Genomic DNA, 57,671 nt, shown 5'->3' on the forward strand with positions numbered 1-57,671 from the left:
CAACCATGTTCTGGGTCGCGTTGCATACACGGAAATCGGCGCGCGCCTCAATGGAGGTCATACCCAGCGCACTCAGCACTATTCCGGCAAACAAAGCTAGAGAGTGTGGAAATCGCATTCGCCGAACCCCTTCAGCCCGCTATCGCTTTTATATTGTACGATTTGCATCGCACCTGTAACCCGGTACCGGGTCGCTCTCTTTTCGGCAGTTTCGCCTTTGATGTCAACGCAGTCCGGTGGAGAACGGGCACCATTGGCCCAAGAATGATCATTGCAATCCCGGCTTTCTCATGACAGACGTGAAACAGCTTCTTGCAGACCAACGAAATAATTCCCCGTCCCCTCCCCAACGAGCTTTGGGATTTCGCTCCATGCTGCATCAATCCGTATCGACGCCATTTTCTCCCCTGCATGAAATCGAGGGCGATTTCAGCCTCGGCCTGCTTCTTACCGCCGATCATGCCCGCCGCGACGTTCCTGCCGAATATGGCACGCTCGGTTTGCAGGAAAGTGAATTCGAGCGGCATATCGCCTACGATATCGGCGTCGAGCATCTGACGCGCGAACTGGCGCGACGCCTTGATGCGCCGGCGGTCCTCGGTGGCTTCTCGCGTCTGCTGATAGACCCCAATCGCGGCGAGGACGATCCGACACTCATCATGCAGCTGTCGGACGGCGCCGTCATCACCGGCAATTATCCGATGTCGGCGGGCGAGCGCGAGGAACGGCTCGAACGGTTCTACCGCCCCTATCACGACGCGGTCACGCGGGCGGGCGAACGCGTTGCGGCGGAAAGCGGCGCGGCACCCTTCATCGTGTCGATCCACTCCTTCACGCCGCGCTGGAAAGTCAGGGCGCGTCCGTGGCATGTCGGCCTTCTCTGGGACAGGGACGACCGGGCGGTAAAACCGCTCCTGTCCCTCTTGCGCGAAAGCGCCGATCTCGTGGTGGGCGACAACGAACCCTATGACGGCGCGCTGAAGAACGACGCCATGTACCGGCACGCGACGGCAAAGGGCTTCGCCCATGTTCTGATCGAAGTGCGGCAGGACCTGATCGCCGACCGTCAGGGCGCCGGCGAATGGGCGGAAAGGCTCGCACCCATGCTCGCGCAAATAAACGCGCTGCCCGATATCCATACCGTCCGGCATTTCGGCTCACGCAGCGACACCGGCAAATAACGGAGCTGTCAGGAGACGCTTTGCCCGCTATCCACAGGGCTTGACCCATCAAATCGGGTCGGGCATCGAAATAGGCTCTTAATTTTGCCCGCGACTCGCGGGAAAAACGGTCCAGACTTTCGATAAGCGGTTTTTGCGCAATGCGTGTCCGCGCCATCATTGACCTTGAATTGGAGAACACCTCGTGAGCGACGACATTACCAGCGAAGCCCAGACGATTGCTGTCGGCCAGTTGCGCGCCTTCATCGAGCGCATCGAGCGCCTGGAAGAAGAAAAAAAGACCATCGGCGACGATATCAAGGAAGTTTATGCGGAATTGAAGGGTTCGGGGTTTGACAGCAAGGTCGTGAGGACCATTATTCGTTTGCGCAAAAAAGAAGACCATGAACGTCAGGAAGAAGAAGCCATGCTGCAGCTCTACATGGATGCGCTTGGCATGAGCTGATTTCGGCTCCCGCGGGCCGCCCTTCTTCCTGAAATTGCAACCCGGCGGATCGCCTGTGGTCCGCTCTAAGGAAGGGGGCAGGGTCCATGGAGCTCAGGAAGCTCGGACGTACGGAAATCAACGTTTCGCCGCTGTGTTTTGGCGGCAATGTGTTCGGATGGACGGTCGATGAAGCGACATCCTTTTCGCTTCTCGACCGTTTTGTCGATGCGGGTTTCAATTTCATCGACACGGCGGATGCCTATTCCGCATGGGCGCCCGGAAATGCGGGCGGAGAATCCGAAACCATCATCGGCAACTGGCTGAAATCGCGCGGCCTGCGTGACAAGGTCGTCATTGCCACCAAAGTCGGCTCCGAAATGGGACCCGACGAAAAAGGTCTTTCCCCGGCCTATATCCGCAAGGCGGTCGACGCCTCCCTCAAACGGCTGCAGACGGATTACATCGATCTTTACCAGTCCCACTGGGACGATCCGCAAACGCCGTTCGAAGACGTGCTCGGCACCTATCAGGAACTGATCGAGGCGGGCAAGATACGCGCCATCGGCGCTTCCAACCTGACGCCGGAACGCCTGACCGAAGCGCTGGATATCGCGCAGAAACACGATCTGCCGCGTTATGAGAGCCTGCAACCGCTCTATAATTTCTACGACCGTCCGAATTTCGAAAACGGACTTGAGGCAGTCTGCCGCGACAACCAGCTCGGAGTCATTCCCTATTATGCGCTGGCTGCCGGTTTCCTCACTGGCAAATACCGCTCGAAGGACGATCTCGGCCAGAGCGCACGCGGCAAATCGGTCGAGAAATATCTGACGGATCGCGGTTCGCGCATCGTCGCCGCGCTTGACGAGGTCGCGGGCCAGCTTGGCGTCACCCCAGCGCAGGTCGCCATTGCCTGGCTAATCGCCCGGCCCGCCGTCACCGCGCCGATTGCAAGTGTCACCCGCTCGGCGCAGCTCGGAGAACTGATCGCGGCGGCGGAACTGACGCTCGGCGAAAGCCAGCTTGGATTGCTGGACAAGGCGAGCAGTTAAAGGGCGAGCAGTTACTTTTCAAGGGATCGAAGGGCAGTTTTACCCTTCGATCTCCTCGCGCAGCATTTCCAGCTCCAGCCATTCCTCTTCCATGGCCGCGTTTTCGGAACGCTTCTTCTCCAGAAGATCGGCCGTCTTGGCAAATAGCGCCGGGTCCTTGGCATAAAGCTGCGGATCGGCGAGTTTGCCTTCCAGGACGGCAATCTCCTTCGCCAGCGCGTCCATCTTGCCGGGCAACGTTTCGAGCGCGAATTTCTGCTTGTAGGAAAGCTTGCGCTTGTCCTCCCGCTTCGGCTGCGGGGCGCTTTCCTCTGCCTTTCCCTCGCTGCTTGGACCCGTGCCCTTGACCGAACGCCGGTTCAGGGCCTGCTCCTTGCGCTGCGCCATCATGTCTGCGTAGCCGCCCGCATATTCCAGCCAGCGCCCGTCGCCTTCCGGCGCGATGACCGAGGTGACGGTGCGGTCCAGAAAATCACGGTCGTGGCTGACCAGAACCACCGTTCCCGGAAAGCCCGCAACCAGTTCCTGCAACAGATCGAGCGTCTCCATGTCGAGGTCGTTGGTCGGTTCGTCGAGGATGAGCAGATTGGCGGGCCGCGCCAGAACCCGCGCCAGCATCAGCCGTGCGCGCTCGCCGCCGGAAAGCTCGCGGATGGGTGTGCGCGCCTGTTCGGGCTGGAACAGAAAGTCCTTCATATAGGAAACGACATGGCGCTGTTCGCCGTTCACGACGAGATTTTCGCCACGACCGTCGGTCAGGTAATGCGCGAGCGTATCGTCCAGATTGAGGCTTTCGCGCTTCTGGTCCAGTTCGGCCATTTCCAGATTGACGCCGAGCCGCAAGGCGCCGGAATCCGGTGCCAGCTTCGCCGTCAGGAGCGACAGAAGCGTGGTCTTGCCCGCGCCGTTCGGTCCCACGAGGCCGATACGGTCGCCGCGCTGAACCCGGATAGAGAAATCCTTCACCAGCACGCGTTCGCCATAGGCCTTGTTCAGTCCCTTGGCTTCGATGACCAGCTTGCCGGATTCCTTTGCATCGCTTGCCGCGAGAACCGCCGTCCCCTGCGCCTTGCGGTGATTGCGGAAATCGGCGCGCATGGAATGCAATTCGCCGAGGCGGCGCATGTTGCGCTTGCGCCGCGCAGTCACGCCGTAACGCAACCAGTGTTCCTCGCGCGCGATCTGGCGTCCGAGCTTGTGATGGTCCCGCTCTTCCTCCTCCAGAACCTTGTCGCGCCATTCCTCGAAATGCCCGAACCCCTGCTCCAGACGGCGGGTCATGCCACGGTCGAGCCAAACGGTCGCCCGGCTGACATTTTCCAGAAAGCGCCGGTCGTGCGAGATGAGAACGATGGCCGAGCGAATCTGGCGCAGTTCGCCTTCCAGCCATTCGATGGTCGTCAGATCGAGATGGTTGGTCGGCTCGTCGAGCAGAAGCACGTCCGGCTGTGGCGCGATCACCCGCGCAAGTGCTGCACGCCGCGCCTCGCCGCCGGAAAGATGGTCCGGCTTTTCATCGCCCGTCAGGCCCAGATGTTCGAGGAGATAGGTCACGCGATGCGGATCGTCCGTCGGCCCCAGCCCCGCCTCGACATAGCCGCGCACATTGGCGAAACCGTCCATGTCCGGCACCTGCGGCAGATAGCGCACCGTCGCGCCCGGATGCTTGTACACTTCGCCCGAGGTAGGCTCCACCATGCCCGCCGCAATTTTCAGCAGGGTGGACTTGCCGGAACCATTACGCCCGACCAGCGCGATGCGGTCGCCCTCGCTGACGGAAAGCGCGGCCTCTTCCAGGAGCGGGGTCCCGCCGAAGGTAAGCTTGATCTGGTCGAGGCGAAGGAGCGGTGGTGCCATGGTTCTCTTCGATAAACAGGTTTGAAAATTCCGCCCTGCTTGTCCGCGACAAAAGCCGATCTGTCAAATGGAACGGCACGAAAAGACCCGCGAAAAACAAACAGGCCGGGTTTCCCCGGCCTGTCGACAGTCTTCTTTCCAGCGATTACTGGCAGGGCGCTTCGTAGACGCGGCCATACGGGTCGCGATAACGGCAGTACTGCGTGCCATTGCGCGACTGGGCGGCGCCAAGGAGCGTACCGGCGACACCGCCGATAGCCGCACCCGTAAGCGCGCCGCGGCCATTGCCGCCGATTGCGCCGCCGGCAAGCGCGCCGAGCGCTGCGCCGCCGACGCCGTAACCGGCCGTGCGCCGTTCGTTGGTCGTGCAAGCAGCCGTCGAGAACGCAAGCACGCCAGCAACTGCAATCATCGTAAGACGTGATTTCATTGGAACTTCTCCTACAGGGTTGAACTTAGGGCCAATTGGCCCTGACACCGACCTTGCGTCCCCAATTTCGGCGTAAAGCAGATGATACCCGCTTGCCCCATTTACAATACGTTCGTTTGCCAGCGTCAAGCTCTTTCGATTGATAGGGTTAGCAGCTACCACTGGAGGAAGCCACCATTTCCAAGTTGGCTATAAGTATCGCCAGACCAGAACGCGCAGTAACGCCAAGTGTTCCGCGAACTACATTGGAAACCGTCCATGAAGAGCCAAAAGGCAATGTCACATTATCTAACGGCCACTCTGCATTTGTGATCGAAAGGCCTTCGACTGTGCTGAAATTAATGACGCTGAAGGGCGTTCCATCAGGAAAATCGTAGATATAATCTCCGGGCGGCAGGGGCCACGCTTCCTCCGCTCCGCTGGAGAGCAGTATCTCCCGTCCTCGCGCCGCCTGCGCGGTCGCCATGGTAAGATGCTGCAATGTGTGATCGGTCCGCTGCCCGCCGAAGGCTCCGCACAGGATGACGCGCGTCGCGCCACGCGCAAAAGCCTCCTCGAAAGCAAGCTCCCCGTCCGTCATGTCCTTGGCGGAAGGAAACCTCTTCTGCGGCACGTGGGCATATTGCGCCTGAAGCGCGGCCGGGGAGGAATCGAAATCGCCCAGCCACAGTTCCGGCTCGACGCCGAGCGCCGCAGCATGACGGATACCGCTATCGGCAGCAAGAACCCGCGCGCCCGCGATCTGGCGTTTCAGGCGATCAGTCACCGACAGATCGCCGCCGAGAAGTATGACGAATGTGCTCATAAGCTGCTCATAACATGGGCGAATCTCCATCGGAAGCCCGTCTGGCGGCTTCACTGCTCCCCTTGCCCTTGCCGCATCGACGGATTATTGTCGCAACCGCTCTAACGGGGTGCCATTTGCCTTTGCAGATGGCTGAGAGGCCAAACAAAGCATTTCCAGCAAAAGTGTGAAACGGTTTTGCGTCCGGAAATGCTGAATAAAACGGCCAACCCGCTGAACCTGATCCGGCTTGCACCGGCGGAGGGATTAGGGTCAGGACCTGTTAATTTGATGAAAATGGCACCTGAAATGACAAGAACTGCAAGGAAAGACGCGAAAAACGGGGTGATTCCCCCGGTTGAGCGGCTTGACGCAGCAGATCACCAGTCATTTCGGTGTCCGAAGGATGTGGTCCATCCGCCCGGCTACTTTGTCGAAAAGTCTCGAAAATGAACCACATCTCCTTCGCCTTTTCTCCTCGTATCCAGGCGGATGGCCTCACACCATTTCCACCAAATTAACAGGTCCTGACCCTAGATGCTCCATGAAACGGCGCTCGATCCTCTTGAAATGAACGAAAGGAAGTGCCGTGATGCGGCTTTTATCCCTGCTGACCTTTTCGCTTTCCGCAGCCCTCGCCTTCGCGCCGCAAGCGCAGGCGAAGGACACGCTCACCATCTATACTTATGACAGCTTCGTCTCCGAATGGGGCCCCGGCCCGAAAGTGAAGGAAAACTTCGAAAAGGAATGCAACTGCGAAGTTGACTGGATCGCATCCGCCGATGGCGTCGCCCTGCTCAATCGTCTCAAGCTCGAAGGCAGCAACACCAAAGCCGATATCGTGCTCGGCCTCGACACGAACCTCACCACCGAGGCGCGCGCCACCGGCTTCTTCGCACCGAGCGGCATCGATCAGGGCAATGTCAAAATTCCGGTCGATTTCAAGGACGATATTTTCGTGCCCTATGACTACGGCTATTTCGCCGTAGTCTACGATTCCGAAAAGCTCCCCAATCCGCCCAGAAGCCTGAAAGAACTGGTCGAAGGCGATCCGGCGCAGAAAATCGTGCTTCAGGACCCGCGCACCTCGACGCCGGGTCTCGGCATGTTGCTCTGGGTCAAGTCCGTCTATGGCAACGAGGCGGAAGCGGCGTGGCAGAAACTGCAGAAACGCATCCTCACCGTCACGCCGGGCTGGTCGGAGGCTTATGGTCTCTTCACCAGGGGCGAAGCGCCGATGGTGCTTTCCTATACGACCTCCCCCGCCTATCACATGATAGCCGAAAAGACGGAGCGCTATAAAGCTCTGGCCTATCCGGAAGGCAACTATCTCCAGATCGAGCTTGCCGCCCGGACCACGACCGGCGCCAAAAATCCGCTGGCGCAAAAATTTCTCGCCTTCATGACCGGTCCGGGCTTCCAGGATGTGATTCCCGAAACCAACTGGATGTATCCGGCGGGCAAGACCTCCACGCCGCTTCCCGCGGCCTTCGACGCCCTGCCCAAACCGGAAAAGACCCTGCTCGTCCCATCCAACGACGTGGCGCGTTACCGCAAGTCCTGGGTGGACGAGTGGCTGGCCGCGACCAGTAAATGACGACGATTCCGGCACGGCACCGACTTAAGCCCACGCCCGCGATGAAACCCGTCGCGGGCGTGCTGGCGCTGTTCTTTCTGACGGTGCTTGCCGGAGGCGCGCTTGCCGCCCTCGCCTTCGAGGCCGGCAGCGGCGGTTTCGATACCGCCGCCAGTTTCGACGCCTATTTGTGGCGCGTGGCGCGCTTCACCATATTGCAGGCCATCGCGTCGAGCCTGCTTTCGGTCCTGTTCGCCATTCCTGTGGCGCGCTCCCTTTATGCCGAGGCGAGCTTTCCGGGACGCGGACTGGTCCTGCGGCTGTTCGCCTTGCCGCTTGCCCTGCCGGCCCTTGTCGCAGTTCTGGGCATCACCGGCATTTATGGCCGCAACGGCCTTGTCGCCCATCTGTCCGAGGCGGCGGGTTATCCGGTCCAGCCCGATATTTACGGCATCACGGGCATATTGATCGCGCATATCTTCTTCAACATGCCGCTTGCCGCCCGTCTCATTCTTGCGGCTTACGATTCCATCCCGACCGACTACTGGAAACTCTCGGCCCAGCTCGGCATGAGCAGCCGGGCGCGTTTTCGCCTCATCGAATGGCCGGTGATCCGACGCAACCTTCCCGGCATGATCGGCCTCGTCTTCATGCTCTGCGTGACCAGTTTCACGACAGTGCTGACCCTTGGCGGCGGGCCGCGCGCCACCACGCTGGAAGTCGCGATCTATCAAAGCCTGCATTTCGATTTCGACCCGGGCCGCGCTGTCGCCCTCACCTTCGCGCAGCTTGCGCTGACGCTTGCCGTGCTTCTGGTGCTGCGCCTGACCGGCAGACCGTCCGAAGAGGGTTTCACCCATTCGGCAACCCCGCGACGCTACGCCAGGACGTCCGCGTCGGAAAGGGTTTTAAACGTCATGATCATCGCCATGGGCTTCCTTTATGTGGCACTGCCCGTCGCAGGCGTAATCGTCTCCGGTCTCGCCGCCGATCTGACCCGTTTGTTGAGCGAAGCGCCGGTCTGGCGCGCTATTGTCACCAGTCTGGCGCTCGGTTTTTCGGCAGCGCTTCTATCGGTCATTCTTTCGCTTGCGCTCGTCTCCGCCCGCGAGGCGGTAAAAAAACGCGGGCTTGCCGGCCTGTTCGACACCGGCGCCAGCCTCATTCTCGTCATGCCGCCCATCGTCACCGGGGCGGGCTGGTTCATCCTGCTCCGCCATTTCACCGATCCCTTCACGATGGCGCCTTTCATGGTCGTGACCGTCAATGCCGCCATGGCGATGCCTTTTGCCGTGCGCCTGCTGCGCCCGGCATGGGATACGGCGGCAAGCCGCCACAACCGGCTTTGCGCGCAACTGGGCATAAGCGGGTTCAACCGCTTCCGCCTCATCGACTGGCCCTCGATCCGGCGTCCCGTCGGCATGGCTTTCGCCTTCGCCATGGCGCTTTCCCTTGGCGACCTCGGCACCATAGCCCTGTTCGGCAGCGACGCTCTGCTGACGCTCCCCTATCTTCTCTTGCAGCGCATGGGCAGCTATCGCACATTCGATGCCGCCGGTCTGGCGCTCATTCTGGGACTTCTCTGCCTTGGATTGATGATGATCGCGGATCGCGCCGCCCGAAAGGAACTGCCTTCTCCATGAGCGCCCCTGCCGAAATCCGCGTCGATAACGTCCGCTTCAGCTATGGCGAAACCGCCATGCATTTCGACGCCGCGATACCGGGCGGCGTCATTGCCGCCATCGTCGGGCCAAGCGGCTCGGGCAAGTCGACACTCCTCAACCTCATCGCCGGTTTCGAGTTTCCGCAATCCGGGCGCATCCTGATCGCAGGCGAAGACGTGACCGCGCTTTCACCCGCCGACCGGCCCGTCTCGATGGTGTTTCAGGAAAACAACCTGTTCGCTCACCTGACCGTCGAACAGAATATCGGCCTCGGACGTTCCCCGAACCTGGGGCTGACCGCGAAAGACCGGGCTGATATTGCCGAGGCTCTTTCACGCGTGGGACTGGCCGGCAAGGAACAGCGCAAGCCGGAAGCATTGTCCGGCGGTGAGCGCCAGCGCGTGGCGATCGCACGCGCCCTGATCCGCCAGCGGCCCGTTCTGCTTCTCGATGAAGCTTTCGCCTCGCTCGGCCCCGCGCTGCGCCATCAGATGCTCGATCTGGTCAGGGAGCTTCACCTTGAGACCGGCATGACCGTGCTGATGGTCACCCACACACCCGAAGACGCACTTCATCTCGATGCGCTGTTGCTATTTCTCGACACCGGACGAATTTCGGCCATGGGTCCGGCCGCTGAGCTGCTGTCGCCCGCTGGACCGGATGCGCTTCGGCGCTATATCGGCGAAAAACGCGGCCTGCCCCGGACATAAACCGGACGCGACCGTCAAATAGAGTTACGGTTGCGGACATATTTTGTTCGCAATCTGCCGGAAGAAGCGGCAGGAACTTGTTTGTGCTGCTTGTACGCTTTCCGGTCAGTAGCTAGATTTGGCGCGGATTACAAAATCTGATTCAGAAGCGAGGATAAAATACTGTTCCGTCAAACGACCCGCTCCCGGGCCTTCCTGTGTCTACCCATCTCCCTGCCAGAATGGACGCAGCAAAATTGGCGGAAACCGGCCATTGGTCTTGGCTTGCTCGCGGTCGCGATGATTTCGGGCTGCCAGTCGATCAATTCCAGCAAGGATCTGGGGCTGCATCCCTCCGCCAATCCCGTGACGGTCGACAATGTGACGCGCAATGACCGGCTGGCGCAATTGGGCGCGAAGCAGCATCCGCGTATCCTCGCCACTTATGGCGGCGAATACAAGGACCAGAAGCTGGAACGCATGGTGGCGAAGATCGTCGGCAAGCTGACGACCGTTTCCGACAAGCCGGACCAGACCTATCGCATTACCATTCTGGATAGTCCCAACATCAACGCCTTCGCGCTGCCCGGCGGCTATCTCTACATCACGCGCGGTCTGCTGGCGCTCGCCAACGATTCCTCGGAAGTGGCGGCGGTGATCGCGCACGAGATGGGGCACGTCGTTGCCAATCACGGCATTCTGCGTCAGGAAAAGGAAGCCGAGACGGCAATCGCCGGTCGTGTCGCCAGCGAAGTGCTGCACAATGAATCCGCAAGCCGCGAGGAAGCGCTGCGCGGCAAGCTGCGCCTTGCGCAATTCTCGCGCAATCAGGAACTGCAGGCCGACGCCCTCGGTATCAAGATGATCGGCGAAGCGGGCTACGACCCCTTTGCCTCCGCCCGTTTCCTGCAATCGATGGAAGCCTATACGAGCTTCCGCTCGGTTTCGGGCGCGACCGACGCCAGCCTCGACTTTCTCGCGAGCCACCCGGCAACGCCGCAGCGCATCCAGCTGGCGCTTGGCCATGCCCGCCGCATCGGCGCGCCGGGCGTGGGCACGACCGACCGCGATTCCTTCCTCAACGGGATCGACGGCCTCCTTTACGGCGACTCGCCAAGCGAAGGCTATGTCCGCGAACAGACCTTCATCCATCCGAAACTCGGCGTAACCTTCCGCGCTCCCAACGGTTTCACCATCGACAATTCCGCCACCGCCGTCATGGCGAGCGGTCCGGGTGAAGTGGCCATCCGTTTTGACGGCGCGTCGCTGCCCTCCGGCTCCAACCTTGCGGACTATATCCGGTCCGGCTGGGTGACCGGTCTCGACGAAAACTCGATCCAGACGACCACCATCAACGGACTGCCCGCCGCGACCGCGCGCGCCAGCGCCGACCGCTGGCAGTTCGACATCGTGGTCATCGGCGCCAACAACAAGGTCTATCGCTTCCTGACGGCAGCGCCGAAAGGCAGCGAGGCGCTCCTGCCTGCCTCGCAGACCGTGACGCAATCCTTCCGTCTGTTGTCACCCAACGAACAGAACGCCATCAAGCCGCTTCGCATCCGCGTCGTGACGGTCAGGCCGGGCGACACGATGGCGAGCCTTTCGGCCCGTATGCAGGGCACGACCCGCAAGCTGGAACTCTTCCGGTTGCTCAACGCCATGCCGACAGGGGCAACGGTTTCGGTGGGCGGACGTGTAAAGCTGATCAGCGAATAGAGCGCATCCCGGAAAGTATGAAGTCCTTTTCGGGATGAGGACATGCAAGGGGATGACGATGAAGACGCAAATCCACGCAGTGCTCGCCGGAAAGATTTCGCCGCTTGGGCCGCGCGCCGCGCCAAGCGGTATCGACAAGCACCCCGTCAGCGGCAAGGTCCGCGTGACCTTCGAGGGGCTGGATTGCGACGCCCAAGGCGACCGCAAGGTGCATGGCGGGCCTGAAAAGGCCGTCCATCACTATCCCCACGATCACTATGCCATCTGGCGCGATGAGATCGGCGACAATCCGCGTCTTGAAACGCATGGTGCCTTTGGCGAAAATATTTCCGCTTCCGGTCTCCACGAAGGCAATGTCGCCGTGGGCGACAGGTTCCGGCTCGGTAGCGCGCTTGTCGAGGTTTCGCAGGGACGCCAGCCATGCTGGAAACTCAACGAACGTTTTCAAATGCCCGATATGGCCGTCCGCGTGCAGAAGACCGGACGCACGGGCTGGTACTATCGCGTTCTGGAAGAAGGTGAGGTCGAAAGCGGCGATGCGATGGAACGCGTCGACCGGCTTTCACCCGACTGGACGCTGCATCGCATCTGGCACCTGCTTTATGTCGATATGCTGAACTATGACGCCCTGGCCGAAATGGCGCAGATCGGCCATCTCGCCGATAGCTGGAAACGCTACGCCGTGCGGCGCCTTGAAACCCGCAAGGTGGAAGACTGGTCTTCCCGGCTCGAAGGCAAAAGCGTCGAGACACAAAAGTAACGAGTCGCATATGGCGGCTTCTGAAACAGACACTCAGTGTTTGAATCCAAAAGCGACAGGCTGCGGCGAAAATGGTGATTTTCGAGTACCGGAGCGGAGTGTACTTTGGGTACATGAGCACCGGAACGCAGATAAATTGCCATTTGCAGACCGGCATGGCGACTTTTGGAACAGACACTCATGCCTGATAAGCCGCCAGTTCGTGCTGGCTCAACAGCGCAACCTTGAGCTTCTCCAGCGCCCGGCTTTCGATCTGCCGCACGCGTTCCTTGGAAATGCCGAGTTTTTCGCCGAGCGCCTCCAGCGTCACACCATCATCGTCGAGACGCCGCTCGCGGATGATGTGCAACTCGCGCTCATTGAGGGAATCGAGCGCGACATGGAGCCAGCGGTTCCGGCGTTCCATGTCGATGGAGCTTTCCGCGATCTCATCTTGAAGCGGATGATCGTCGATGAGGAAATCCATGCGCCGGGAAGAACCGGATTCGTCGTTGCCGACCGGCATGGAAAGCGAGCTGTCCGGGCCGGACAGGCGGCTGTCCATGAATTCGACATCGCTCGCCGAAACACCGAGCTGTTCGGAAATCTCGCGATAGATTTCCGATTTGCTCATGGTGTCGTCGGACTGCGCAAGTTTCGACCGCAGGCGGCGCAGATTGAAGAACAGCGCCTTTTGGGCAGAACTCGTGCCGCCGCGCACGATGGACCAGTTGCGCAGGATATAATCCTGCATCGACGCCCGGATCCACCAGGACGCATAGGTCGAGAAGCGGACATCGCGTTCGGGGTCGAAACGCGCCGCAGCTTCCAGAAGACCGACATAGCCTTCCTGGATGAGATCGCTCATCGGCAGCTTGAACTTGCGGAACCGTCCGGCCATGGATATGACCAGCCGCATATGCGCCGATGTGATGCGGTGAAGGGCCTCCTGATCCTTCAGCTCCTTCCAGCGGATGGCGAGGTCGCGTTCCTCCTCACGCTCCAGATAAGGCGCCGACATTGCGCGACGGATCATCGACTGGGAAGAAACCGCGGTCGCGGAGAGGCTGTGCGCGACCACCGGGCGATTTGCTGAAACTGCGGAAGAACTGCTCATGGATGACGGCTTCATCTGGTTCTCCTGTTCTGAACTCATGCCCACCGGGCGTTGAGTGGAAGGATATTCCAGTTCCGCTGAGAACCGTCGGACGACCAGGCCGTGCCCCCGCCCAAAACTCCCGGACAGGCCGTCTCGGGGCAAACACTGTTACGCCGCAAAACATACCCGTCTACGAACTGGTGTTCCGAGCCTGAACAAAAAGCGACATCTGTGTGCGAAAATGGTCTTTTCGAGCACCGGAGCGCAGGAAATGGCCGTTTGCAGCCACACAGAACGACTTTTGGAACAGGTTCTCAAGAAAACGCGGCAAACGCCATCCGGTTCCCTCGGGTGGGGATAAATCTCTGGGGCCTGAAACAAAAAGCGGCAAATGCGCGCGAAAATGGTGTTTTTCGGATACGGAGCGCTATGTAGTTTTAAAGCGCCGTGCGCCCTTATTGGCGCACAAAGAATAACTTATTGAATCTACGCATCGGCCCGACCGGGACGGCAAAACAAAAAAGCCCGGCCGAAGCCGGGCTTTCTGAAAGAAATATCAGCAGGAATTACGCTGCCTCGACTTCATCGTCATCGATCTCTGCTTCGGCGTCGGCCTTGCCGCGCTTCGGTCCCTTGGCGAGATTGACTTCGATCAGGCGAACGGCCTCGGTTTCCGACAGCTTGTTGACGGCTGCGATTTCGCGCGCCATGCGATCGAGCGCGGCTTCATAGAGCTGGCGTTCGGAATAGGACTGTTCCGGCTGGTTTTCAGCGCGGAAAAGATCGCGGACGACTTCCGAGATCGAGATCAGATCGCCGGAATTGATCTTCGCATCATATTCCTGCGCGCGGCGGGACCACATGGTGCGTTTCACGCGCGCACGGCCCTGTACGACCTTCAATGCGCGTTCAACATAGTCGGTCTCCGAAAGTTTGCGCATACCGATGGAGGCGGCCTTGGCGACCGGCACCTTCAGGCGCATCTTGTCTTTTTCGAAATCGATCACGAAAAGCTCGAGCTTGTGACCTGCCACTTCCTGCTCTTCGATGGTGACGATCTGGCCGACACCATGAGCCGGATATACGATGGCCTCACCGGCCTTGAAACCGCCACGAGCTACCGGAGACTTCTTCTGCTGGGATGACATACGCTTCAATACTCCCTGTTGTGCCCGGCGTGACCCGCCGGTTGACACATGGTTTTCGACCGCGCTTCGGAGGGATGAAGCACGGAAGTTATTTGTCGGCTTGGAACTGAAAACGTATCTGAGGGCAAATCCAGTCAACCGGGAGGGTATGGTGAGGAAAACGATGCCGCATCGCAATCATCTTCCCCGGCGCCATTCAGCCCGGTACTAAAGATCAGCCCTTTCAGAGATTAACGCGTAGCGCCACGAATTGACGTCCAGTCACCGAAATTATTGAGGCAACCTAACACAATTTCGCGAAAGAATCAACAAATTGCCAAATATGTCGCAATAGGCAACTCGATACGCCTGAATGACAGGCGTTTTCCCGTGATTTTATTCGTCTTTTGCCGCCCAGACACAGAAAAAGCAAGTGTTAAAACATGCAATTCGTCATGTCCGGCAGCCTGATATAACCGACAGGTATTCCGATTGCGGCGTCAGTCGCCAGTGCCGGGTTCGGCGGAGAAATACTGCTCCAGCTTGCCTGCAACACCGTCCATTTCCTTGGCTTCCGGCAAGGCGTCTTTCTTTGCGGTGATATTAGGCCATTTGGCCGCATATTCCGTATTCAGCTCCAGCCACTTGTCGAGGCCCGGTTCGGTGTCGGGGCTGATCGCCTCGGCAGGGCATTCCGGTTCGCATACGCCGCAGTCGATGCACTCGTCCGGATTGATGACGAGCATGTTTTCGCCTTCGTAGAAGCAATCGACCGGACAGACCTCGACGCAGTCCGTATATTTGCAGCGAATGCAATTATCGGTCACGACATATGTCATCGTCGAACTCCTGTTGCCGCCCGAATTACAGAACCGGCGGCTTATCTATCCTATAGCTCTGCGCCGATATTCCGACCAGCCGCCGCTCGGCCAGCGAATGACCCGGAGGCTCTGGAATATCTCGCCACGAAGTCACCCGTGCACGGAAATGGTTGCGGGTCTCAGCCCATGCCCTTTTATGACAATGCGTGAGGTAGCGATTTTATCCCGCGCTGACAAGGGTAGAAACGCGGTGAAAGTACGATCTCACGCACATCTGAAACCGCATTTCTCTCCATGCCCTTTCCGTGGAAAAGGCTTTCGCCGGAACGGTTTGACGTGAAATTTCCATCACCGGCCCGCGCAGCCTGCGGCAACGCGTCCGTGTCAGTTTCCGCGCAGACGGTCCGTCTCGCGCCGCTCTCTCTTGGTTGGTCGCCCTGCCCCGCTCTCGCGCTGGGGCACAGCCGCCTCGACCGGAGCCGTGGAAGCGGACGGTGGCGGCGAAAGATCTTCATAGAGAAGCTGGGCCTCGGGGGCCGGGCCACGCCGTGCGCCGGGCGCCAGAACCTTATAGACGAGGATTCGCCGTTCGAGCGTGATGGTCAGCACATCGCCGACCTTCACCTGATGCGCCGGCTGTACGATCTTGTCGCGATTGACGCGAACCTTGCCGCTGGCGGCGAGTTTCGCCGCCAGCGATCTGGATTTGACCACGCGCGCAAAGAACAGCCACTTGTCGATCCGCTGCCTTGCGCCTGCGTCCATCTTACTTCTTCATCTGCTCTTTCAGAGCCAGAAGCTTGGCGAAAGGCGAATCGGGGTCGATGCGTGCGGGACGTTCCTGCTCAACGCGCTTGTTGCCCTGATGACCATGATCGCGCTTCGGCTGGCGCTGGCCGCCACGGAATTCGCCCTTGGAGCCTTCGCGCTTGCCTTCACCGTCGTGATGGCGCTTGTGCTTGTCGAAGCGCTTGCCGCCGCCACTGCGATCGTTACGCGCCTGTTGCTCTTCGCCGGCCTGGTCGCGGTTGTGATGACCGCGATTCTGGTTGCCGCGACGCTGGCGATTCTGGTCCTGATTGCGATTGCGGCCCTCGAAACGGCCCTGCCGCCAGAGAAGAACCGGCTTGGGCTCTTCAACGACAGCTTCACCGGCTTCACCGGCAGGTGCGGCCGCATCCGCTGCGGGAGCGGCTTCTTCCACCTTCGCTTCCACCTGGACGGCAGCGACAGGCGCAGGCACGGGTTCCGCGTCGGGAACAGCCGGCTTTTCCGGTTCTGCTGCCTGAGCGGCACCGGCTTCCCTGGCTGCGGCCTCGGCTGCGAAAGCATCGAGTTCGGCAAGCTTGGCCGTAACGGCGGCAGCTTCCATCGCCTCGTGACGGTAGCCGAGGCTCTTCAGAACCTCTTCCATATCCTCGGCCGTAGCGCCCAGAATGGACATCATGGCAGGCGTTACGATGAAGCGTCCGCCGTCATATGCACCATCGGGACGCGTCCCCGAACCCGGACGCCAGGCAAGCGCCGGACGGATGAGATCGGCAAGGCGCTCCAGAATATCGATGCGCACGGCGCGACGGCCCAGCACACGATAACCGGCCAGACGATAGAACATCTGGTCGAATGTCGGATCGACCACGACGGAGGTGCGGCCAGCGGCCAGCACATTGACCACATCGCCATAACCGGCGCGCTCGCGGCCATCGTTCTTCAGCGCCCAGAGCAGCGTGATGAGGCCAGCCGGAGCGGGCTTCAGCAGCATAGGCATGAAGACGTGATAAGCGCCGAAGCGCACCCCGAGGCGACGAAGCGCCGCGCGCGAATCCTGATCGAGACCGCGCACTTCCTCCGCCACGTCGCGACGCTGGAGGATACCCAGATTTTCGACGATCTGGAATGCCAGGCCGCGCGTCATGCCGGTCAGCGCATCTGCGGCGCCAAGATCGGTGAGCGGCTTCAGCACTGTTTCGATATGGTACGCCACGAAACGGTCGATGCGCGCGGTAACCTTGTCGCGCGCCGGACCGGTAAGCTGTTCATCGGCCAGAATCACAGCGCGCGGCTTCAGCACGTCGTCGCCCGCGACAAGCGTCGCGACCGTAGCGCCGACCCAGCGCATAACGCCGTCCGAACCCAGCGCGAAATCGCTGTTCGGCGCAGCCGCAAAGCGTTCCGCGCGACGTTCGAACTCGGCGGCGAGCGCCTTTTGTGCAGCCGACTTCACCGCCTTCGCATCCGGCCCTTCGGCCTGGACGTCGGCGGTAAAACGGAATCCTTCCAGTTGCCCGACATTGTGCCCTTCGACGATCACGTCTCCGGTCGAGCTGATTTCTGCTTCAAGCATGGCATTCTCTCTCAGGCGCCTCATAAGCACGCTTGTCCTGCGGTCTACAAAGCGTTTCGTCAACCTTTCATGCAGCGCATCGGACAGTCTGTCCTCTATTTCGCGCGTCTTTTCCTGCCAGTGTGTCGGATCGGCAAGCCATCCGGGCCTGTGCGACACAAAAGTCCAGGTACGGATTTGCGCCACGCGATGCGACAGGGTGTCGATTTCCCCCTCTGTACTATCGGCGCGGCGCACCTGTTCGCTCATATAATCTTCATCGACGCTCCCTCGGCGTACCAGATCCTGATAGATGGTTGCAATGATATCGGCATGTTGCGCCGGTGCGATCTTGCGATAGTCGGGCAGCGCGCAGGCGTCCCACAAAAGCTCGATCCGCGCCGGTGTCGTTGCAAGTCGTACAATCTCTCCGTCTTTTGAAAGATTTTCAAGCGCCTGCTGGTCCACAGCCGGAAGCGCCTTGGCCAGACCTTCGATCGGCGCGGGCGTTTCGAGCGAATGGCGCAGTGCTTCCAGCGACGAAAAATCGAAACGCGCCGTGCGCCATTGCAGCACTTTGACCGGATCGAAATTATGCGCTTCCACCCGCTCGACCAGTTCCTCGTCGAACGGATGCACCTGCCCCGTCACCCCGAATGTGCCGTCGCGCAGGTGACGCCCGGCGCGACCTGCGATCTGCCCCACTTCGGCAGGCGTGAGATCGCGAAACTGATAGCCGTCGAACTTGCGGTTCTGCGCGAAAGCCACGTGATCGACATCGAGATTGAGCCCCATGCCGATGGCGTCGGTCGCGACCAGAAAATCGACATCGCCTGACTGGTAAAGCTCGACCTGCGCATTGCGCGTGCGCGGAGATAGCGCACCCATGACCACCGCAGCGCCGCCGCGCTGGCGGCGGATCAGTTCGGCAATGGCATAAACCTCGTCGGCGGAAAAAGCGACAATCGCCGAACGGTTCGGCAGCCGCGTAATCTTCTTCGACCCGGCATAGGCCAGATGCGACAGGCGCGGCCGCGTGACTACATTGATGCCGCGCAGAAGCTTTTCCAGAATGCCACGCATGGTGGCGGCGCCCAGAAGCAGGGTTTCCTGCCGCCCGCGCAGATGCAGGATGCGGTCGGTGAAAATATGGCCGCGTTCGAGATCGCCCGCGAGCTGCACTTCATCGATGGCGACAAAGGCGACGTCGGTGCGGCGCGGCATCGCTTCCACCGTGCAGACGGAATAGCGCGCTGTGGGCGGCACGATCTTTTCCTCGCCCGTCACCAGCGCGACATTGGCCGTCCCGACCCGTTCCGCCACGCGGTTATAGACCTCGCGCGCCAGAAGGCGCAGCGGCAGGCCGATCATGCCGGTGCCATGCGACAACATGCGCTCGATGGCCAGATGCGTCTTGCCGGTATTGGTCGGCCCGAGCACCGCGGTCACGTCGCGGCCGCTCAGAGCGAGCGGCAAATCATGGGCGGGGAGATGGTTCATGCCAATAATCGGATTCCCGGTACAAGCGCCCCCGAGGGGCTGGATGCAGGCTCTTGCGATAGCACTATATGACCCGTACCGAAAGCGCTCCTGTTAAGTTTCAATACGAGCCGAATGCTACCGTATCTGGCGTTCGACCCGAAGCGCGTCAATGCGTATGCCGATTAATAATTGGAACGAGTCTAGAACGAATCGGCGACGAATCACTGATTCCCACAGATTCGCCTTTTGTTCACGGCAATATATAGTGGGGCAGCAGAAAAGCTCCACAAGATCATGAATCAATCAGGCCGGTTTCCGATGTTCTTTCGAAGCCGGGACCTGCTGGCGTTAACTTTTGGCGGAACCTGTCAACAGGTCATTGTCATACGTTCCCCCTCTTTAAGAAAAAATCAATAAATACTGATAGTTCGTTAATGCAATAACGGTCCCGAAGCCGGTTTTCGTTAACCTTCAGGCCAAAGCCGGAACGAATCGGCGACGAATCGCTGATCCATGGATTTTCTTCGTTTGTTCTCACCATATCTGATGGTCCGGCGACGCGGAACACCATAGAAAACCGCTCGGGACGAAGCATTCGCCCCGCCAGTCTCGCGGTTTTGTTAACTTTTGGCCGACCCGCCCCCATCCGCAGCCGCGCAACAGAAACGGGCGGAGCTGCTGCCCGCCCGCCTTCCAACTTTCACGAAAAGCGAAATCCTGTCAGTCGCGCTCGACGCAAAGCGCCACCCCCATGCCGCCACCGATGCAAAGCGTCGCCAGACCGCGCCTGGCGCCACGGCGCTGCATTTCGTAAAGCAGCGTCGTCAGCACGCGCGCGCCGGACGCGCCGATCGGGTGACCGATGGCGATTGCACCGCCATTGACGTTGACGATCTCCGGATCAAGGCCGAGATCGCTCACCACAGCGCAGGACTGCGCTGCAAAGGCTTCGTTGGCCTCCACGAGATCGAGATCGTCCACGCTCCAGCCTGCCTTTTCCAGCGCCTTCTTCGTCGCCGGAATGGGACCGGTCCCCATGATCGCGGGATCGACGCCAGCCGTTGCCCAGGAAACGATGCGCGCCAGAGGCTTCACACCGCGCTTGCCCGCTTCGTCGGCATCCATCAGAACGACCGCCGCAGCGCCGTCATTGATGCCCGACGCATTGCCTGCCGTAACCGTGCCTTCCTTGTCGAAAGCAGGTTTGAGCTTGGCAAGTGTCTCCATCGTCGTGCCCGGACGGATATATTCGTCTGCCGAGACAACGACTTCGCCCTTCCGGGTCTTCACGGTGAAGGGCACGATTTCATCGTCGAACCGGCCCGCTTTCTGCGCGGCCTCGGCCTTTTGCTGCGAGGCGAGCGCGAACTCGTCCTGATCCTGACGGCTCAACTGCCACTGGCGGGCGACATTTTCTGCGGTAATGCCCATGTGATAGCCGTTGAAAGCGTCCGTCAGGCCGTCCTTCAGCATGGTGTCGATCATCTTGAAGTCGCCCATCTTCACGCCGCCGCGCAAATGCGCGCAGTGCGGAGCCATGGACATGGATTCCTGTCCGCCAGCCACGATGATCCGGGCATCGCCGGAGAGAATCTGCTGCATCCCGAGCGCGACAGCCCGCAGGCCGGAGCCGCAGAGCTGGTTGAGAGCGAAAGCCGTCGCCTCCTTCGGGCAACCTGCATCCATCGCCGCCTGGCGCGCCGGATTCTGTCCTTCGCCTGCCGTCAGCACCTGCCCCAGAATGACCTCATCGACATCCGCCGCATCGACACCGGCGCGCTCAAGCGCGCCCTTGATGGCCGCAGCGCCCAATTCATGTGCCGGAACATTGGCAAAAGCACCATTGAACGCGCCCACCGCCGTACGGGCGGCGCTGGCGATGACGATGGTTTTCGGATCGGACATTCTTTCCTCCTTGAGCATGTCGCGCAACACAAAGACCAAAAAGCGGGCCTTGGCAAGCTCTCCCGCCGTCTTCATGAAAATCGAGAAGGTGTTTTTCCCGTCACGACCAGCATTCGCAGGTGCATCGCCGCGCGCAGCCGCTAAATTATCACCATCACATCACAGGAGATGAACATGCCTTCACTAACGCTCGAACGCGCCAATACGATCATTGCCGGAGCCTTTGCCAAAGCCGGAGAACTGAAACTGAAGCCGCTCGCCGTCTGCGTTCTGGATACCGGCGGTCATGTGAAGGCTTTCCAGCGTCAGGACGGCGCTTCCATGCTCCGCTTCGAGATCGGCTCGGGCAAGGCCTACGGCGCGCTCGCGGTCGGCACGGGTTCGCGCTGGCTGAACAATCAGGCCAAGGATCGTCCGCATTTTCTGGAAGGGCTGTCCGGCGTGTCGGGCGGAAAAGTCGTGCCGGTGCCAGGCGGTGTGCTGATCAAGGATGCGGGCGGTGAGATTCTGGGGGCGGTCGGCATTTCCGGCGACACCTCGGACAATGATGAAGCCGCCGCCATTGCCGGTATCGAAGCCGCTGGCTTTGCATCAGACGCAGGCTAAAACATTTCAGGCAAAAGCGCGAAGCGGTTTTCGTCCATACGAAAACCGTTTCGCTTTCAAAACATCCAGTCAAAATAAAAACGCCGCTCCCGATCGAACGGAAGCGGCGTTTTAAAACCATCTGCAAGCCACGCCCGGCGCGGCTACAGACTATTCCTTGGCTTCGAGAACCTGACGGCCGCGATACATACCGCTCTTCAGATCGATATGATGCGGACGGCGAAGTTCGCCAGAGTTCTTGTCCTCGACATAGGTCGGGGCCTTGAGAGCGTCAGCCGAACGGCGCATGCCGCGACGCGACGGAGAAACTTTTCGTTTAGGTACTGCCATGGATCCAGCTCCACTGATCGGTCAATAAATATCCGGTACGGCTCCAGTGAAGCCTGTCACAACGGACAAAATTCTAGAAAGTCAGGTGCCTATACACGCTCTTGCGGCATTTGACCAGCGGGAGTCTTATCTTTTTTTCGTATCGCGCATTTATTGCACGCAAACCACATATGGCCCCGATCGCGCGGCGCGCCTGGCAACGATGCGGGCGATGCGCTGCATGTTGCGCGTCGGCCTGGCCGGGTTGCGAAGCGCGGGATTTGGCAAGGTGACGGCAAGAAGTGCCGCCTGCTGCGCGGTCAGCCTTGCTGCCGACCGCTTGAAATAGTGCCGGGCAGCGGCCTCGATTCCGTAAATACCCGGCCCCCACTCGGCGATATTGAGATAGATTTCCATGATCCGCTTCTTCGACAGAAGCCCGTCGGCGACCATGGCCAACGGAAATTCAAGCCCCTTGCGGACATAGGAGCGCCCGTTCCACAGAAAGAGGTTCTTCACCGTCTGCATGGTGATGGTCGAGGCGCCGCGACTGGGGCCTCCCTCGCCCGCATCGTCGAGCACGAGGCTCAGTTGATGCCAGTCGACACCGCCATGGCTGCAAAACTGGCCGTCCTCGGCCATCATCACCGAATTGACCAGAACCGGCGACACATCGTCAATACTCACCCAGCGCCGGTCGACATCGCGCAGAAGTACGAAATCCGCCGCCATCAACGTCGAAACGGGACGCACGAAAGGAACCGAATAAACAAGGAGGAGAAAAAGCGGCAGAACAGCCAGCACCACCAGAATCTTGAGCATGAGAGCAATTCTGCCACCCCAAACGGGATCGGCCAAGTAGTTGCGCCCATCTTTGCTCTTGATGATGATTTTAGCCACGTTCACCGCAAAATTTGCCCCAGGGCGGATTAACCATTCATTAATGATAAAGAACTCGATCCCATAATCCAGCCGGGGAAACAAGTCGGGAACCGACGGTTTGATGACCGTCAGATGAAAAAGCCTGTGCTGATTGCGATGGCCGGTTGACCGGGATCATGGTTTCGTCCATGCCGATGGGCATGGAACATATGCCTGCCGATTTTACCGATGCCCTGAACGCCCGCGCGGAGCAGGTGGAAGCGCTTTTGACCGAGCTTCTGGCCCAGCGCCTGCGAACCGGCGAAATCGCCCGCCCGGAACGCTTGCTCGCGGCCATGCGCCACGGCGTGCTGAACGGCGGCAAACGCCTGCGCCCTTTCCTCGTCATCGAAAGCGCTGCCCTTTTCGGCAGGAACGGCGATGCTGTCCTGCGGGTGGCCGCCGCGCTTGAATGCATCCACTGCTATTCGCTCGTCCATGACGATTTGCCCGCCATGGACGACGACGATCTGCGTCGCGGCCAGCCAACCGTGCACAAGGCCTTTGACGAAGCCGCTGCTATCCTCGCGGGCGACAGCCTGCTGACCTACGCTTTCGACATCGTGGCTTCCGACGAAACGGACCTCGACGCGTCGATTCGCGTGCAGCTCGTTTCAGCGCTGGCGCGTGCCTCCGGCCTTGGCGGGATGGCGGGCGGACAGGCGCTCGATCTGATGGCCGCGACCAGCAAGCCCGACGAAGCGGGCATCATCACGCTTCAGGCGATGAAAACCGGCGCGCTGATTCGCTTTGCCTGCGAGGCAGGCGCCATCATCGCTGGCGCCTCACGTGAGGATCGCGAGCGCATGGCCGAGTTCGGCTCGGCCATCGGCCTCGCCTTCCAGCTTGCCGACGACCTTCTCGACGTCACCGCCGATGCGCAAACCATGGGCAAGGCGACCGGCAAGGACGCAAATGCGGGAAAAGCCACGCTGGTTTCCCTGCATGGCATCGACTGGACCCGCAAACAGCTTGCGGGCCTTGTCGCACAGGCCGAAAGCCTGCTGTCACCCTTCGGTCAGGATGCGGAAATCTTGAAACAGGCCGCCCGTTTCATCGCCGAGCGGCAAAACTGATCAGGACGCTTTCCTATCGAGACCAAAGCGGTTCTCGATATAATCGGCAACCATCTTCTGGAAATCTTCGGCAATGCCGGGACCGCGCAGGGTCGTGACCTTCCTGCCATCGACAAAGACCGGCGCGGACGGGGTTTCGCCCGTGCCGGGCAACGAAATGCCGATATCGGCATGTTTCGATTCGCCCGGACCGTTGACGATGCAGCCCATAACCGCCACCGAAAGCGCCTCGACGCCCGGATATTTCTCGCGCCAGACCGGCATGTTGCGGCGGATATCGTCCTGAATGGTCTGCGCCAGTTCCTGAAACACCGTCGAGGTGGTGCGCCCGCAACCGGGGCATGCCGCGACAATCGGAATGAACTGGCGGAAGCCCATCGTCTGCAACAATTCCTGCGCCACCTGCACTTCGCGGGTGCGGTCGCCGCCCGGTTCCGGCGTCAGCGATATGCGGATCGTGTCGCCAATGCCCTGCTGAAGCAAAATGCCCATCGCCGCCGACGACGCGACAATGCCCTTCGATCCCATGCCTGCTTCGGTGAGGCCCAGATGCAGCGCATGGTCCGAGCGTCCGGCCAGCATGGTATAAACGGCGATCAGGTCCTGCACCTGACTGACCTTGGCCGACAGGATGATCTTGTCGCGTCCCAGCCCGATTTCTTCCGCCAGATTGGCCGAAATCAACGCCGACTGCACAATGGCCTCGCGCATGACTTCCTGCGCCGAAAGCGGCGCGCCTTCGGCCTGATTGCGATCCATCAGCGTGGTCAGCAATTCCTGATCGAGCGACCCCCAGTTGACGCCGATACGCACGGGCTTGTCATGACGGATCGCCATTTCGACGATATCGGCGAACTGCTTGTCCTTCTTGTCCTTGAAACCGACATTGCCCGGATTGATGCGATATTTCGCCAGCGCTTCCGCACAGGCCGGATGATCGGCAAGCAGCTTGTGGCCGATATAATGAAAATCGCCGACCAGCGGCACGTCATGGCCCAGACGTTCCAGACGCTCACGGATTTTTGGCACGGCCGCAGCCGATTCGTCGCGATCCACCGTGATGCGCACGATTTCGGACCCGGCGCGGTGCAGCGCCGCCACCTGCGCGACCGTGGAATCCACGTCCGCCGTATCCGTATTGGTCATCGATTGTACGACAACCGGCGCGCTACCGCCGACGACAACGCCGCCGACGCTGACGCCAACCGACCGGCGGCGGGGGAAAGGATGCGAGAAATAGCTGACGGTCTCGGAAGACATTTTGCTCTGTTCTGAGTTCTGACTGTTTTCGGGTGGCGCAGTGCGACACGATTGTCAACGCTGGCATATATCTGGGCCATCATATATCCGGCTCTGGCCTTATATAATCACTTGCCGTTGTCTTGTCGCCCTTTCATTATGCGCTCGCTCAATGCAAGGAGGAAACCTGAACATGACCGATACAACTGCCCGCAAGACCGCAATCGTCACCGGATCGAATTCCGGCATAGGGCTTGGCATCGCCCACGCACTCGCGGCGGCAGGACACAAGGTCGTGATCAACTCCTTCACCAACCGGGACGAAGACCATGCGCTGGCCCGGTCCATTGCGGAAAAACATGGCACGAGCGCGGTCTATATCGCCGCTGACATGTCGAATGCCGACCAGTGCCGCAACCTTGTGGCTCAGGCGGCCGAAACCTTCGGCAGTGCCGATATTCTGGTCAATAATGCGGGTATCCAGCACGTGGAGCGGGTGGAAGACTTTCCAGTCGAACAATGGGACCGCATCATCGCGATCAACCTGACCTCCGCCTTTCACACAAGTGCTGCCGCCATCCCGCATATGCGCGCCAGGGGCTGGGGCCGCATCATCAATATCGCCTCCGCGCACGGGCTTGTCGCCTCGCCGTTCAAATCGGCCTATGTCGCGGCCAAGCATGGCATTGTCGGCTTCACAAAGACGCTGGCGCTGGAGCTTGCGACCGCCAAAATCACCGCCAACGCCATTTGCCCCGGCTATGTGCTGACGCCGCTCGTCGAGGCGCAGATTCCCGATCAGATGAAGGCGTACGACATGGACCGCGAAACCGTTATCCGCGAAGTGATGCTCGATAAACAGCCGACAAAGGAATTCGTCACCACCGGGCAGATCGGTGCGCTTGCCGTCTTCCTTGCAACCGACGCAGCCGCCCAGATCAACGGCACGTCCCTGCCTGTCGATGGCGGCTGGACCGCTGGATAGCGCATCCCAAAAAGTGGGAGCCGGTTTTGGATAAGATGCGTCTCATAAGGAAGCTCAATGCTCGTGGTCGGCATAGCGGGCCAGGCCTGAGAAGACCAGCACGACCAGCAGCAACGCCGGCAAGGCAATGAACACCACGCCGAACCCGCTATGCTTGGCCACAAAACCGATCACCGACGGCGCAACCAGCATACCGGAATAGCCGAGCGTCGTCGCAACCGACAGCCCCACGCTGGGATTGACGCCCGGCATATTGCCCGCCATCGAAAAGGCTATCGGCACCATGTTGGAAATGCCGATGCCGCAAATCGCAAAGCCGACCAGCGAAATATAGGGACTGGTCGAGAAACCGACCGTCAGCATACCGATAATGGCGATGACGGTGCATAGCCGCAGCGTCTTCACCGCGCCATAACGGTCGCGCACCAGATCGCCCGCAAAGCGCATTGCCGCCATGGAAAAGGAAAAGGCGGCAAAGCCGAACCCGGCCAGAGTGACCGAAGCGCCCAGATCCTGCTGCATGTGATAGGCGCCCCAGTCGAGGATTGCGCCCTCCGGCACCATGGAAAACAGCGCCATCACCCCCACGAGCCAGGGCAGCGGATTGCGCGGCAATACGAGTTTCGGCCTTTCGCCGCTCGCATGATGGGCATTGTCGGGAATGATCGACGGCCACGCGACCGCGATCATCACGGCAGAAGCAATCGTCGTGACCAGCGCATGAACCAGCGATCCGAACTGGGCGATGAGAAAGCCACCCGTGGCGGCGCCTATCAGGCCGCCGAGGCTCCAGAATGCATGGCAGGACGACATGATCGCCCGGCGCATGGATTTCTCGACGGCGACGGCATTGGCGTTCATCGATACGTCCATCGCGGCCATTGTGCCGCCGAAATAGAACATCACGATCACCGCCGTGATCACATTGGGCGCCAGCGAAACCACGAACAGGGCCGGAATGAAGGCCAGTGCGAAGAAACGCACGACTGCCCCGGAACCGCGATGCGCGGAAAGGGCGCCCGCAACCGGCATCATGGTGAGCGAACCAAGCCCGAAGACGAGGATCATCAGCCCCATACCGGCACTGTCGAGGCCCAGCCGTGCGGCAAATTCGGGAATTTTCGGTGCCCAGCCGCCAAAAATATAACCGTTCGCCAGAAAGAGGAGCGCCACCGCGATTCTCTCCCTGGTCACAAATGGCGCGCTCGCGGGCGCAACGTCTTCCCGTCCGGAAACCTGTTCCATGATTGCCTCAATCGCGGCCTGCCGCCGCACGCACGATTTTCATACCCGACGCCGCATAAGGCGCAAGCGCTGCTTCATCCGCATCGTCTTCGACAGCCATGACGCTGACATCTTCCAGCGGCACCACATCGTGCGCCGCCACTGTGTCGAGCTTGTCGCTCGTAATGGCGAGAACGACCGACCGGCTGCGTCCCGCTATCACCCGCTTGAACTCCGCATCGTCCAGATAAAGCGCGGTGACGCCGATTTCCGCTGCAATGCCGCAGGCGCCAAGAATGCAGAGATCGGGATGCAGCATTTCCGCATCGCGCAGGGCGCGCGCGCCGACCGCCGCGCTCACCCGCCTGTCGATCGGGCCGCCGATAACGATCAGCTCGATCTGCTGCGAGCCCATCACGATGGCCGCGATGGAAGGCGTGTTGGTGACGACGGTGATCGTATCGCCACGCTCGACCAAAAGCCGCGCCAGCGCCGTATTGACCGAGGACGAGTCGAGAAAGACGGTCATGCCCGATTCGATCAGACCGTGCAGAACGGCTGCGAGCGCTGCTTTCGCCTCAGGCCTTTCGACGTCGCGCTCGGCAAGCGAAACCGGCTCCGGCACGGCACGCAAGGCGCCGCCATAGACGCGCTTGCAAAGGCCCGCCGCCGCCAGATCGCGCAGGTCGCGCCTTATCGTATCCTCCGATACACCGAAACTTTCCGCAAGTTCCGCCGCCAGCACACGACCCGACTGCTCCAGCAGTTGCTGGATACGCGCCTGTCTTTCGTGAAGCAGAAGCTCCATCGCCACTTTGATTCCTTTCATGCATAATCATGCATAAATCAGCACAAACATGCATAGCAGATTTTAGAGATGCCGCAAGCATAAAGAAAATGCCGCGCCTTTTGACGGACGCGGCATTGCAAGCGCGATGGTTCCATGGATATGGCGGTGTCCAATTGACCCGCCGCTACGCATCCCCTCATCCTGAACTTGTCGAAGGACGAGGGGAAAGGGGGCGTAAAACCTGAAACCCCCAGCTTCGGTTGGACCGAAAGCTATTCGGAGTAAACGACCAGCAGGTCTTTCGCGTCGATCTGCTCACCGGGGCGCACCAGCACTTCGGCAATGACACCGTCGCGCTCGGCATGGATGGCCGTTTCCATTTTCATCGCCTCGATGGACAAGAGCACATCGCCTTGGGCAACCTTCTGCTCTGCAGCAACCGCGACGGTCGAAATGACTCCCGGCATCGGCGCGCCGACATGGGCGTCATTGCCCGGTTCCGCCTTGCGGCGCACACCGCCGGAAGCACCCTTGGCGCGGTTCGGCACCTTGATGCGGCGCGGCTGGCCGTTCAGCTCGAAGAACACCGTCACCATGCCTTTTTCGTCGGTCTCGCTGATCGCCTGATTGACGATCACCAGCGTCTTGCCGCGTTCCAGATCGACAAAGATTTCTTCCTCCGGCTTGAGGCCGTAGAAATAAACCGGCGTCGGCAGAACGCTTGTCGGACCGTAAGTCTCATGCGCGGTGGCATAGTCGGTGAACACTTTCGGATACATCAGCGCCGAGGCGAATTCCTGGTCGGAAATCTTGCGGCCCACCGTTTCCTCTGCACCTTTACGTTCCGCGTCCAGATCGGCCGGAGCCAGCAGAGAACCCGGACGCACGGTGAACGGCTTTTCGCCCTTCAGCACCTTTTTCTGAAGCGCCTGCGGCCAGCCCGATGGCGGCTGCCCGAGATCGCCGCGCATCATCGACACGACCGAATCCGGGAAGGCGATGTCCTTGTCCGGGTTTTCGACATCGGCCACCGTCAGGTCCTGGCTGACCATCATCAGCGCCATGTCGCCCACCACCTTGGAAGACGGCGTGACCTTCACGATATCGCCGAACATGCGGTTCACATCGGCATAGGCCTGCGCCACTTCATGCCACCGGGTTTCAAGACCGAGCGAACGCGCCTGTTCCTTCAGATTGGTGAACTGACCGCCCGGCATTTCATGCAGATAGACTTCCGAGGCCGGTCCCTTGAGATCGCTTTCGAAGGCGGCATACTGATTGCGCACCGCCTCCCAATAAAAGGAGATATGGCGGATCGAATCCGGGTCGAGGCCGGGATCGCGTTCCGAACCGTGCAATGCTTCCACGATGGAGCCGAGACACGGCTGCGATGTGTTGCCCGAAAGCGCATCCATCGCCGCATCGACCACATCCACACCGGCATCGACCGCCGCCAGCACAGTAGCCGCCGCAATGCCCGACGTGTCGTGGGTGTGGAAGTGGATCGGCAAGTCGGTTTCTTCGCGCAGCGCCTTGAACAGGACACGCGCCGCAGCAGGCTTCAGCAGACCGGCCATGTCCTTGACGGCGATGATATGCGCGCCTGCCTTCTCGACCTCCTTCGCCAGATCGACGTAATAGTTGAGGTCGTATTTGGCGCGGTCGGGATTGAGAATATCGCCGGTATAGCAGATGGCCGCTTCGCAGAGTTTTCCCTCCTCCAGCACCGCATCCATCGACACGCGCATGTTCTCGACCCAGTTGAGACTGTCGAACACGCGGAACAGATCGATGCCGCCGCGCGCTGCCTCACGCACGAATTGCTGCACCACATTGTCGGGATAGGACTTGTAGCCGACGCCATTCGCGCCGCGCAAAAGCATCTGCAACAAAAGATTTGGCGCACCCTCGCGTACGAGCGCCAGACGCTCCCACGGGTCTTCCGTCAGAAAGCGCATGGAGACATCGAAAGTCGCCCCGCCCCAGCATTCCAGCGAGAACAGGTTCGGCAGCGCCTGCGCATACGACTGGGCGATGCGGGCAATGTCGTAAGTGCGGACACGGGTGGCAAGCAGTGACTGATGACCGTCGCGCATGGTCGTATCGGTGATGAGCGCACGTTTTTCGTTACGCACCCATTCGCCGAACTTTTTCGGCCCAAGCTTATCGAGAAGCTGCTTGGTGCCGTCCGCCACCGGCCTGTCGCCGAACCAGGGTACATGCGGTTTCGCCGCATCCTGCGCCGGCCTGGCGCGGCCCTTGGTCTCGGGATGGCCGTTGACGGTCACATCGGCAATATAGGTCAGAAGCTTGGTGGCGCGATCCTGCCGCTTGACCTGCTCGAACAGTTCCGGCGTCGTGTCGATGAAACGGGTCGTATAATCGTTCGACTGGAATTTCGGATGATTGATGATCGCTTCCAGAAAGGTCAGGTTCGTCGCCACGCCGCGAATGCGGAACTCGCGCAAGGCGCGATCCATGCGGCGGATTGCTTCCATCGGCGTCGCCCCGGATGCCGTCACCTTGACCAGAAGCGGGTCGTAATAGCGGGTGATGAAAGCGCCCGAATAGGCCGTGCCGCCATCGAGGCGAATGCCGAAACCGGACGCCGAGCGATAGGCCTGAATGCGCCCGTAATCGGGGATGAAGTTCTGCTCCGGGTCTTCCGTGGTAATGCGGCACTGAAGCGCATGACCATTGAGGTGAATATCGTCTTGACGCGGCACGCCCGATTCCGGCGTACCGATGGCCGCACCTTCGAGAATATGGATCTGCGCCTTGACGATATCGATGCCGGTCACTTCTTCCGTGACCGTATGCTCGACCTGAATGCGCGGATTGACTTCGATGAAATAGAACTTGCCCGTATCGGCATCCATCAGGAACTCGACCGTGCCCGCGCCGATATAGTCAGTCGCGTGTGCAATCTTCAGGCCATGGCCTGCAAGTTCCCGCCGCTGTTCATCGTTCAGATACGGCGCGGGCGCGCGCTCAACCACCTTCTGGTTACGGCGCTGAATCGAGCAATCGCGCTCGAAGAGATGCACGGCATTGCCATGGGTATCACCCAATATCTGCACTTCGACATGGCGGGCGCGCTCAACCAGCTTTTCCAGATAGACTTCATCCTTGCCGAACGCGGCCTTGGCCTCACGCTTTGCCTCTGTCACCTCACGCGCCAGATCCGCCTCGGCGCGGATGGCGCGCATGCCGCGACCGCCGCCGCCCCAGCTCGCCTTGAGCATCAGCGGGTAGCCGATTTCGGCGGCGAGCTTCTTCACCTCTTCCATATCGTCGGGCAGCGGATCGGTGGCTGGCACCACCGGCACACCGATCTCGATGGCGAGATTGCGCGCGGCCACCTTGTTGCCGAGGCGGCGCATGGTTTCCGGCTTCGGACCGATAAAGACGATGCCATTTTCGGCGCAGGCTTCGGCAAATTCCGGGCTTTCCGACAAAAGCCCGTAGCCCGGATGGATCGCATCGGCGCCCGAAAGCTTGGCCACGCGAATAATCTCGTCGATGGAGAGATAGCTTTCGATCGGCCCCAGATCGCGCGCCAGATGCGGGCCGCGCCCGACCTGATAGCTCTCATCAGCCTTGAAGCGATGCATGGAAAGCTTGTCTTCCTCGGCCCATATGGCCACCGTTTTGAGCCCCAGCTCATTGGCGGCGCGGAATACGCGGATTGCGATTTCGGATCGGTTGGCGACCAGAATTTTCCTGATGGGCTTTCGGGCGAAAGACAAGGCAGACCTCCCTAACTGCTATGACAAAGGCAGCTTTGCTTACATGGCAATAAACCCAAGCGCAAACAAACTGTGCAATCGGAAGATAAAAATGGAACGCCCGGCTAAACGCCGGGCATTCTGATGCATTTTAAGGCAATTTTTGCTAATATATCAGGCAGGCTTACTTCTGGAAGTAATTGTACTTGCCGTCCTCGCCCTTGCGCCATTCGAACATGACATAGGGCGACAGGCTCGGATCGCCCTTCTCATCGAAGGAAATATCGCCAAGTACTGTCTTGAACGGGCCTTTCTGCTTCATGGCGGAGGCAACTTCCTGCGGGTCGTTGCTGCCTGCGGCATTGGCCGCGTTCACCAGCGACTGCACACCGGCATAGGCGTAGAACGTATAGGCCTCCGGCTCAAAACCCTTGTCGCGGAAGGACTTGATCAGTTCCGCATTCGACTGGTCGTCGCGCGGATCGGGACCGAACGTGTTCATGACACCGGCCACGGCGTCGCCAGCGATCGAGGCAAGTTCGTTCGACACGATGCCGTCGCCCGAAATGAACTGCGCCTTGAGGTCCTGATCGGCCATCTGCCGGATCAAGAGGCCCGCTTCCGGGTGCATACCGCCCCAGTAAACGGCGGTGATGCCCGCGGCTTTCATCTTGGAGATAAGCGCGGAGAAATCCTTGTCGCCCTGGTTCACACCCTCATAAAGCGTTTCCTTCAGGCCGTTCTCGTTGAGCGACTTCCGGGTTTCGTCGGCCAGCCCCTGACCGTAAGGCATCTTGTCATGCAGGATGGCGACCTTGCCGTCCTTGTAATTGTCGGCCATGTACTTGCCCGCGACGATGCCCTGCTTGTCGTCGCGACGGCAGGTGCGGAAAGTGTTCCACAATTCACGCTCGGTAAAGGTCGGGTTGGTCGTGCCCGGCGCGATCATCAATACGCCGTTTTCAGCATAGATGTCCGAGGTCGGAATGCTGACGCCGGAATTGAAATGACCGATCACGAACTGAACGCCGTCGCCGACGAATTTGTTGGCAACAGAAATGCCCTGCTTCGGATCGGCGGCGTCATCGCCATAAACGATGGCGATCTGTTCGCCGTTCATGCCGCCCTTGGCATTGGCTTCCGCGACCGCCGCTTCGACACCACGCTTGATCTGCTCGCCGAAAGCCGCCTGGCTGCCGGTCAGCGGCGCGCCGACGCCAAGCTGGATATCGGCAAGAGCCGTGCCGCCAAACGCAACCAGTGCGGAAAGGCACACGCCGCAGAACAAGGATGTCTTCATTTCGGTCACTCCCATTTTACCCGGAACGTCGCGCGTCAAAATGGACGCATAGCGAACGTTCCAACCCGGAGCGCGTCCCCAAAACCATGAGATGATTTTCGCATAAGACGCGCGGTTCATAACAAAAGGCCGGAGCGGTTCTCCCGACCGTGGCCGTCGGAACCGCTACGCATTTTCAAGACCGTGAGCGGTCGGGTCGAAACCGCCGCACACGGGCTTCATCTGCATTCGAAGAGGAGATCGTTTCGGTTCCCGGAACACAATTCGAGATTTGACGGTGCCCCACGCTGAAACCGGTCCTCCCACCGGAACGCAAACCGAGGATAGAGAATCACCCTATATCCAGCGGATAAAATAGATACAATCACGTCCTATTGCGAAGTAAAGTAAGGACTTCGGCTACATTCTGCTCTTTGCGCATGACTTTATGCTTCGGACTAGTGGATTGAATTTGACGTTTGAAACAGCATCTCGTTCAGTCGGGAATCAAACGTCAAATTCAATCCTCTAGATAGATAAGTTACGAGTGGTCCTTTCGATTCCGACATTTGCACGGCGCCTGTATCAGAGGGATGCAAATGCCGGAATCAGACCACCAGCCCAAAGAAAAATGCCCGGCGTGAAGCCGGGCATTTCAATCGGATCAAGGACAGGAAATTACTTCTGCTGAACGTAGGTGTACTTTCCGTCAGCGCCCTTTTCCCACTTGTACATGACGTAACCCGGAAGCTTCGGATCACCCTTTTCGTCGTAGGACAGGTCACCGAGCACGGTCTTGAAGGGACCCTTTTCCTTGAGCGCCTTGGCAACTTCCTGCGGATCGTTGCTGCCAGCGGCCTTGGCGGCCTGCGCCAGCGACTGAACGGCCGCATAGGAATACATCGTGTAGGCTTCCGGCTCGAAGCCGGCATCGCGGAACTTCTTCACCAGATCGGCATTGGCCGGATTGTTGCGCGGATCGGGACCGAAGGTGTTCAGCGTGCCTTCGACAGCTGGACCGGCAATGGAGGCCAGTTCGTTCGAGACGATACCGTCGCCCGAAATGAACTGGACCTTCAGGCCCTGATCGGCAAGCTGACGGATGATAAGGCCAGCTTCCGCGTGCAGGCCGCCCCAGTAGAGAACGTTCACGCCAGCCTGCTTGAGCTTGGCGATCAGAGCGGAGAAGTCCTTTTCGCCGACATTCACGCCTTCATAAACGGCTTCCTTGGCGCCAAGCTCGTTGAGCTTCTTCTTGGTTTCGTCGGCAAGACCCTGACCGTAAGGGGTCTTGTCGTGAATGACGGCAACCTTGGCATCCTTGAAGTTGTCGAAAATATACTGACCGGCCACGATACCCTGCTGGTCGTCACGACCGCAGGTGCGGAAGGTATTCCACAGCTCGCGCTCGGTATAGACCGGATTGGTGGCCGCCGGCGAGATTTCGAGAATGCCGTTTTCCGCATAGACTTCGGAAGCCGGGATCGCAACGCCGGAGTTGAAGTGACCGATGACGAATTTCACGCCATCGGCGGCAAACTTGTTGGCAACGGAAATGCCCTGTTTCGGATCCGAAACGTCATCGCCGAGCGTGATCGAAATCTTTTCGCCGTTGATGCCGCCCGCATCGTTGACTTCCTTGATCGCGGCTTCCGCGCCCTTCTGGATCTGCGCGCCGTAAACGGCGTTCGGACCGGTCAGAGGTGCGCCGATACCCAGAATGACGTCAGCCCAGGCCGAGCCCCCGAAAGCCAGCACTGCGGCAAGTGCAACGCCTGAGAAAAGCGATTTCTTCATTATTGGAACTCCCATCATTGTATTTACCCCGAAACGATGTTTTGCATCGCCTTATTTCTTGCTGATTACTCAGCAATATCTACGTTGAATCCTGTTACTGTCAACGCGATCCTTTTAAGCATCTGAATCAAAAGCGACCGGCCGGAATGGCGACTTTTGGAACAGGCACTCGGAAAGCCCCGCCGCAAGCCGGCGGAGCTTTGAAATTATTTCGACCTCCAGCTCAGCGGCGAAGCTTTTTCATAAAGCCAGCTATATTGCCGTATCATTTGCTTGGTGCGCGTGTAACGAAAGCCGACCGTACCGATCAGCATCAGGACGATCGTGTCGACCAGAAAATAATGGAGCGACAGAAGCGTTCCCTCGAACAGTGCGAAGTGGATGAAGCGCACGGCGGCCCCAAGCGGAACCAGATAGATCAGAAGCTGGGGATAGCTGCGCCAGGTCGAGGCGCAGGCACGACCGGTCATCCAGGCAGCCCAACCGCCCAGGAGACAGGTGATGAGGAAAAACAGCCCGAAAGACGGCTCTTCGTAGAGAATACCCTGCATGATTTCCTCCTAGTGCTTTCCGCCTTCGAGATAGGCGGCGCGGACTTCCGGATCGGCCAGCAATTCGCGACCGGCGCCGCTCATCGTGATCGAACCGTTGACCATCACATAGCCGCGATCTGCAAGCTTGAGTGCGCCGAAAGCATTCTGCTCGACGAGAAACACCGTCAGTCCCTGCGTGCGGTTCAGTTCCTTGATCGCCTCGAAGATCTGCTTGACGATCAGCGGCGCGAGGCCGAGAGACGGCTCGTCGAGAAGTAGCAGCTTCGGACGCGCCATCAGCGCGCGGGCAATGGCCAGCATCTGCTGCTCACCGCCCGAAAGCGTACCGCCGCGCTGGTTGATGCGCTCCTTCAGGCGCGGGAACAGGTCGAACATCAGCTTCACATCTTCATCGAAATAGTGCTGATTGTCGAGGCTCGCCCCCATCTGGAGATTTTCCAGAACCGTCATGCGCGGGAAGATGCGACGGCCTTCAGGCGATTGCGCGATACGAAGCTTGGCAATCTCATGCGGCGGCATGGACGTAATGTCCTTGCCGTTGAAGAGAATGCGGCCCGTGCGCGCCTTCGGCGAGCCGAAGATCGTCATCATCAGCGTGGACTTGCCGGCGCCGTTGGCGCCGATCAGCGCGACGATCTCGCCTTCATCGACGGTCAGGTCGATGCCCTTGAGGGCGCAAATATTGCCGTAATAGGTCTCGACCTTTTCGACGGCCAGAAGCGGTTGCTTTTTCTGCATGGTTTCAGCCTGCATCATTCGCCTCCCTTCTTCGGCTTGGCCGGGGTTGCGGTACCCTTGGCCGCCTTTGCGGAAGCGGTCTTGGAACGCGTCGGAGCGGCTTCACCGGAGGCCAGCCGCCTGGCCTGTCCGACCCAGTCTTCACGGGCGATGCGTCCGTCGAATTCCAGATAGGTTTCCGCCTCGACGACATCGGCTGCGGTCCATGCCGCGATCTGGTCGAAATGCCAGATGCCGTGTTCATTGAGCTTGCGCGCATTGACCGGGCCGATGCCCTTGATGACCGTGAGATCGTCGGCCTTGCCGCCGCGCGGCGCGGCCAGCACACCTGCAAGCCGAACCGCCGCCGAAGAGGCTTCACCGTGTTCGTGGCTGACTTCTTCAATGGCTTCTTCGGCAAGCTGTTCGGCAACGAGATGCGCCGGATCGACGATACCGGGCTTTTCCGCCTCTTCGATGAGTTCGGCGATCTCTTCGTCATCGACGCCCAGATAGGCGGCGATAACGCGCGGATCGTTCTGCACCACTTCCGGCGCACCATCGGAAATCTTGGTGCCGTATTCCAGCACGATCACATGATCGGAGATTTCCATCACGACCGACATATCGTGTTCGATGAGCAGGATCGACGTGCCGGTTTCCTTGCGGATATCGAGCAGAAGCTTGTTGAGCTCCGCCGATTCACGCGGATTGAGACCGGCGGCCGGTTCGTCAAGGCAAAGGATTTCCGGCTCGGTGCACATGGCGCGGGCGATTTCGAGACGTCGCTGATCACCATAGGGCAGATCGCCCGCCGGGTCGTCCGCACGGCCGATCAGGTTGATCTTCTCCAGCCAGTGGCGCGCCTTCTCGATGGCGTCCCTGGCTGCCGACTTGTAACCCGGCAGGCCAAGGAGGCCGAGGATCGTGAAGCCCGACGAACGCATCAGCGTGTTGTGCTGCGCGACCAGCAGGTTTTCCAGAACCGTGAGACCGGAGAACAAACGGATGTTCTGGAAGGTACGCGCCACTTTGGCGTGTTTCGTGATCTGGAAGTCCGGCAGGCGTTCCAGCAGGAATTTCTCGCCCGTCTTCCGGTTCATCGTCAACATGCCGCCCGTCGGCTTGTAGAAGCCGGTGATGCAGTTGAAGACCGTGGTCTTGCCTGCGCCGTTCGGGCCGATGATCGCCGTGATATCCCCACGCTTCACGTTGAAGCTCAGATCGTTGATGGCGACAAGACCGCCAAAGCGCATCGAAAGATGCTCGACCTGAAGGACGATGTCCTTGTCAATGTTGCCGGACGCAGTGCCAGACATAGTGCTTATCTCCGCCATCAGCCATGCCCTTCCTTGGTAAAGGCACCCGACACCATCTTCTTCTCATGCAGGAATGCACTCGGTTCCCGACTCCCGACGAAGCCGCGCGGTTTCCAGACCATGACCACGACCATGGCAAGGCCGAAGATCAGCATACGGTAGAGTTCGGGGGTGAATTCCGGTCCGAAAATGGCTTTCAGGAAGCTCATCTCGCGCAGGATTTCCGTGCCGCCGATCATCATGATGGCAGCAATGGCGATGCCGACCAGAGATCCCATGCCGCCGAGAACCACGATGGCGAGAATGACGGCCGATTCCAGGAACACGAAGGATTCCGGGCTGACGAAGCCCTGGCGTGCCGCGAAGAACGAACCCGCGAAACCACCGAACATCGCGCCCGTGGCGAAAGCCGTGAGCTTGGTCGTGGTGGTGTTGATGCCGAGCGAACGGCAGGCGATTTCGTCTTCACGCAGCGCTTCCCATGCACGGCCGACCGGCATACGCCGCAGACGGATGGTGACCCATGCCGTCAGAAGGGCAAGCAGGAGAATGACGTAATAGAGGAAGAACTTGTAATGCGCCGCCGAAAAGGTGAGGCCGAAATGAGCGGCGAAACCGTCCTTGCTGGCGTTGAAAGGCAGGCCGAGGAACGTTGCCTTGGCGATACCGGAGATACCGAACGTACCCCTGGTCAGATCGGTCCAGTTGATGAGAACCAGACGGATGATTTCACCGAAGGCCAGCGTCACGATGGCGAGATAGTCGCCGCGCAGGCGCAGGACCGGAAAGCCCAGAATGACGCCCCAGGTCGCCGCCAGAATGCCCGCGATCGGCAGCAGCATCCAGAAGGACAGGCCGAAATAGGAAGACAGAATCGCATAGGAATAAGCACCCACCGCATAGAAGGCGACATATCCCAGATCGAGGAGGCCGGCGAGACCGACCACAATGTTGAGCCCCCAGGCCAGCATCACATAGATGAGGATCTGGACGCCGAAATTATCGACCCATTTGAGCGACCCCTGCCAGCCGAGCATGGCAACGATCAGGATCGGATAGACGAAGAGAAAAGCCACGCCGAGACGCGAGAAATTGCGACGGACGAAAGACGGGCTTTCGACGGTGACGGCGGGCTGCTTGCTCTTGGCGAGCTTGCGCGCCTCCAGCCAGGGCTGGAGGAAAGCGATGAACAGGAACCGGCCGACCGCGGCCAGCGCGACCATGACGGCCAGCGTGCCCCAGCGTTGCTCCAGCACCAGTTCGTTGTTGATGTTCTGATCGGTCTTGAAGCCGATGATGAGGCAGAAGAGGCCCAATGCCAGAAGACCGGCGAGGATCCCTTCGCGAATGGCCCGGCCAAAAGGAGAATCCGGGCGTGAACTCGACTGTACAGCCATGATTACACCTTTTCGACTTCAGGACGGCCAAGGATGCCGGACGGCATGAAGATCAGCACGATGGCGAGGATCGAGAACGCGGCGACATCCTTGTAGTCGATCGAGAAATAGGCCGACCACAATGCCTCGATGAGACCGATGAGCAGGCCGCCGACCACAGCGCCCGGAAGCGAGCCGATGCCGCCCAGAACCGCCGCCGTGAACGCCTTGACGCCGGGGATGAAGCCGTCGGCAAAGGAGATCACGCCATAAAAGGAAAGGTAAAGCGTGCCGGCCACGGCCGCGAGCATCGCCCCCATGACGAAGGTCAGCGAAATCACGCGATCCACATTGATGCCGAGAAGTGCGGCCATCTTGCGATCCTGCTCGCAGGCGCGTTGTGCGCGACCGAGCGACGTACGGTTGACGATATACCAGAATACCGTCAGCAGCACGGCGGTCACCACGACCACGACGATCTGCTTGAGCGAAATCGTCACATTGGTGCCGAAGATACTGTAGGAACCGTTCAGGAGCTGAGGCACCGGCTTGTTGCGCGGCCCCTGCGTCACCTGCACGAAATTTGACAGGGCAATCGACATGCCGATTGCCGTGATCAACGGCGCGAGCCGGAACGAACCGCGCAGCGGCCGGTAGGCCACGCGCTCGATCGCCCAGCTCCACAAGCCAGTCAGCAGCATGGCGACGATCATCATCAGAAGAAGCATCAGCGTGATCGGCAATGCTCCGATGAAGGTCGTGATGATGAGAAAAACGATCAGCGCCATGAAGGCGCCGAGCATGAAGACATCGCCATGCGCAAAGTTGATCATGCCGATAATGCCATAGACCATCGTGTAACCGATGGCGATCAGGCCATAGATCGAACCGAGCGCGAGCCCGTTGATCACCTGCTGGAAGAAATATTCCATCTAGAAGCCACCCATTTTACCGCCCGGGGTTTTTTTGACGCATCTTTATTTCGTGCGCCTTCATTTTAATTCCCGGCCATTTACACCTAACGGCTGTATAGAGGATTGCAACCCCCTTTTGTCTCCAACAAAAGACTAAGGGCATCAACCTTCCACAAACTAGTTATGTCCCCTACCAAACGTCCTGTATATAATTTTTTCTCCTACCCAAAGCGCTTTATTCCACATTTTCCAAGAGGCCCGAAAGCCAAAAAATTGGGAGGCCGGTACGAAAATTACCGACCGTACCCACTTTACGCGACCGTAAACCCGTGTGCAAAGGGATCGCGGTCATCGATGAAGATCGTATTATATCCAGTCATGCGTGCCCAGCCCGCGATTGAAGGGATGATTGCCGGACGCCCCGCCACCTCGGCGGCACGCTCGACACGGCCGTGGAAAAGCGAGCCTATGATGGATTCATGCACGAATTCATCGCCGGGCTTCAGCTTGCCCTTGGCCGCGAGCTGCGCCATGCGCGCGGACGTACCCGTTCCGCACGGCGAACGGTCGATGGCCTTGTCGCCATAGAAGACGGCGTTACGGGCATGGGCTTCGGGATGTTTTGCCTTGCCGGTCCATAGAATATGGGTCAGGCGATTGATGTCGGGCAGTTCGGGATGCTGGAACTTGTATTTCTCGTTGAGGCGCTGACGCAGGACCGGACTCCAGGCGATCAGCTGCAACGCCGAATAATCGTCCATGTCCGTGTAATTTTCCTGCGGCTCGACAATCGCATAGAAATTGCCGCCATAAGCCACATCGACCTTGATCGCGCCAAGATCGGGGCATTCGACCTCAAGCCCTTCGGCATAAAGGAAAGCCGGAACGTTGGTCAGGCGGACCCGCTCCACATACTGGCCGTTCTGCTCATATTCGATGGCCACGAGACCGGCGGGCGTTTCGAGATTGAGCCTGCCCGGCGTCTTAGGCGTCACGAGCCCCTGCTCTATCGCCATGGTGACGGTGCCGATGGTGCCGTGACCGCACATCGGCAGGCAGCCGGACGTTTCGATGAACAGCACCGCCACATCGCAATCGGCGCGCGTCGGCGGGTAGAGGATCGAGCCGGACATCATGTCGTGGCCGCGCGGCTCGAACATCAGTCCGGTGCGGATCCAGTCATATTCCGCCAGAAAATGCGCGCGCTTTTCCATCATGTTCGAACCTTCGAGGTTCGGCCCTCCGCCAGCCACCAGACGCACGGGGTTGCCGCATGTATGTCCGTCGACGCAGAAAAAGGAATGTCTTGCCATGATGGTCAGTTCCGAAAACGTTGTGGCTTGAAAGGTTCTATATCGATCGCAGGCGTGTCACCCGTGATGAGATCGCGGATGATCCGGCCTGTCGCCGCCGATTGCGTGAGGCCAAGATGGCCGTGGCCGAAGCCGTAATAGATATTCCCGCCAGCCGAGGCCCGCCCGATGACGGGAACCGAATCCGGCATGGATGGCCGATAGCCCATCCATTGCACCCCGCCCTCGGTTTTGAGGCCCGGCAGGAATGTCGAGGCCTTCCTGAGCATGGCCTCCGAGCGCGCGAAATTGGGCGGCAGGTCCAGCCCGCCGAACTCGACGGCGCCGCCGACGCGCAGGCCCGTTTTCATCGGTGTGATGACGAAGCCATGGCCGGGAAATGTCAGCTGCCGCTTCACATCGAAAGCACCGACCGGCAGGGTCGTATTATAGCCGCGCTCCGTATCGAGCGGCACCGTATCGCCAAAACCCTTGGCAAGATCGCGCGACCATGCGCCCGCCATCAGGACGAGATGCGCCGCTTCGATTACGGTTCCATCTTCGAGACGGACGCTGGCCCCGCCATTGCCCGGCTTCGCGCTTGTGACCTTCGCCTGACGGAAACGTGCGCCCAGCTTTTCCGCATGGGCCCAGATTGCCTTGCCGAACAGCTTGGGGTCGCTGACATTCTTCCAGCCGGGCACGAAGGTTCCGGCAACGATACGCTGGCTCAGCCCCGGCTGCAATTCGGCGATGCGCGGCCCACGCACATGCTCATGGGCGATACCGGCTTTCTCACGAATCTCCCAGCTCGGAAGGACGGCGGCCAGTTCGGCTTCGCTTTCATAGAGTTCGAGATTGCCGTCTTCCTGCAAACGGTCGCGCAGTCCCGCCCGGTCGATCAGCGCCAGCATCTCGCGTTCCGCAAGGCGCATGATGTCTGCCTGCGCCAGCGCGGATTTTTCCAGCGCTCCGGCACTGCTGGCGCGCCAGAAACGATAGAGCCAGGGGAGCAGTTTCGGAAGATAGGATGGACGGATCGCAAGCGGCCCGAGCGGGTCCATGAGCCATCCGGGAACCTTGCGCATGATCCCCTTGGACGCCATTGGAAGAATATCGGAAAAAGCGAGCGCCGCCGCATTGCCCGCACTCGTTTCCTCGCAGATACCGGTTCTGTCGAGCACCAGCACCTGGCGCCCCGCCTCTGCGAGTAGCGCGGCGGTCGCCACGCCCACGATGCCGCCACCGATAATCACGACATCCTGCTGACCCTGAGGATCAGATTTCATCTTCTTGCGGCTCCCCACCGTATTTACCCCTTTCCCGGCGCCGACCGGAAAACGGACGAGACCGGCGCGCCGGTCGGAAATGTAATTATTTCAACCCCAGCGACCGTAACCGCGTCCACTGTTTTTTTGGAATGACACTATGCCGGAAATCCGTCATCGCTTGCAAAGCCCGTCAAGACCCGGATAAGGATTGACTACCAGGTTAGGCCAATATTGATATATCAGAGATATATCTGTAAGATGAAACTATGTCAATCGTCGCAAACACAAGGCATGGACCGGCATGGAAGAAACGAGCGTTCAGGACAGGTTGACACGCAGCATTGCCGACGCTTCGTCGGCCATGAGCGACGGCTGGGGCAGTGAAAGTCTCGCCGAGCGGGCCTATCGCGTTCTGGAACGATCGATCGTCACGTTCGAACTGGAACCGGGCGCGGTTGTCAACGAGCGCACGCTGATCGAACTTACCGGCATGGGCCGCACGCCGATGCGCGAGGCCATACAGAGGCTCGCCTGGGAAGGGCTGGTGGAAGTGCGGCCGCGTTCCGGCATTGCCATTGCGCCGATCGATCCGAAGGATTTCATCAAGGTTCTCGATGCCCGCGAAGGCGTGGAGCGCGTGATGGCGCGCGATGCGGCACGCTACGGCAGCCCTCGCGATTATGAGCGGCTGGAAGCTGCGGCAGCCGCGATGCGGCAGGCGATCCCGACCGAGGATGTGGCCCTGTTTCTGGACGCCGACAAGGCCTTCGACATCGTTCTGGGCAGTGCGGCCAGCAATCCCTATGCCGCGCGCATCGCGGCCCCGCTACAGACCCACAGCCGCCGCTTCTGGTTCAGGCTTCGCCCCTCGACGGGCATTGCCGGTTCGGCCAATGCCCATGCGGAGCTGATTGAGGCGATCATATCGCGCGAACCGGAGCGCGCGAGCGATACGGCCAGCGAATTGATGGCCTATCTGCGTACGCTCGCACCCTGAAGCGGGCTTCCGCCCCGGCCTTATCGATGAACGAAACGCCCGCGTCCCGGATCAATGAACCTTGTTCATCGAATCCGACATCTTGCGAAGCACATTGAGCGCGATGTTCAATTCCTCGTCGCTCACGCCTTCCAGAAGGTCCTCGCGTACATCGCCCGAAAGCTTGACCACCTGTTCGGCGAGCGTCTTGCCTTCTGCCGTCATCACGACCCGCTTGGCGCGGCGGTCGCCCTGGACCGTCTGTCGCTCGATGAAGGACTGGCGCTCCAACCCGTCGAGCAGACGCACCATGGTTGCGTTCTCGATCTCCAGCGTTTCAGCCAGTTCCCTCTGGTAAAGGCCTTCATGTTCGATCAGGGCGAGCAATGTGCGAGCGCGCGCCAGTGTCAGTCCGCGCTCCTTCACACGGGCATCGAAGACCGTGCGCAGCTTGCGATTAACCTTGGCCATGGCGTCGATCATTTCGGCTCTGAGATCTGCCGTGCTCATTCAAACCGCCTTGTTATATAAGTAAACTAATGATTGATGATCTAGATAGATCGCTGGCAAACCGTTTTCAAGCAAACTCGCCGAACTCACACAACCGTGATGGGATAGGTCCGCCGCCCCTTTTGCCGTGGAATTCACTAAATCTTGAAGCCAGAAACAGAAAAAGCGGGCCTAAGACCCGCTTTTTCGAAACTGCTAAATTGCTTGCCCGTCAGGCTGGCAGGATGGTTCCCTGCAACGTCATCAACTGATGCAGGAAGATTTCCGCCTTGGTGCGATGTTCGTTCGACGATGCGTCGTCCAGAGCCTCGCGGGCATGGTCGATGCGGCGCTGAATGTCGGCCGGATCGATATCGTCCACATGGGTCGCCGATTCGGCCAGAACGGTGCAGCCCTGCGGGGTGATGTCGGCGAAACCGCCGAAAACCACGTAGGAGTCGGACTTGCCGTCGGCCAGCTTCACCGAAACGACACCCGGCATGATCGTCGTCATCAGCGGCGAATGACCGGCGAGAGCCGTCAGATAGCCTTCGCTACCCGGAATGACGACTTCCGTCACCTGCGCGGAAAGCAGGAGCCGTTCAGGCGACACGAGTTCGAATTGGAAAGCTTGAGCCATGGTTCTCACTTAATTCTTCAGAACATGATTTTGAATAAGTCATGCTCAAACAAAATGAACAGGCATTTTCGGCGGGTCGGTGACCCGCCGAAAATTCAATTCATCAGGCAGCTTCGGCAGCCAGCTTCTTGGCCTTTTCGAGCGCTTCGTCGATGGAGCCGACCATGTAGAAGGCAGCTTCCGGCAGATGATCGTAATCACCGGCGCAAAGGCCCTTGAAGCCCTTGATCGTATCGGCGAGGTCGACCAACTTGCCCGGCGAACCGGTGAAGACTTCAGCCACGAAGAACGGCTGCGACAGGAAGCGTTCGATCTTGCGGGCGCGGGCAACCGTGAGCTTGTCTTCTTCAGACAGCTCGTCCATGCCCAGGATCGCGATGATGTCCTGAAGGGCCTTGTAACGCTGCAGGATCGACTGAACCTGACGGGCAACGGCGTAGTGTTCTTCACCGACGACCGTCGGATCGAGCATACGCGACGTGGAGTCGAGCGGATCGACAGCCGGGTAGATACCCTTTTCAGCGATCGAACGCGACAGAACGGTCGTGGCGTCAAGGTGGGCGAACGACGTGGCCGGAGCCGGGTCGGTCAAGTCATCGGCAGGCACGTAAATGGCCTGAACCGAGGTGATCGAACCCTTGGTCGTCGTGGTGATGCGTTCCTGCATGGCGCCCATGTCGGTTGCCAGCGTCGGCTGATAGCCCACGGCGGAAGGAATACGGCCGAGAAGAGCCGACACTTCCGAACCTGCCTGCGTGAAGCGGAAGATGTTGTCCACGAAGAACAGAACGTCCTGACCCTGGTCGCGGAAGTTTTCAGCAACCGTCAGACCGGAGAGAGCGACGCGGGCGCGGGCACCCGGAGGCTCGTTCATCTGACCGTAAACGAGGGCTGCCTTGGAGCCTTCGCCGCCGCCGAGCTTGTTCACGCCCGATTCGATCATTTCGTGGTAAAGGTCGTTGCCTTCACGGGTACGCTCACCGACGCCTGCAAACACGGAGTAACCGCCGTGCGCCTTGGCGACGTTGTTGATGAGTTCCATGATGAGAACGGTCTTGCCGACGCCTGCGCCGCCGAACAGGCCGATCTTGCCACCCTTGGCGTAAGGCGCCAGAAGGTCGACGACCTTGATGCCCGTGACCAGAATTTCGGCTTCCGTCGACTGCTCGACATATTCCGGTGCCGGCTGGTGAATGGCGCGCAAGGCCTTGGTCTTGAGCGGGCCTGCTTCGTCGACCGGTTCGCCGATGACGTTCATGATGCGGCCCAGCGTTTCTTCGCCGACCGGAACCATGATCGGTTCGCCCGTGTCACGTACTTCCTGACCGCGAACGAGACCTTCGGTCGCGTCCATGGCAATGGTGCGAACGGTGTTTTCGCCCAGATGCTGCGCGACTTCGAGAACCAGGCGATGGCCCTGATTGTCGACTTCGAGCGCGTTGAGGATCAGCGGGAGCTGGCCTTCATCGAACTGGACGTCGACGACAGCACCGATGACCTGCGTAACGCGGCCGACCACGCCGGTTGCGGCGGTCTTGGGCGCTGCAGACTTGGGCGCGGCAGACTTGGCCGCTGTGGTTTTAGGAGCCGCTTTCTTGGGCGTCGCCTTCACCGCCGGCGTCCCTTCGGCTGCGGCGGTAGTTTTCGGGGTCGCTGCTTTTGCCATCGATCCTTACCTTCCGTTAGCACGATCTCCGAAAAGTTGCGGGCTTTTCGGACAAATCATGCGGTAAACCTAGAGCGCTTCCGCGCCCGAAATGATTTCGATCAGTTCCTTGGTGATCTGCGCCTGACGCTGGCGGTTATACGTGATCGACAATTTGTTGATCATGTCGCCCGCATTGCGCGTCGCATTGTCCATCGCGCTCATCTTCGCGCCCATCTCGCCTGCCACGTTTTCCAGCAATGCGCGGAAAATCTGGACCGAAATGTTGCGCGGGATCAGCGTCGAGAGGATCGCCGCAGGATCAGGTTCATATTCGTAGATCGCATCGCCTGCGGTCTCCGCCCCGGCCTCATCGCCAGCCGAAGCCGGAATGAGCTGCTGGGCGGTCGGAACCTGACTGATCACCGACTTGAACTCGGAATAGAACAGGGTGCAGACGTCGAAAGCACCTTCCTCGAACAGCTTGATGACCTTGTGGCCGATCTGGTCGGCATGCACAAAGGCGAGCTGCTTGACTTCGCGCAGGTCGACATGGTCGATCAGGAGACCCGCAAATTCGCGACGCAGAATATCCGCGCCCTTCTTGCCGACCGTGATGATCTTGACCGTCTTGCCTTCAGCGAGGAGCTTGCGGGCATGATCGCGCGCCAGACGCGCGATCTGGCTGTTGAAACCGCCGCAAAGGCCGCGTTCCGCAGTGCAGACGACGAGCAGATGCACGTCGTCCTTGCCCGTACCAGCCATCAGTGCCGGCGCATCTTCGCCGGTGACGTTCTGCGCGATATTCGCAAGAACGGCGCCCATGCGCTGCGAATAAGGCCGTGCGGCCTCCGCAGCTTCCTGGGCACGGCGCAGCTTCGCCGCGGCGACCATCTGCATCGCCTTGGTGATCTTCTGCGTCGCCTTGACCGAGGCGATACGGTTTCTCAGATCCTTTAGTGAAGGCATCCGTTCATCCCGTCTGAGCATGATTCCGAAAAGTTGCAGACTTTTCGGATAAAATCATGCGGCCAGTCTGAGCATGATTCCGAAAAGTTGCAGACTTTTCGGACAAAATCATGCGGCTAACATAATTCAGGCAAAGGACTTGGCGAAAGCGTCGATCGCTGCCTTGAGCTTGCCCTTGAGGTCATCGGTGATGGCTTTCTCGTCGCGAATGCCTTCAAGCACAGCCTTGTGCTCGGTGCGCAGCGAAGCGAGAAGACCTTCTTCAAACTTGCCAACCTGATTGACGGCCAGCTTGTCGAGATAACCGTTAACGCCAGCATAGATCACGGCGACCTGCTCTTCCGTCTTCAGCGGCGAGAACTGCGGCTGCTTCAGAAGTTCGGTCAGACGCGCACCACGGTTCAGCAGGCGCTGCGTCGAAGCGTCAAGGTCGGAACCGAACTGGGCGAAAGCGGCCATTTCACGATACTGGGCAAGCTCGCCCTTGATCGAACCGGCAACCTGCTTCATGGCCTTGATCTGAGCGGACGAACCAACGCGCGAAACCGACAGACCGACGTTCACAGCCGGACGGATACCCTGATAGAACAGGTTGGTTTCGAGGAAGATCTGGCCGTCGGTGATCGAGATCACGTTGGTCGGAATGAAGGCGGAAACGTCGTTGCCCTGCGTTTCGATGACCGGCAGAGCCGTCAGCGAACCGGCACCGTTTTCGTCGTTGAGCTTTGCAGCGCGTTCGAGAAGACGGGAGTGCAGGTAGAAAACGTCGCCCGGATAAGCTTCGCGACCCGGAGGACGGCGCAGCAGAAGCGACATCTGGCGGTAAGCCACAGCCTGCTTGGACAGATCGTCATAGCCGATCAGGGCGTGCTGGCCATTGTCGCGGAAATATTCGCCCATGGCGCAACCCGCAAACGGTGCAAGATACTGCATCGGAGCCGGATCGGAAGCGGTAGCCGCGATCACGATGGAATATTCCAGAGCGCCGCGCTCTTCGAGAACCTTCACGAACTGGGCGACGGTCGAACGCTTCTGGCCGACGGCGACATAGACGCAGAACAGCTTGTCCTTGTCCGGGCCGTTGTCGTGGATCGGCTTCTGATTCAGGAACGTGTCGAGAATGATGGCGGTCTTGCCGGTCTGGCGGTCGCCGATGACCAGCTCGCGCTGGCCGCGACCGACAGGGATCAGAGCGTCGATGGCCTTGAGGCCGGTCGACATCGGCTCATGCACCGACTTGCGCGGGATGATGCCGGGAGCCTTGACGTCCACGCGGCGGCGTTCCTTGGCCTTGATCGGGCCTTTGCCGTCGATCGGATTGCCGAGGGCGTCGACAACGCGGCCGAGCAGTTCCGGGCCGACCGGCACGTCAACGATGGCGCCGGTGCGCTTGACGACGTCGCCTTCCTTGATGTCGCGGTCGGCACCGAAGATAACGACGCCGACATTGTCGCTTTCAAGGTTCTGCGCCATGCCGCGAATGCCACCGGGGAATTCGACCATTTCACCGGCCTGGACATTGTCCAGACCATAGACGCGGGCGATACCGTCGCCAACGGACAGAACCTGACCGACCTCGGAGACCTCAGCCTCCTTGCCGAAGTTCTTGATTTGCTCTTTCAGGATAGCGGAAATTTCCGCAGCGCGGATGTCCATCAGCCGACCTCTTTCAGTGCAAGCTTGAGAGAAGAAAGTTTGGTGCGAAGGGACGTGTCGATCTGACGCGAACCCATCTTGACGATAAGACCGCCGAGGATCGACGGATCGACGGTGACGTTGATCGTCACGTCCTTGCCGGCAACGCCCTTCAGCGTTGCCTTCAATTCGTTCTGCTGCGCGGCCGTAAGCTCATGCGCGGAAATGACGTCGGCGGAAACTTCGCCACGATGCTCTGCTGCGATACTGCGGAAAGCGGCAATGATGCCCGGCAGGGCGAAGAGGCGACGGTTGCCTGCGACGACACGCAGGAAATTCCCGACCAGACCCTTGATGCCCGCCTTGTCGGCGATCGCGCTGATAGCGTGAAGCTGGTCTTCCGAAGAAAAAACCGGACTGGAAATCAGTCGCTTGAGGTCTTCGCTTCCGCTCAGAAGCGCCTCGAAACGGCCAAGATCCTTTTCCACAGCCGCAACGGAATTTGCTTCGAGCGCCAGCTCGAAAAGCGATCCCGCGTAACGCTGTGCGACACCTGAAATGAGCGAAGACGTTTCAGCCACGAACAACCTGCTCTCTACGTTGAAACCATCCTTTTGGGACCCAATCCTGTTCAGGGCACCAAGCCGATGATTTTATTGAATGTTTCCGGAAAACCACTGACGCGCGAGCACGTCAACACCGAAATGTGATTGCCGTCTAGCATAGACGAACAGGACTCGCAACACGCGAATCCGGCACTTTTGTGTAAGATTTGCCGCCTTTCCCGGTCAAAAAAGTCGCATCTGCCGCCATGCGACCCGACCGGACCGCCGCCCATGCAAGTTTAAGCTGCAACGCCGCTCACGAAACGAAACCGAATGCATAGAGCAACGGACCGGCCGCGAGCACGAATTCGACCAGCGCGGCAAGGCTGCCGTAGAAGTGTCCGCCTGCCGGGCCGCCCTTGTGTCCGCCCTTGTGTCCGCCCGTATCCGACATCATGGAAATGAAGCGTCCGAACAGCGCAAATCCCCACACAGCGCCAAGCACGACCCAGAGAAATGGCTGTGCGAAGATCAGACAACCGATTCCCACTCCCAGATACGGACCGGCCAGCGTCGCCCGAATGGAGCCGTAGCCTTCCGGCCTGCCGTTGATCGGCTGGAGCCGCAGGAGCTTCATCGTGATGCCGGGCGCAAAGAGCATGACCAGACCGGCAAGCGCCGTCACGGCGGCGGCTCCCCATGCAAGCCATTCGCCCGTGGTGGCGGGAAGATAGAATTCCATCGCATTTACCCTCGTGATTTTACGCAGTCATAACGGAATTCGACATGAAGTGCATCCGCCACGTCCGCCGCATAGGCTGTTCAGATTCAGGCTCTGCCGTGCCGAAAATAGTGGATTGGCGGACCGGAGCGTACCTGAAGTACGTGAGCACCGGAAGCGTACCAAGACGCTATTTGCAGGCCGGCAGAGCCTGAATATCAACAGCCTACAGGAAGCTTTGCGGATCAATATCCACCTGTACCCTGATCGAACCGCGCTCCTTCGGCGCGGCAGCCAGCAAAGCCCGGATAAACCCCTGAATATCCGCGCGTTTCGTGCCATGCACGAGAATGCGGAAGCGATGGCGTCCGCGCACCATTGCCAGCGGCGCCTCTGCCGGACCAAGGACGGAAATCTCCGGCGACGAAGGGGCTGCGCGGCGCAGCGCACGCGCATGATTTTCCGCATCAGGGCGATTGTCGGCAGAAATGATCAGCGCCGCAAGCCGCCCGTAAGGCGGCAGGGCGCTGCGCTCGCGCTCCTCGATTTCGCGCGCATAAAAGGCTTCCGCATCGCCGCTCACAATGGCGCGCATCACCGGGTGGTCCGGCTGATAGGTCTGGATGAGGCCGAGGCTCTTGCGGCCCGTGCGGCCCGCACGGCCCGTCACCTGATTGAGAAGCTGGAAAGTGCGTTCCGCCGCGCGCGGATCGCCATTGGCCAGCCCCAGATCGGCATCCACCACGCCCACCAGCGTCATATTGGGGAAATTATGCCCCTTGGCGACAAGCTGCGTGCCGATGACGATGTCCGCCTCGCCCTTGGCGATGGCGTCGAGTTCGAGCCGAAGCCGCTTTACCCCGCCTGCCATATCCGACGAAAGAACAATGATTCGCGCCTTGTCGAAGGTCGCGGCCACTTCCTCGGCAATGCGTTCGACGCCGGGGCCGCAGGCGACCAGATGATCGAGCGTGCCGCATTCGGGACAAGCCTCCGGCACCGGCTCGTGATAGCCGCATTGATGGCACATGAGCTGTCCGCGAAACCGGTGCTCGACCAGCCAGCTCGAACATTGCGGGCACTGGAAGCGATGGCCGCAGACGCGGCACAGCGTCAGAGGCGCATAGCCGCGCCGATTGAGGAACAGAAGCGCCTGCTCGCCACGCTCGACCGTCTTGCCCACGGCTTCGGTCAGCGCGGGCGAGAGAAACCGGCCCGGCGGCGGCGGAGAACGCCGCATGTCGATGGTTTTGAGATCAGGAAGCGCTGCCTCGGCATAGCGACCGTAAAGCTTGATTCGCCTGTAGCGTCCCTGCTCGGCATTGACCTGACTTTCGATAGACGGCGTGGCCGAAGCCAGCACCACCGGAAAGCCGCCAATATGGCCGCGCACCACCGCCATGTCGCGGGCATTGTAGAAAACGCGGTCTTCCTGTTTGTAAGCCGGATCATGTTCTTCATCGACCACGATCAGGCCAAGTTCCTTGAACGGCAGAAACAGTGCCGAACGCGCGCCCGCCACGACCCGCACCGTGCCTTCGGCCACCTGGCGCCAGACGCGCTCGCGAGTGCGCGGCGCCAGATCGGAATGCCATTCGGCGGGTTTTGCGCCGAAACGGTCGTGGAAACGGTCGAGAAACTGCTGGGTCAGCGCGATTTCCGGCAGGAGAATCAGGACTTGCCTGCCCTGCTCCAGAGCCTTGGCCACTGCTTCAAAATACACTTCGGTCTTGCCGGAACCCGTCACACCATCGAGAAGCGACACCGAAAATCTGTTCGCGGAAACGGCATCGGACAGCATTTCCGCCGCCGCCTGCTGGTCCTCCGAAAGCGTGGCGCGCGCATAATCCGTATCGGGCTTCGCGACCACTGCCGGAGGCGGCAGCATGACTTCTTCCAACACGCCCTGCGCCTTCAAGCCCTCGACAACGGTTGTGGAAACGCCAGCGGCGTGCGCCAGACCTGATCTGGTCCAGGCAAGGCCGTCGCGGGCAAGTGTCATGACGCGCGCGCGCGCCTCGGTCATGCGCTCCGGCTCGCCCCCTGCATAGCGCAGCCCCGGCACGGGCGGTTCGGGGTCGAAGGCAGCGGGCACGCGCAGCACCATGCGCGCCACCATACCCGGCGGCGACAGCGTGTAATCGGCCGCCCAGCGCATGAAGCGCAGTATCTCGCCATTGACCGGCGGACAATCGAAAACCTCTGAAATGGATCGCAATTTCCTTGCATCCACCGCGTCGGTTTCGCCCTCGCAAACGATCCCCGCGACTTCGCGCGGCCCGAGCGGCACGCGCACGATGGAGCCGGGCTGGACGTCCATGCCCTCAGGGACCATATAAGAATAAGGCCGTTCCGCGGGCATCGGCACGAGCACGGGAACGACCCGCAGCGCGGGCTCTGGAAAGAGACTGGAAATATCGTGCGAATCTTTCGACATGATCGCGTGACCTTGGCGCGGCTTTGCGCTAAAGAAAAGCCACCTTCCGGGACTTAAATGGTTTTAATTTCCGAATATCACCCGCGCTCACTATGGAGGAACGCTCTCATGAAGTTTTTCGTGGACACTGCGGACGTCAAGGAAATCCGCGAACTGAACGACCTCGGGCTGGTCGATGGCGTGACCACCAATCCGTCGCTGATTGCAAAGTCGGGCCGCGACATTCTTGAAGTCACCAAGGAAATCTGCGGCATCGTCAAGGGCCCGGTTTCGGCGGAAGTCACCGCGACGGATTTCGACGGCATGATGAAGGAAGCAGCCGTTCTTTCCAAGCTTGCAGACAATATCTGCATCAAGGTTCCGCTGACGCTGGACGGTCTGCGCGCCTGCAAGAAGCTGTCGTCGGAAGGTCACAAGGTCAATGTGACGCTGTGCTTCTCGGCCAACCAGGCACTGCTCGCCGCCAAGGCCGGCGCGACCTACATCTCGCCCTTCATCGGCCGTCTGGACGATACCGGCATCAACGGCATGGAACTGATCGCGGAAATCCGCACCATCTATGACAATTACGATTTCCGCACGGAAATCCTCGCCGCTTCGGTTCGCACCGTCAATCACGTCAAGGAAGCAGCGCTGATCGGCGCCGATGTCGTGACCGCGCCGCCTGCAACGCTGAAGGCGCTCGTCAAGCATCCGCTGACCGACAAGGGCCTCGAAGCCTTCCTCGCTGACTGGGCGAAGACCGGCCAGAAGATCGCCTGATCGAGCATGATCGAGCTTGATCCCGAAAAGTGGGAACCGGTTTTCGGATAAGATCATGCTCAAACAAAAACCAGAGCGGAACAACGATTCAACTGAGAGTTAAGCCCGCTCCGGCTATATGCAATTCATGAAAAACGGCGGGTCGGTGACCCGCCGTTTTTATGTTCATTTCGATTGCCAGTGACTGCAATCGGAGCCTGAATCAAAAAGCGGCATGAGCGTGCGAAAATGGTGATTTCCGAGTACCGGAGCGCAGTGTACTTCTGGGTACATGAGCACCGGAACTTGAGACAAATTGCCATTTGCAGCCGCTCATGGCGACCTTTGGAGCAGGCTCTCAGAGTTTCGACATCTTTTGCGCCAGTGCGAGGAAGACCTGTTCGGCCAGCTCTTCGGCGGCGCGCTTGGTGGCATCGCGCTGCGCGCGCAGATTGGCGAATTCCTGACGCGGACGGTCGAAGGAAGCGCCAGCCGTGCGCGTACCGGTGGCAAGCGGCTTGCCGTCCTTGTCGCGCAGGACGAAATTCGACGTCGCCTTGACGATACCGGCCGACGGACGGCCGGTACGATCGGTATTGTCGCCGATATCCACGCTCACCGCCGATATCACGGAACGGCTCAGGCCGAGGCTCAGGCGATAGCCCGGATTGGCCGGTTCACCGGCCCCGCCGCCGAGCAGGAAGATCAGGCGGTTGCGCACCTGCTGCCCGTAAATACTGTTCGCCGGATCGATCGACACCGAAGCAAGCTTGGCGCGCATATCCGGTGCAACGCTGCCGCCTATGGTCCCGCCGGCACCCGCGCCGGAGGAATAAAGCGGCTGTACGGTGCAGCCAGCCATCAGAACCGCCGCCCCGAGCGCGAAGAACGCGACCCGAAAAGCTTTGATTGCGGAGAAAAAGCGATCAGGCAACGACATTGACGATCCTTTGCGGCACCACGATAACCTTCTTCGGCGAGCCCCCGTTGAGCGCAGCCTTGACGAAGTCAAGTGCGAGCACCGCCTGCTGGATGCTAGCTTGATCAGCGTCGCGCGCGATTGTCAAATCCCCGCGCTTCTTGCCGTTGATCTGCACCGGCAGAACGATCTCGTTTTCCACTACCAGAGCCGGATCGAAAACCGGCCAGGCACTGCGGGCAACCAGCGTTTCCTTGCCGCCGATCCTGCCGCCCAGCGCTGCGAGGCACTGTTCGGCCAGGTGCGGCATCATCGGCGCCAGCATCATGACCAGCATTTCGGTCGCTTCACGCAGGGCAGCCTTCAATTCGTCGTCGGCCTTGCCCGCCGCGACCGCCTGAAGCGGAGCCGCGACCGTGTTGACCAGTTCGTAAAGACGCGCCACGCCACGGTTGAAGGCGAGCTTTTCGATATCGTCGCCGACGGCTTTCACCGCCTTGTGCGCGGCCTTGGAAACGGCCAGCGCCTCGCCGCCGGTTCCGGCTTTCGGCGCCACGTCCTTCAGCGCGTCAGAGGCTTCCGAAATCAGGCGCCAGACGCGCTGCACGAAACGATGCGCGCCTTCCGCGCCCGCTTCCGTCCAGATCACATCACGTTCCGGCGGCGAATCGGACAGCATGAACCAGCGGGCCGTATCCGCGCCGTAAGACGCGATGATGTCGTCGGGATCGACCACATTCTTCTTCGACTTCGACATTTTTTCAATCGAGCCGATTTCAACCGGCGCGCCGCCGTCGAGCATGGTCGCCGCGCGCTTGCCGTCCACTTCCTCGATGCGGATATCGGCGGGCGCCACCCACTGGCCGTTGGCCTTGTAGGTTTCGTGCACCACCATGCCTTGCGTGAACAGGCCCTTGAACGGCTCATCGATGCCGACATGACCGGCAACCTTCATCGCGCGGGTGAAGAAGCGCGAATAAAGAAGATGCAGGATCGCATGTTCGATGCCGCCGATATACTGATCGACCGGCAGCCAGCGGTCGGCAACCTTGCGATCCGTCGGCTCGTTTTCCCACGGCGCGGTGAAGCGCGCATAATACCAGGACGAATCGACGAATGTATCCATCGTGTCCGTCTCGCGCCGCGCATCGCCGCCGCATTTCGGGCACTTCACGTGACGCCAGGTCGCGTGACGGTCGAGCGGATTGCCCGGACGGTCGAATTCCACGTCATCGGGCAACTTGACCGGCAGATCGGCGCGCGGCACCGGATTGACGCCGCAAGCCTCGCAATGGATCATCGGGATCGGGCAGCCCCAATAGCGCTGGCGCGAAATGCCCCAGTCGCGCAGGCGGAACTGAACCTTGCGCTCAGCCTGCGGGCGATTGCCGAGACTGCTCTTTTCCAGCCGGTTCGCCACTTCATCGAAGGCCGCTTCCGGCGTCATGCCGTCGAGGAAGCGCGAATTGATCATCACGCCATCGTCGGTATAGGCCGTGTCGCCAATGCTGAAACCTGCCGCGTCCTCACCCTTGGGCAGAACCACCGGCGTGACCTTGAGGCCGTATTTATTGGCAAAATCCAGGTCGCGCTGATCGTGCGCCGGGCAGCCGAACACCGCGCCCGTGCCATATTCCATCAGCACGAAATTGGCGACGTAAAGCGGCAGTTCCCAATTGTCATCGAACGGATGCTTGACCTTGACGCCGGTGTCGAAGCCCTTCTTTTCAGCCGTTTCGAGCGCGGCCAGGGACGTGCCCTGCTGATGGCACTCGTCGATGAAGCCGGTAAGATCGGCATTGTTTTCGGCAAGCTTCTTCGCCAGCGGATGATCGGCGGAAATGGCCACGAAAGCCGCGCCGAACAGCGTATCCGGGCGGGTGGTGTAGACTTCCACTTCCGAGAAACCGGCAGGCGCGGTCTGGCCGTCGAGCGCGAAACGCACCTGCAAGCCTTCCGACTTGCCGATCCAGTTCTTCTGCATGACCCGGACTTTTTCCGGCCACTGGTCGAGCGTGTCGAGACCGGCCAGCAGTTCCTCGTTGAAATCGGTGATCTTGAAGAACCATTGCGTCAGTTCACGCTGTTCGACCAGCGCGCCCGAGCGCCAGCCGCGACCGTCCACCACCTGCTCATTGGCAAGCACGGTATTGTCGACCGGGTCCCAGTTGACCTTGGAGGTCTTGCGCGTCACCAGACCCTTTTCATAAAGGTCGATGAACAGCATCTGCTGGCGGTGATAATAATCCACATCACAGGTTGCGAATTCACGCGACCAGTCGAGCGACAGGCCCATCGATTTCAGCTGGCTGCGCATCGTGGCGATGTTCTGATAGGTCCATTCCTTGGGATGCACCTTGTTCTGCATCGCCGCGTTTTCCGCAGGCATGCCGAAGGCGTCCCAGCCCATCGGGTGCAACACGTTGAAACCCTTGGCGCGCTTGTAGCGGGCAACGACATCGCCCATCGCATAGTTGCGCACATGGCCCATATGGATGCGCCCCGAAGGATAGGGGAACATTTCGAGCACGTAATATTTCTCGCGGGGATCACTGTTATCTGTTTTAAAAGTCTGGTTTTCGTCCCAGATCTTCTGCCAGTGCGCTTCCGCCACGCGCGGATTATAACGTTCGGATGCCATGAGCGTATTTACTCGTACGAAGGTGATGCAATAAGGAGAGTCGATAGTTATGGCGACCTTCACCACGTATTGGCGGGAGCGTCAAGTTTTTGCGGATGAAAAGCCTGAAAGCGAGGGTTCCATGTCTGATGTCGTAGCCAATCTCAACACGGTCAAGACTGCAATCGCCAATGCCGAAAAGGAATCGCACCGCAGGCAAGGCTCGGTCACGCTCGTCGCCGTGTCGAAAACCTTCGATGCGGATGCCATCCGCCCCGCCCTCGACGCGGGCCAGCGCGTCTTCGGTGAAAACCGCGTGCAGGAAGCCCAAGGCAAGTGGCCGGAACTGCGTGAAGATTATGCCGGTATTGAACTGCACCTCATAGGCCCGCTGCAATCCAACAAGGCCGCCGATGCCGTCGTCCTTTTCGATGTCATCGAAACCGTGGACCGCGAAAAGATCGCCGCGACCTTGGCCGCCGAAATCAAAAAGCAGGGCAAAAGCCCGAAGCTCTATGTGCAGGTGAATACCGGGCTTGAAGAGCAGAAGGCCGGCATTGCTCCGAAGGAAGCCGTCGCCTTTGTCGAGCGCTGCCGCAAGGAACATGGCCTCGCCATCGAAGGGCTGATGTGCATTCCGCCCGCCGACGAAAATCCGGGGCCGCATTTCGCGCTTCTGGAAAAGCTTGCGCGCGAGGCGGGCGTCGAAAAGCTCTCCATGGGCATGTCCGACGACTATGAAACCGCCGTCGGCTTCGGTGCGACCTCGGTGCGCGTTGGTTCGGCCATCTTCGGCGGGCGCAGCTATCCAACCTGACTGTATGCCCGCCTTTCAGTGCAGGACGACCTCGCCCTGCACATTGCGCCAGTCCGATGGACCAAGCAGGCGGCAATGCGTGTAGCTGACGGAATGCAGCGGTCCTTCGATCTCGCGCTGCCAGAATTCCAGAAAATGACACAGCACCGGAAATTCCGGCGCGAGATCGTAATCCTGCCAGACAAAAAGCTGGATGAGATGCGGATGATCCGGCAGGTGATAGAACAGTTTCGCCGTGGTCAGGCCGT

At 59.9% G+C, this 57,671-nt stretch carries 50 protein-coding genes, 2 pseudogenes and 1 riboswitch (2 of these 53 only partly in view); of the genes and pseudogenes, 14 read left to right on the forward strand and 38 right to left on the reverse strand.

Annotated features, from left to right (window positions below):
* On the reverse strand, positions 1-118 hold the start of the coding sequence (locus FHS76_RS13830) for a DUF1036 domain-containing protein (RefSeq protein WP_183653622.1). It extends 344 nt beyond the left edge of the window; 118 of the gene's 462 nt are visible here — the first part of the coding sequence; the start codon lies at positions 116-118; its stop codon lies beyond the left edge, outside the window.
* A gap of 253 nt (positions 119-371) precedes the next feature.
* Between FHS76_RS13830 and FHS76_RS13835 the strand changes: the two genes are divergently transcribed.
* The 3 genes from FHS76_RS13835 (at position 372) to FHS76_RS13845 (ending at position 2,660) form a co-directional block, all read left to right on the forward strand.
* Positions 372-1,181: an N-formylglutamate amidohydrolase gene (locus FHS76_RS13835; RefSeq protein WP_183653625.1), complete on the forward strand. Its 810-nt coding sequence runs from the start codon at positions 372-374 to the stop codon at positions 1,179-1,181.
* A 184-nt stretch (positions 1,182-1,365) separates the two neighbouring features.
* Positions 1,366-1,626, forward strand: a complete 261-nt coding sequence (locus FHS76_RS13840; protein ID WP_002964837.1) for a DUF2312 domain-containing protein — start codon at positions 1,366-1,368, stop codon at positions 1,624-1,626.
* Positions 1,627-1,712: 86 nt separating this feature from the next.
* The gene (locus tag FHS76_RS13845; RefSeq protein WP_183653628.1) at positions 1,713-2,660 is read left to right on the forward strand and encodes an aldo/keto reductase; all 948 of its coding nucleotides are present in this window, start codon (positions 1,713-1,715) and stop codon (positions 2,658-2,660) included.
* Between the two features lie 39 nt (positions 2,661-2,699).
* On the opposite strand, the gene FHS76_RS13850 is transcribed toward FHS76_RS13845, so the two are convergent.
* The 3 genes from FHS76_RS13850 to FHS76_RS13860 all read right to left on the reverse strand — a co-directional run bounded on the left by FHS76_RS13850 (position 2,700) and on the right by FHS76_RS13860 (position 5,752).
* Positions 2,700-4,517: an ABC-F family ATP-binding cassette domain-containing protein gene (locus tag FHS76_RS13850; protein ID WP_183653631.1), complete on the reverse strand. Its 1,818-nt coding sequence runs from the start codon at positions 4,515-4,517 to the stop codon at positions 2,700-2,702.
* 145 nt (positions 4,518-4,662) lie between these two features.
* A complete protein-coding gene (locus FHS76_RS13855) occupies positions 4,663-4,947 on the reverse strand; it encodes a glycine zipper 2TM domain-containing protein (protein ID WP_183653634.1) in 285 nt (94 codons plus the stop codon).
* 148 nt (positions 4,948-5,095) lie between these two features.
* A complete protein-coding gene (locus tag FHS76_RS13860) occupies positions 5,096-5,752 on the reverse strand; it encodes a thiamine diphosphokinase (RefSeq protein ID WP_183653637.1) in 657 nt (218 codons plus the stop codon).
* A gap of 95 nt (positions 5,753-5,847) precedes the next feature.
* Positions 5,848-6,015: riboswitch (TPP riboswitch) on the forward strand.
* A 308-nt stretch (positions 6,016-6,323) separates the two neighbouring features.
* On the opposite strand from FHS76_RS13860, the gene thiB reads away from it, so the two are divergent.
* The 5 genes from thiB to FHS76_RS13885 all read left to right on the forward strand — a co-directional run bounded on the left by thiB (position 6,324) and on the right by FHS76_RS13885 (position 12,136).
* A complete protein-coding gene (thiB, locus tag FHS76_RS13865; protein WP_183653639.1) occupies positions 6,324-7,328 on the forward strand; it encodes a thiamine ABC transporter substrate binding subunit in 1,005 nt (334 codons plus the stop codon).
* Positions 7,325-8,950, forward strand: coding sequence for a thiamine/thiamine pyrophosphate ABC transporter permease ThiP (gene thiP, locus FHS76_RS13870; protein ID WP_183653642.1), 1,626 nt, complete (start codon positions 7,325-7,327; stop codon positions 8,948-8,950). Before thiB ends, thiP begins: the two co-directional genes overlap by 4 nt.
* Positions 8,947-9,681 carry a thiamine ABC transporter ATP-binding protein gene (thiQ, locus tag FHS76_RS13875; RefSeq protein ID WP_183653645.1) on the forward strand — a complete coding sequence of 245 codons (735 nt, stop codon included), beginning with the start codon at positions 8,947-8,949 and terminating at the stop codon, positions 9,679-9,681. The genes thiP and thiQ overlap by 4 nt, the downstream gene beginning before the upstream one ends.
* A gap of 213 nt (positions 9,682-9,894) precedes the next feature.
* Positions 9,895-11,376 (forward strand): cell division protease CdlP, encoded by a 1,482-nt coding sequence (gene cdlP / locus FHS76_RS13880; RefSeq protein WP_183653957.1) that lies wholly within the window; start codon positions 9,895-9,897, stop codon positions 11,374-11,376.
* A 58-nt stretch (positions 11,377-11,434) separates the two neighbouring features.
* Positions 11,435-12,136: an MOSC domain-containing protein gene (locus FHS76_RS13885; protein ID WP_183653648.1), complete on the forward strand. Its 702-nt coding sequence runs from the start codon at positions 11,435-11,437 to the stop codon at positions 12,134-12,136.
* Positions 12,137-12,170: 34 nt separating this feature from the next.
* Here FHS76_RS13885 and FHS76_RS22570 read toward each other — a convergent pair.
* The 7 genes and pseudogenes from FHS76_RS22570 to FHS76_RS13915 form a co-directional block, all read right to left on the reverse strand.
* Positions 12,171-12,318: pseudogene (locus tag FHS76_RS22570) on the reverse strand (flagellar basal body P-ring protein FlgI); the annotation flags it as partial.
* Complete coding sequence (locus FHS76_RS13890) at positions 12,315-13,247, reverse strand: RNA polymerase factor sigma-32 (RefSeq protein ID WP_183653651.1); 933 nt, start codon at positions 13,245-13,247, stop codon at positions 12,315-12,317. The gene FHS76_RS13890 and the pseudogene FHS76_RS22570, both read right to left, overlap by 4 nt.
* Positions 13,248-13,780: 533 nt before the next feature.
* Positions 13,781-14,362: a CarD family transcriptional regulator gene (locus tag FHS76_RS13895; protein ID WP_183653654.1), complete on the reverse strand. Its 582-nt coding sequence runs from the start codon at positions 14,360-14,362 to the stop codon at positions 13,781-13,783.
* Positions 14,363-14,841: 479 nt separating this feature from the next.
* The gene (gene fdxA, locus FHS76_RS13900; protein WP_183653657.1) at positions 14,842-15,180 is read right to left on the reverse strand and encodes a ferredoxin FdxA; all 339 of its coding nucleotides are present in this window, start codon (positions 15,178-15,180) and stop codon (positions 14,842-14,844) included.
* Between the two features lie 366 nt (positions 15,181-15,546).
* Positions 15,547-15,927 carry an RNA-binding S4 domain-containing protein gene (locus FHS76_RS13905; RefSeq protein WP_183653660.1) on the reverse strand — a complete coding sequence of 127 codons (381 nt, stop codon included), beginning with the start codon at positions 15,925-15,927 and terminating at the stop codon, positions 15,547-15,549.
* A 1-nt stretch (position 15,928) separates the two neighbouring features.
* Entirely contained in the window at positions 15,929-18,985 is a 3,057-nt protein-coding gene (locus tag FHS76_RS13910; protein WP_183653663.1) for a helicase-related protein, read from the reverse strand.
* 702 nt (positions 18,986-19,687) lie between these two features.
* Positions 19,688-20,872 (reverse strand): acetyl-CoA C-acetyltransferase, encoded by a 1,185-nt coding sequence (locus FHS76_RS13915; RefSeq protein ID WP_183653666.1) that lies wholly within the window; start codon positions 20,870-20,872, stop codon positions 19,688-19,690.
* Positions 20,873-21,046: 174 nt separating this feature from the next.
* Here FHS76_RS13915 and FHS76_RS13920 point away from each other — a divergent pair, with 174 nt between their 5' ends.
* The gene (locus FHS76_RS13920; RefSeq protein WP_183653669.1) at positions 21,047-21,478 is read left to right on the forward strand and encodes a GlcG/HbpS family heme-binding protein; all 432 of its coding nucleotides are present in this window, start codon (positions 21,047-21,049) and stop codon (positions 21,476-21,478) included.
* A gap of 150 nt (positions 21,479-21,628) precedes the next feature.
* On the opposite strand, the gene rpmF is transcribed toward FHS76_RS13920, so the two are convergent.
* Together rpmF and mtgA are read right to left on the reverse strand one after the other, a co-directional pair.
* Entirely contained in the window at positions 21,629-21,808 is a 180-nt protein-coding gene (gene rpmF, locus FHS76_RS13925; RefSeq protein WP_183653672.1) for a 50S ribosomal protein L32, read from the reverse strand.
* Positions 21,809-21,958: 150 nt separating this feature from the next.
* Positions 21,959-22,687, reverse strand: a complete 729-nt coding sequence (gene mtgA / locus FHS76_RS13930) for a monofunctional biosynthetic peptidoglycan transglycosylase (RefSeq protein ID WP_183653676.1) — start codon at positions 22,685-22,687, stop codon at positions 21,959-21,961.
* Positions 22,688-22,869: 182 nt separating this feature from the next.
* On the opposite strand from mtgA, the gene FHS76_RS13935 reads away from it, so the two are divergent.
* A complete protein-coding gene (locus FHS76_RS13935) occupies positions 22,870-23,784 on the forward strand; it encodes a polyprenyl synthetase family protein (RefSeq protein WP_183653960.1) in 915 nt (304 codons plus the stop codon).
* On the opposite strand, the gene ispG is transcribed toward FHS76_RS13935, so the two are convergent.
* Positions 23,785-25,044, reverse strand: coding sequence for a flavodoxin-dependent (E)-4-hydroxy-3-methylbut-2-enyl-diphosphate synthase (gene ispG / locus FHS76_RS13940; RefSeq protein ID WP_183653679.1), 1,260 nt, complete (start codon positions 25,042-25,044; stop codon positions 23,785-23,787).
* A 172-nt stretch (positions 25,045-25,216) separates the two neighbouring features.
* Here ispG and FHS76_RS13945 point away from each other — a divergent pair, with 172 nt between their 5' ends.
* A complete protein-coding gene (locus FHS76_RS13945; RefSeq protein WP_183653682.1) occupies positions 25,217-26,008 on the forward strand; it encodes a 3-hydroxybutyrate dehydrogenase in 792 nt (263 codons plus the stop codon).
* A gap of 54 nt (positions 26,009-26,062) precedes the next feature.
* On the opposite strand, the gene FHS76_RS13950 is transcribed toward FHS76_RS13945, so the two are convergent.
* From FHS76_RS13950 to FHS76_RS14005, 12 genes are all read right to left on the reverse strand, one after another.
* Entirely contained in the window at positions 26,063-27,253 is a 1,191-nt protein-coding gene (locus tag FHS76_RS13950) for an MFS transporter (RefSeq protein ID WP_183653685.1), read from the reverse strand.
* A 7-nt stretch (positions 27,254-27,260) separates the two neighbouring features.
* Positions 27,261-28,061: a DeoR/GlpR family DNA-binding transcription regulator gene (locus tag FHS76_RS13955; RefSeq protein ID WP_183653687.1), complete on the reverse strand. Its 801-nt coding sequence runs from the start codon at positions 28,059-28,061 to the stop codon at positions 27,261-27,263.
* 233 nt (positions 28,062-28,294) lie between these two features.
* Complete coding sequence (pyc, locus tag FHS76_RS13960; RefSeq protein WP_183653690.1) at positions 28,295-31,771, reverse strand: pyruvate carboxylase; 3,477 nt, start codon at positions 31,769-31,771, stop codon at positions 28,295-28,297.
* A gap of 163 nt (positions 31,772-31,934) precedes the next feature.
* Positions 31,935-33,050, reverse strand: coding sequence for a branched-chain amino acid ABC transporter substrate-binding protein (locus FHS76_RS13965; RefSeq protein WP_183653693.1), 1,116 nt, complete (start codon positions 33,048-33,050; stop codon positions 31,935-31,937).
* Between the two features lie 657 nt (positions 33,051-33,707).
* Positions 33,708-34,826 carry a branched-chain amino acid ABC transporter substrate-binding protein gene (locus FHS76_RS13970; RefSeq protein WP_183653696.1) on the reverse strand — a complete coding sequence of 373 codons (1,119 nt, stop codon included), beginning with the start codon at positions 34,824-34,826 and terminating at the stop codon, positions 33,708-33,710.
* A 206-nt stretch (positions 34,827-35,032) separates the two neighbouring features.
* Positions 35,033-35,377, reverse strand: a complete 345-nt coding sequence (locus tag FHS76_RS13975; RefSeq protein ID WP_183653699.1) for a DUF6867 family protein — start codon at positions 35,375-35,377, stop codon at positions 35,033-35,035.
* Between the two features lie 9 nt (positions 35,378-35,386).
* Complete coding sequence (locus tag FHS76_RS13980) at positions 35,387-36,133, reverse strand: ABC transporter ATP-binding protein (RefSeq protein ID WP_183653702.1); 747 nt, start codon at positions 36,131-36,133, stop codon at positions 35,387-35,389.
* Positions 36,133-37,434, reverse strand: a complete 1,302-nt coding sequence (locus FHS76_RS13985; RefSeq protein ID WP_183653711.1) for an ATP-binding cassette domain-containing protein — start codon at positions 37,432-37,434, stop codon at positions 36,133-36,135. Before FHS76_RS13985 ends, FHS76_RS13980 begins: the two co-directional genes overlap by 1 nt.
* Positions 37,434-38,813, reverse strand: a complete 1,380-nt coding sequence (gene livM, locus FHS76_RS13990; RefSeq protein ID WP_183653715.1) for a high-affinity branched-chain amino acid ABC transporter permease LivM — start codon at positions 38,811-38,813, stop codon at positions 37,434-37,436. Before livM ends, FHS76_RS13985 begins: the two co-directional genes overlap by 1 nt.
* Positions 38,814-38,815: 2 nt before the next feature.
* On the reverse strand, positions 38,816-39,724 hold the full coding sequence (locus FHS76_RS13995; protein ID WP_183653717.1) for a branched-chain amino acid ABC transporter permease: 909 nt from the start codon (positions 39,722-39,724) through the stop codon (positions 38,816-38,818).
* A gap of 293 nt (positions 39,725-40,017) precedes the next feature.
* Positions 40,018-41,019, reverse strand: coding sequence for a 4-hydroxyproline epimerase (locus FHS76_RS14000; protein WP_183653720.1), 1,002 nt, complete (start codon positions 41,017-41,019; stop codon positions 40,018-40,020).
* Positions 41,020-41,024: 5 nt separating this feature from the next.
* Positions 41,025-42,368 (reverse strand): NAD(P)/FAD-dependent oxidoreductase, encoded by a 1,344-nt coding sequence (locus FHS76_RS14005; protein WP_328700499.1) that lies wholly within the window; start codon positions 42,366-42,368, stop codon positions 41,025-41,027.
* Between the two features lie 202 nt (positions 42,369-42,570).
* On the opposite strand from FHS76_RS14005, the gene FHS76_RS14010 reads away from it, so the two are divergent.
* Entirely contained in the window at positions 42,571-43,266 is a 696-nt protein-coding gene (locus tag FHS76_RS14010) for a GntR family transcriptional regulator (protein ID WP_183653726.1), read from the forward strand.
* A gap of 51 nt (positions 43,267-43,317) precedes the next feature.
* Here the strand turns inward: FHS76_RS14010 and FHS76_RS14015 are convergent, their stop codons facing one another.
* The 8 genes from FHS76_RS14015 to FHS76_RS14050 form a co-directional block, all read right to left on the reverse strand.
* Positions 43,318-43,755 carry a MarR family winged helix-turn-helix transcriptional regulator gene (locus FHS76_RS14015; protein WP_183653728.1) on the reverse strand — a complete coding sequence of 146 codons (438 nt, stop codon included), beginning with the start codon at positions 43,753-43,755 and terminating at the stop codon, positions 43,318-43,320.
* 211 nt (positions 43,756-43,966) lie between these two features.
* Positions 43,967-44,374 carry a F0F1 ATP synthase subunit epsilon gene (locus FHS76_RS14020; protein ID WP_183653731.1) on the reverse strand — a complete coding sequence of 136 codons (408 nt, stop codon included), beginning with the start codon at positions 44,372-44,374 and terminating at the stop codon, positions 43,967-43,969.
* A gap of 103 nt (positions 44,375-44,477) precedes the next feature.
* Positions 44,478-46,040, reverse strand: coding sequence for a F0F1 ATP synthase subunit beta (gene atpD / locus FHS76_RS14025; protein WP_183653734.1), 1,563 nt, complete (start codon positions 46,038-46,040; stop codon positions 44,478-44,480).
* A 69-nt stretch (positions 46,041-46,109) separates the two neighbouring features.
* Positions 46,110-46,988 (reverse strand): F0F1 ATP synthase subunit gamma, encoded by an 879-nt coding sequence (locus FHS76_RS14030; RefSeq protein WP_183653737.1) that lies wholly within the window; start codon positions 46,986-46,988, stop codon positions 46,110-46,112.
* A gap of 126 nt (positions 46,989-47,114) precedes the next feature.
* Positions 47,115-48,644 (reverse strand): F0F1 ATP synthase subunit alpha, encoded by a 1,530-nt coding sequence (gene atpA, locus FHS76_RS14035; protein WP_183653740.1) that lies wholly within the window; start codon positions 48,642-48,644, stop codon positions 47,115-47,117.
* A complete protein-coding gene (locus FHS76_RS14040; protein WP_183653743.1) occupies positions 48,644-49,204 on the reverse strand; it encodes a F0F1 ATP synthase subunit delta in 561 nt (186 codons plus the stop codon). Before FHS76_RS14040 ends, atpA begins: the two co-directional genes overlap by 1 nt.
* Positions 49,205-49,484: 280 nt before the next feature.
* A complete protein-coding gene (locus FHS76_RS14045) occupies positions 49,485-49,910 on the reverse strand; it encodes an AGROH133_08824 family phage infection protein (RefSeq protein ID WP_183653746.1) in 426 nt (141 codons plus the stop codon).
* Positions 49,911-50,115: 205 nt separating this feature from the next.
* Entirely contained in the window at positions 50,116-52,326 is a 2,211-nt protein-coding gene (locus FHS76_RS14050; RefSeq protein WP_183653749.1) for a primosomal protein N', read from the reverse strand.
* A gap of 108 nt (positions 52,327-52,434) precedes the next feature.
* Between FHS76_RS14050 and fsa the strand changes: the two genes are divergently transcribed.
* Entirely contained in the window at positions 52,435-53,088 is a 654-nt protein-coding gene (gene fsa / locus FHS76_RS14055) for a fructose-6-phosphate aldolase (protein ID WP_183653752.1), read from the forward strand.
* A 194-nt stretch (positions 53,089-53,282) separates the two neighbouring features.
* Here the strand turns inward: fsa and FHS76_RS22905 are convergent.
* The 3 genes and pseudogenes from FHS76_RS22905 to leuS form a co-directional block, all read right to left on the reverse strand.
* A pseudogene (locus tag FHS76_RS22905) lies at positions 53,283-53,429 on the reverse strand (flagellar basal body P-ring protein FlgI); the annotation flags it as partial.
* Positions 53,426-54,007: an LPS assembly lipoprotein LptE gene (gene lptE, locus FHS76_RS14060; RefSeq protein WP_183653755.1), complete on the reverse strand. Its 582-nt coding sequence runs from the start codon at positions 54,005-54,007 to the stop codon at positions 53,426-53,428. The pseudogene FHS76_RS22905 and the gene lptE, both read right to left, overlap by 4 nt.
* The gene (leuS, locus tag FHS76_RS14065) at positions 53,994-56,627 is read right to left on the reverse strand and encodes a leucine--tRNA ligase (protein ID WP_183653770.1); all 2,634 of its coding nucleotides are present in this window, start codon (positions 56,625-56,627) and stop codon (positions 53,994-53,996) included. Before leuS ends, lptE begins: the two co-directional genes overlap by 14 nt.
* A 121-nt stretch (positions 56,628-56,748) precedes the next feature.
* On the opposite strand from leuS, the gene FHS76_RS14070 reads away from it, so the two are divergent.
* Entirely contained in the window at positions 56,749-57,423 is a 675-nt protein-coding gene (locus tag FHS76_RS14070) for a YggS family pyridoxal phosphate-dependent enzyme (protein WP_183653774.1), read from the forward strand.
* 15 nt (positions 57,424-57,438) lie between these two features.
* On the opposite strand, the gene FHS76_RS14075 is transcribed toward FHS76_RS14070, so the two are convergent.
* Positions 57,439-57,671: the 3' portion of an usg protein gene (locus FHS76_RS14075; protein WP_183653777.1), read on the reverse strand. 55 nt of this gene lie beyond the right edge of the window; 233 of the gene's 288 nt are visible here — the last part of the coding sequence; its start codon lies beyond the right edge, outside the window; the stop codon is at positions 57,439-57,441.

It is taken from the genome of Brucella daejeonensis, from assembly GCF_014199265.1.
Classification (GTDB): domain Bacteria; phylum Pseudomonadota; class Alphaproteobacteria; order Rhizobiales; family Rhizobiaceae; genus Brucella; species Brucella daejeonensis.

Excerpts from the sequence above, each read along its gene's own strand:
- FHS76_RS14045 (WP_183653746.1), bottom strand. The coding sequence starts at position 49,910 with ATGGAATTCTATCTTCCCGCCACCACGGGCGAATGGCTTGCATGGGGA.
- FHS76_RS13855 (WP_183653634.1), bottom strand. The coding sequence starts at position 4,947 with ATGAAATCACGTCTTACGATGATTGCAGTTGCTGGCGTGCTTGCGTTC.
- ispG (WP_183653679.1), bottom strand. The coding sequence starts at position 25,044 with ATGTCTTCCGAGACCGTCAGCTATTTCTCGCATCCTTTCCCCCGCCGC.
- FHS76_RS14070 (WP_183653774.1), top strand. The coding sequence starts at position 56,749 with ATGTCTGATGTCGTAGCCAATCTCAACACGGTCAAGACTGCAATCGCC.
- FHS76_RS14000 (WP_183653720.1), bottom strand. The coding sequence starts at position 41,019 with ATGGCAAGACATTCCTTTTTCTGCGTCGACGGACATACATGCGGCAAC.
- FHS76_RS13975 (WP_183653699.1), bottom strand. The coding sequence starts at position 35,377 with ATGCAGGGTATTCTCTACGAAGAGCCGTCTTTCGGGCTGTTTTTCCTC.
- FHS76_RS13980 (WP_183653702.1), bottom strand. The coding sequence starts at position 36,133 with ATGCAGGCTGAAACCATGCAGAAAAAGCAACCGCTTCTGGCCGTCGAA.
- FHS76_RS13970 (WP_183653696.1), bottom strand. The coding sequence starts at position 34,826 with ATGAAGAAATCGCTTTTCTCAGGCGTTGCACTTGCCGCAGTGCTGGCT.
- atpD (WP_183653734.1), bottom strand. The coding sequence starts at position 46,040 with ATGGCAAAAGCAGCGACCCCGAAAACTACCGCCGCAGCCGAAGGGACG.
- atpA (WP_183653740.1), bottom strand. The coding sequence starts at position 48,644 with ATGGACATCCGCGCTGCGGAAATTTCCGCTATCCTGAAAGAGCAAATC.
- FHS76_RS13945 (WP_183653682.1), top strand. The coding sequence starts at position 25,217 with ATGACCGATACAACTGCCCGCAAGACCGCAATCGTCACCGGATCGAAT.
- FHS76_RS13885 (WP_183653648.1), top strand. The coding sequence starts at position 11,435 with ATGAAGACGCAAATCCACGCAGTGCTCGCCGGAAAGATTTCGCCGCTT.
- FHS76_RS13895 (WP_183653654.1), bottom strand. The coding sequence starts at position 14,362 with ATGTCATCCCAGCAGAAGAAGTCTCCGGTAGCTCGTGGCGGTTTCAAG.
- FHS76_RS13955 (WP_183653687.1), bottom strand. The coding sequence starts at position 28,061 with ATGAAAGGAATCAAAGTGGCGATGGAGCTTCTGCTTCACGAAAGACAG.
- thiQ (WP_183653645.1), top strand. The coding sequence starts at position 8,947 with ATGAGCGCCCCTGCCGAAATCCGCGTCGATAACGTCCGCTTCAGCTAT.
- fsa (WP_183653752.1), top strand. The coding sequence starts at position 52,435 with ATGAAGTTTTTCGTGGACACTGCGGACGTCAAGGAAATCCGCGAACTG.
- livM (WP_183653715.1), bottom strand. The coding sequence starts at position 38,813 with ATGGCTGTACAGTCGAGTTCACGCCCGGATTCTCCTTTTGGCCGGGCC.
- thiB (WP_183653639.1), top strand. The coding sequence starts at position 6,324 with ATGCGGCTTTTATCCCTGCTGACCTTTTCGCTTTCCGCAGCCCTCGCC.
- leuS (WP_183653770.1), bottom strand. The coding sequence starts at position 56,627 with ATGGCATCCGAACGTTATAATCCGCGCGTGGCGGAAGCGCACTGGCAG.
- FHS76_RS13850 (WP_183653631.1), bottom strand. The coding sequence starts at position 4,517 with ATGGCACCACCGCTCCTTCGCCTCGACCAGATCAAGCTTACCTTCGGC.
- FHS76_RS13845 (WP_183653628.1), top strand. The coding sequence starts at position 1,713 with ATGGAGCTCAGGAAGCTCGGACGTACGGAAATCAACGTTTCGCCGCTG.
- FHS76_RS14050 (WP_183653749.1), bottom strand. The coding sequence starts at position 52,326 with ATGTCGAAAGATTCGCACGATATTTCCAGTCTCTTTCCAGAGCCCGCG.
- thiP (WP_183653642.1), top strand. The coding sequence starts at position 7,325 with ATGACGACGATTCCGGCACGGCACCGACTTAAGCCCACGCCCGCGATG.
- fdxA (WP_183653657.1), bottom strand. The coding sequence starts at position 15,180 with ATGACATATGTCGTGACCGATAATTGCATTCGCTGCAAATATACGGAC.
- FHS76_RS13935 (WP_183653960.1), top strand. The coding sequence starts at position 22,870 with ATGGAACATATGCCTGCCGATTTTACCGATGCCCTGAACGCCCGCGCG.
- FHS76_RS13905 (WP_183653660.1), bottom strand. The coding sequence starts at position 15,927 with ATGGACGCAGGCGCAAGGCAGCGGATCGACAAGTGGCTGTTCTTTGCG.
- FHS76_RS13985 (WP_183653711.1), bottom strand. The coding sequence starts at position 37,434 with ATGGCGGAGATAAGCACTATGTCTGGCACTGCGTCCGGCAACATTGAC.
- FHS76_RS13995 (WP_183653717.1), bottom strand. The coding sequence starts at position 39,724 with ATGGAATATTTCTTCCAGCAGGTGATCAACGGGCTCGCGCTCGGTTCG.
- FHS76_RS13860 (WP_183653637.1), bottom strand. The coding sequence starts at position 5,752 with ATGAGCACATTCGTCATACTTCTCGGCGGCGATCTGTCGGTGACTGAT.
- FHS76_RS13920 (WP_183653669.1), top strand. The coding sequence starts at position 21,047 with ATGCCTTCACTAACGCTCGAACGCGCCAATACGATCATTGCCGGAGCC.
- FHS76_RS14010 (WP_183653726.1), top strand. The coding sequence starts at position 42,571 with ATGGAAGAAACGAGCGTTCAGGACAGGTTGACACGCAGCATTGCCGAC.
- FHS76_RS14015 (WP_183653728.1), bottom strand. The coding sequence starts at position 43,755 with ATGAGCACGGCAGATCTCAGAGCCGAAATGATCGACGCCATGGCCAAG.
- FHS76_RS14030 (WP_183653737.1), bottom strand. The coding sequence starts at position 46,988 with ATGCCTTCACTAAAGGATCTGAGAAACCGTATCGCCTCGGTCAAGGCG.
- FHS76_RS14020 (WP_183653731.1), bottom strand. The coding sequence starts at position 44,374 with ATGGCTCAAGCTTTCCAATTCGAACTCGTGTCGCCTGAACGGCTCCTG.
- FHS76_RS13915 (WP_183653666.1), bottom strand. The coding sequence starts at position 20,872 with ATGTCCGATCCGAAAACCATCGTCATCGCCAGCGCCGCCCGTACGGCG.
- lptE (WP_183653755.1), bottom strand. The coding sequence starts at position 54,007 with ATGTCGTTGCCTGATCGCTTTTTCTCCGCAATCAAAGCTTTTCGGGTC.
- FHS76_RS13950 (WP_183653685.1), bottom strand. The coding sequence starts at position 27,253 with ATGGAACAGGTTTCCGGACGGGAAGACGTTGCGCCCGCGAGCGCGCCA.
- rpmF (WP_183653672.1), bottom strand. The coding sequence starts at position 21,808 with ATGGCAGTACCTAAACGAAAAGTTTCTCCGTCGCGTCGCGGCATGCGC.
- FHS76_RS13965 (WP_183653693.1), bottom strand. The coding sequence starts at position 33,050 with ATGAAGACATCCTTGTTCTGCGGCGTGTGCCTTTCCGCACTGGTTGCG.
- FHS76_RS13890 (WP_183653651.1), bottom strand. The coding sequence starts at position 13,247 with ATGAAGCCGTCATCCATGAGCAGTTCTTCCGCAGTTTCAGCAAATCGC.
- FHS76_RS13910 (WP_183653663.1), bottom strand. The coding sequence starts at position 18,985 with ATGAACCATCTCCCCGCCCATGATTTGCCGCTCGCTCTGAGCGGCCGC.
- FHS76_RS13835 (WP_183653625.1), top strand. The coding sequence starts at position 372 with ATGCTGCATCAATCCGTATCGACGCCATTTTCTCCCCTGCATGAAATC.